The sequence below is a fragment of the Spirosoma horti genome, from assembly GCF_054776595.1.
Map to the genome: position 1 here is coordinate 57,672 of NZ_BAAHBQ010000006.1, position 57,671 is coordinate 115,342.

At 50.6% G+C, this 57,671-nt stretch carries 51 protein-coding genes and 1 tRNA gene (2 of these 52 cut by a window edge); 26 read left to right on the top strand and 26 right to left on the bottom strand.

The window, feature by feature from the left end; all coding sequences use genetic code 11:
• Positions 1-1,044 carry the start of a PD-(D/E)XK nuclease family protein gene (locus ACYVAM_RS18670; protein WP_461069748.1) on the bottom strand. It extends 1,986 nt beyond the left edge of the window, so the window shows 1,044 of its 3,030 coding nt (coding positions 1-1,044); the start codon lies at positions 1,042-1,044; the stop codon falls past the left edge of the window.
• A gap of 276 nt (positions 1,045-1,320) precedes the next feature.
• Entirely contained in the window at positions 1,321-1,917 is a 597-nt protein-coding gene (locus ACYVAM_RS18675; protein WP_461069750.1) for a MiaE family protein, read from the bottom strand.
• Positions 1,918-2,066: 149 nt separating this feature from the next.
• Here ACYVAM_RS18675 and msrA point away from each other — a divergent pair, with 149 nt between their 5' ends.
• The 7 genes from msrA to ACYVAM_RS18710 all read left to right on the top strand — a co-directional run bounded on the left by msrA (position 2,067) and on the right by ACYVAM_RS18710 (position 8,912).
• Complete coding sequence (gene msrA, locus ACYVAM_RS18680; RefSeq protein ID WP_461069752.1) at positions 2,067-2,726, top strand: peptide-methionine (S)-S-oxide reductase MsrA; 660 nt, start codon at positions 2,067-2,069, stop codon at positions 2,724-2,726.
• A gap of 244 nt (positions 2,727-2,970) precedes the next feature.
• Positions 2,971-3,696, top strand: coding sequence for a hypothetical protein (locus tag ACYVAM_RS18685; protein ID WP_461069754.1), 726 nt, complete (start codon positions 2,971-2,973; stop codon positions 3,694-3,696).
• A gap of 85 nt (positions 3,697-3,781) precedes the next feature.
• Complete coding sequence (locus ACYVAM_RS18690; protein WP_461069756.1) at positions 3,782-4,795, top strand: hypothetical protein; 1,014 nt, start codon at positions 3,782-3,784, stop codon at positions 4,793-4,795.
• Positions 4,796-4,897: 102 nt separating this feature from the next.
• Positions 4,898-5,962: a hypothetical protein gene (locus tag ACYVAM_RS18695; RefSeq protein WP_461069758.1), complete on the top strand. Its 1,065-nt coding sequence runs from the start codon at positions 4,898-4,900 to the stop codon at positions 5,960-5,962.
• A gap of 102 nt (positions 5,963-6,064) precedes the next feature.
• The gene (locus ACYVAM_RS18700; protein ID WP_461069760.1) at positions 6,065-6,568 is read left to right on the top strand and encodes a hypothetical protein; all 504 of its coding nucleotides are present in this window, start codon (positions 6,065-6,067) and stop codon (positions 6,566-6,568) included.
• Between the two features lie 18 nt (positions 6,569-6,586).
• Complete coding sequence (locus ACYVAM_RS18705; protein ID WP_461069762.1) at positions 6,587-7,285, top strand: hypothetical protein; 699 nt, start codon at positions 6,587-6,589, stop codon at positions 7,283-7,285.
• On the top strand, positions 7,239-8,912 hold the full coding sequence (locus ACYVAM_RS18710) for a S8 family serine peptidase (protein WP_461069764.1): 1,674 nt from the start codon (positions 7,239-7,241) through the stop codon (positions 8,910-8,912). Before ACYVAM_RS18705 ends, ACYVAM_RS18710 begins: the two co-directional genes overlap by 47 nt.
• A 135-nt stretch (positions 8,913-9,047) precedes the next feature.
• Here the strand turns inward: ACYVAM_RS18710 and ACYVAM_RS18715 are convergent, their stop codons facing one another.
• The 4 genes from ACYVAM_RS18715 to ACYVAM_RS18730 form a co-directional block, all read right to left on the bottom strand.
• The gene (locus tag ACYVAM_RS18715; RefSeq protein WP_461069766.1) at positions 9,048-9,938 is read right to left on the bottom strand and encodes a carbon-nitrogen hydrolase family protein; all 891 of its coding nucleotides are present in this window, start codon (positions 9,936-9,938) and stop codon (positions 9,048-9,050) included.
• A 130-nt stretch (positions 9,939-10,068) separates the two neighbouring features.
• Positions 10,069-10,332 (bottom strand): DUF983 domain-containing protein, encoded by a 264-nt coding sequence (locus ACYVAM_RS18720; protein ID WP_461069768.1) that lies wholly within the window; start codon positions 10,330-10,332, stop codon positions 10,069-10,071.
• A gap of 335 nt (positions 10,333-10,667) precedes the next feature.
• Entirely contained in the window at positions 10,668-11,069 is a 402-nt protein-coding gene (locus tag ACYVAM_RS18725) for a hypothetical protein (RefSeq protein ID WP_461069770.1), read from the bottom strand.
• Positions 11,070-11,148: 79 nt separating this feature from the next.
• Complete coding sequence (locus ACYVAM_RS18730) at positions 11,149-11,688, bottom strand: NUDIX hydrolase (protein WP_461069772.1); 540 nt, start codon at positions 11,686-11,688, stop codon at positions 11,149-11,151.
• Between the two features lie 65 nt (positions 11,689-11,753).
• Here ACYVAM_RS18730 and ACYVAM_RS18735 point away from each other — a divergent pair, with 65 nt between their 5' ends.
• Positions 11,754-12,656, top strand: coding sequence for a DUF2911 domain-containing protein (locus tag ACYVAM_RS18735; protein ID WP_461069774.1), 903 nt, complete (start codon positions 11,754-11,756; stop codon positions 12,654-12,656).
• A 119-nt stretch (positions 12,657-12,775) separates the two neighbouring features.
• Here the strand turns inward: ACYVAM_RS18735 and ACYVAM_RS18740 are convergent, their stop codons facing one another.
• The 5 genes from ACYVAM_RS18740 to ACYVAM_RS18760 form a co-directional block, all read right to left on the bottom strand.
• Complete coding sequence (locus tag ACYVAM_RS18740; RefSeq protein ID WP_461069776.1) at positions 12,776-14,461, bottom strand: sodium:solute symporter family protein; 1,686 nt, start codon at positions 14,459-14,461, stop codon at positions 12,776-12,778.
• Between the two features lie 201 nt (positions 14,462-14,662).
• A complete protein-coding gene (locus ACYVAM_RS18745) occupies positions 14,663-15,571 on the bottom strand; it encodes a hypothetical protein (protein ID WP_461069778.1) in 909 nt (302 codons plus the stop codon).
• A gap of 213 nt (positions 15,572-15,784) precedes the next feature.
• Positions 15,785-17,266: a RagB/SusD family nutrient uptake outer membrane protein gene (locus tag ACYVAM_RS18750; protein ID WP_461069780.1), complete on the bottom strand. Its 1,482-nt coding sequence runs from the start codon at positions 17,264-17,266 to the stop codon at positions 15,785-15,787.
• 14 nt (positions 17,267-17,280) lie between these two features.
• Positions 17,281-20,469 carry a SusC/RagA family TonB-linked outer membrane protein gene (locus ACYVAM_RS18755; RefSeq protein ID WP_461069782.1) on the bottom strand — a complete coding sequence of 1,063 codons (3,189 nt, stop codon included), beginning with the start codon at positions 20,467-20,469 and terminating at the stop codon, positions 17,281-17,283.
• 662 nt (positions 20,470-21,131) lie between these two features.
• Positions 21,132-22,289 (bottom strand): hypothetical protein, encoded by a 1,158-nt coding sequence (locus ACYVAM_RS18760; RefSeq protein WP_461069784.1) that lies wholly within the window; start codon positions 22,287-22,289, stop codon positions 21,132-21,134.
• A gap of 46 nt (positions 22,290-22,335) precedes the next feature.
• Between ACYVAM_RS18760 and ACYVAM_RS18765 the strand changes: the two genes are divergently transcribed.
• Positions 22,336-23,544 (top strand): aspartate aminotransferase family protein, encoded by a 1,209-nt coding sequence (locus ACYVAM_RS18765; protein WP_461069786.1) that lies wholly within the window; start codon positions 22,336-22,338, stop codon positions 23,542-23,544.
• 287 nt (positions 23,545-23,831) lie between these two features.
• On the opposite strand, the gene ACYVAM_RS18770 is transcribed toward ACYVAM_RS18765, so the two are convergent.
• The gene (locus ACYVAM_RS18770; protein WP_461069788.1) at positions 23,832-25,418 is read right to left on the bottom strand and encodes an acyl-CoA carboxylase subunit beta; all 1,587 of its coding nucleotides are present in this window, start codon (positions 25,416-25,418) and stop codon (positions 23,832-23,834) included.
• 105 nt (positions 25,419-25,523) lie between these two features.
• Here ACYVAM_RS18770 and ACYVAM_RS18775 point away from each other — a divergent pair, with 105 nt between their 5' ends.
• From ACYVAM_RS18775 to hslU, 5 genes are all read left to right on the top strand, one after another.
• On the top strand, positions 25,524-26,057 hold the full coding sequence (locus ACYVAM_RS18775) for a hypothetical protein (protein WP_461069790.1): 534 nt from the start codon (positions 25,524-25,526) through the stop codon (positions 26,055-26,057).
• Between the two features lie 21 nt (positions 26,058-26,078).
• Positions 26,079-26,831, top strand: coding sequence for an LVIVD repeat-containing protein (locus ACYVAM_RS18780; protein ID WP_461069792.1), 753 nt, complete (start codon positions 26,079-26,081; stop codon positions 26,829-26,831).
• Positions 26,828-27,520, top strand: coding sequence for a hypothetical protein (locus ACYVAM_RS18785; protein WP_461069794.1), 693 nt, complete (start codon positions 26,828-26,830; stop codon positions 27,518-27,520). Before ACYVAM_RS18780 ends, ACYVAM_RS18785 begins: the two co-directional genes overlap by 4 nt.
• Before the next feature lie 95 nt (positions 27,521-27,615).
• On the top strand, positions 27,616-28,662 hold the full coding sequence (gene porQ / locus ACYVAM_RS18790; RefSeq protein ID WP_461069796.1) for a type IX secretion system protein PorQ: 1,047 nt from the start codon (positions 27,616-27,618) through the stop codon (positions 28,660-28,662).
• 102 nt (positions 28,663-28,764) lie between these two features.
• Positions 28,765-30,150, top strand: a complete 1,386-nt coding sequence (gene hslU, locus ACYVAM_RS18795; protein WP_461069798.1) for an ATP-dependent protease ATPase subunit HslU — start codon at positions 28,765-28,767, stop codon at positions 30,148-30,150.
• A gap of 68 nt (positions 30,151-30,218) precedes the next feature.
• Here hslU and ACYVAM_RS18800 read toward each other — a convergent pair whose 3' ends face one another.
• From ACYVAM_RS18800 to ACYVAM_RS18810, 3 genes are all read right to left on the bottom strand, one after another.
• The gene (locus ACYVAM_RS18800) at positions 30,219-30,347 is read right to left on the bottom strand and encodes a hypothetical protein (protein ID WP_461069800.1); all 129 of its coding nucleotides are present in this window, start codon (positions 30,345-30,347) and stop codon (positions 30,219-30,221) included.
• A gap of 51 nt (positions 30,348-30,398) precedes the next feature.
• Entirely contained in the window at positions 30,399-30,863 is a 465-nt protein-coding gene (locus ACYVAM_RS18805) for a WGxxGxxG family protein (protein ID WP_461069802.1), read from the bottom strand.
• A 202-nt stretch (positions 30,864-31,065) separates the two neighbouring features.
• The gene (locus ACYVAM_RS18810; protein ID WP_461069804.1) at positions 31,066-31,494 is read right to left on the bottom strand and encodes a hypothetical protein; all 429 of its coding nucleotides are present in this window, start codon (positions 31,492-31,494) and stop codon (positions 31,066-31,068) included.
• Positions 31,495-31,789: 295 nt separating this feature from the next.
• Between ACYVAM_RS18810 and ACYVAM_RS18815 the strand changes: the two genes are divergently transcribed.
• Positions 31,790-31,954 (top strand): hypothetical protein, encoded by a 165-nt coding sequence (locus tag ACYVAM_RS18815; protein WP_461069806.1) that lies wholly within the window; start codon positions 31,790-31,792, stop codon positions 31,952-31,954.
• 63 nt (positions 31,955-32,017) lie between these two features.
• On the opposite strand, the gene ACYVAM_RS18820 is transcribed toward ACYVAM_RS18815, so the two are convergent.
• From ACYVAM_RS18820 to ACYVAM_RS18850, 7 genes are all read right to left on the bottom strand, one after another.
• Positions 32,018-33,241 carry an MFS transporter gene (locus tag ACYVAM_RS18820; RefSeq protein ID WP_461069808.1) on the bottom strand — a complete coding sequence of 408 codons (1,224 nt, stop codon included), beginning with the start codon at positions 33,239-33,241 and terminating at the stop codon, positions 32,018-32,020.
• A 23-nt stretch (positions 33,242-33,264) separates the two neighbouring features.
• Positions 33,265-35,952 (bottom strand): sensor histidine kinase, encoded by a 2,688-nt coding sequence (locus ACYVAM_RS18825; protein ID WP_461069810.1) that lies wholly within the window; start codon positions 35,950-35,952, stop codon positions 33,265-33,267.
• Between the two features lie 174 nt (positions 35,953-36,126).
• Positions 36,127-36,837, bottom strand: coding sequence for an MBL fold metallo-hydrolase (locus tag ACYVAM_RS18830; protein ID WP_461069812.1), 711 nt, complete (start codon positions 36,835-36,837; stop codon positions 36,127-36,129).
• 55 nt (positions 36,838-36,892) lie between these two features.
• On the bottom strand, positions 36,893-39,517 hold the full coding sequence (locus tag ACYVAM_RS18835; RefSeq protein WP_461069814.1) for an ATP-binding protein: 2,625 nt from the start codon (positions 39,515-39,517) through the stop codon (positions 36,893-36,895).
• A gap of 188 nt (positions 39,518-39,705) precedes the next feature.
• Positions 39,706-40,104 carry a hypothetical protein gene (locus ACYVAM_RS18840; protein ID WP_461069816.1) on the bottom strand — a complete coding sequence of 133 codons (399 nt, stop codon included), beginning with the start codon at positions 40,102-40,104 and terminating at the stop codon, positions 39,706-39,708.
• 1 nt (position 40,105) lies between these two features.
• A complete protein-coding gene (locus tag ACYVAM_RS18845; RefSeq protein ID WP_461069818.1) occupies positions 40,106-41,368 on the bottom strand; it encodes an MFS transporter in 1,263 nt (420 codons plus the stop codon).
• Positions 41,369-41,447: 79 nt separating this feature from the next.
• Positions 41,448-41,945 carry a YybH family protein gene (locus ACYVAM_RS18850; protein WP_461069820.1) on the bottom strand — a complete coding sequence of 166 codons (498 nt, stop codon included), beginning with the start codon at positions 41,943-41,945 and terminating at the stop codon, positions 41,448-41,450.
• 148 nt (positions 41,946-42,093) lie between these two features.
• Here ACYVAM_RS18850 and mltG point away from each other — a divergent pair, with 148 nt between their 5' ends.
• The 6 genes from mltG (at position 42,094) to ACYVAM_RS18880 (ending at position 47,810) form a co-directional block, all read left to right on the top strand.
• A complete protein-coding gene (gene mltG / locus ACYVAM_RS18855; protein ID WP_461069822.1) occupies positions 42,094-43,131 on the top strand; it encodes an endolytic transglycosylase MltG in 1,038 nt (345 codons plus the stop codon).
• Positions 43,132-43,190: 59 nt separating this feature from the next.
• Positions 43,191-43,601, top strand: coding sequence for an acyl-CoA thioesterase (locus tag ACYVAM_RS18860; RefSeq protein WP_461069824.1), 411 nt, complete (start codon positions 43,191-43,193; stop codon positions 43,599-43,601).
• A 108-nt stretch (positions 43,602-43,709) separates the two neighbouring features.
• The gene (locus tag ACYVAM_RS18865; RefSeq protein ID WP_461069826.1) at positions 43,710-44,666 is read left to right on the top strand and encodes a YihY/virulence factor BrkB family protein; all 957 of its coding nucleotides are present in this window, start codon (positions 43,710-43,712) and stop codon (positions 44,664-44,666) included.
• A 265-nt stretch (positions 44,667-44,931) separates the two neighbouring features.
• Positions 44,932-45,963, top strand: coding sequence for a glycosyltransferase (locus tag ACYVAM_RS18870; protein ID WP_461069828.1), 1,032 nt, complete (start codon positions 44,932-44,934; stop codon positions 45,961-45,963).
• Positions 45,964-46,044: 81 nt separating this feature from the next.
• Positions 46,045-46,665 carry an L-threonylcarbamoyladenylate synthase gene (locus ACYVAM_RS18875; protein ID WP_461069830.1) on the top strand — a complete coding sequence of 207 codons (621 nt, stop codon included), beginning with the start codon at positions 46,045-46,047 and terminating at the stop codon, positions 46,663-46,665.
• 104 nt (positions 46,666-46,769) lie between these two features.
• Positions 46,770-47,810 carry a hypothetical protein gene (locus ACYVAM_RS18880; RefSeq protein ID WP_461069832.1) on the top strand — a complete coding sequence of 347 codons (1,041 nt, stop codon included), beginning with the start codon at positions 46,770-46,772 and terminating at the stop codon, positions 47,808-47,810.
• A 62-nt stretch (positions 47,811-47,872) separates the two neighbouring features.
• Here the strand turns inward: ACYVAM_RS18880 and ACYVAM_RS18885 are convergent, their stop codons facing one another.
• Positions 47,873-48,448, bottom strand: coding sequence for an NAD(P)H-dependent oxidoreductase (locus ACYVAM_RS18885; protein WP_461069834.1), 576 nt, complete (start codon positions 48,446-48,448; stop codon positions 47,873-47,875).
• Positions 48,449-48,515: 67 nt separating this feature from the next.
• Between ACYVAM_RS18885 and ACYVAM_RS18890 the strand changes: the two genes are divergently transcribed.
• Complete coding sequence (locus ACYVAM_RS18890) at positions 48,516-49,358, top strand: DUF6597 domain-containing transcriptional factor (protein WP_461069836.1); 843 nt, start codon at positions 48,516-48,518, stop codon at positions 49,356-49,358.
• A gap of 134 nt (positions 49,359-49,492) precedes the next feature.
• On the opposite strand, the gene lepB is transcribed toward ACYVAM_RS18890, so the two are convergent.
• From lepB to ACYVAM_RS18905, 3 genes are all read right to left on the bottom strand, one after another.
• Positions 49,493-50,662, bottom strand: a complete 1,170-nt coding sequence (gene lepB / locus ACYVAM_RS18895) for a signal peptidase I (RefSeq protein WP_461069838.1) — start codon at positions 50,660-50,662, stop codon at positions 49,493-49,495.
• 239 nt (positions 50,663-50,901) lie between these two features.
• Positions 50,902-52,248, bottom strand: a complete 1,347-nt coding sequence (gene tig, locus ACYVAM_RS18900) for a trigger factor (RefSeq protein ID WP_461069840.1) — start codon at positions 52,246-52,248, stop codon at positions 50,902-50,904.
• Positions 52,249-52,359: 111 nt separating this feature from the next.
• Positions 52,360-52,441 (bottom strand) — tRNA-Leu (locus ACYVAM_RS18905).
• A gap of 222 nt (positions 52,442-52,663) precedes the next feature.
• Between ACYVAM_RS18905 and ACYVAM_RS18910 the strand changes: the two genes are divergently transcribed.
• The 4 genes from ACYVAM_RS18910 to ACYVAM_RS18925 all read left to right on the top strand — a co-directional run.
• The gene (locus tag ACYVAM_RS18910; protein WP_461070839.1) at positions 52,664-54,916 is read left to right on the top strand and encodes a RelA/SpoT family protein; all 2,253 of its coding nucleotides are present in this window, start codon (positions 52,664-52,666) and stop codon (positions 54,914-54,916) included.
• A gap of 81 nt (positions 54,917-54,997) precedes the next feature.
• The gene (locus ACYVAM_RS18915; RefSeq protein WP_461069842.1) at positions 54,998-55,525 is read left to right on the top strand and encodes a Fur family transcriptional regulator; all 528 of its coding nucleotides are present in this window, start codon (positions 54,998-55,000) and stop codon (positions 55,523-55,525) included.
• 115 nt (positions 55,526-55,640) lie between these two features.
• Positions 55,641-56,942 (top strand): adenylosuccinate synthase, encoded by a 1,302-nt coding sequence (locus ACYVAM_RS18920; RefSeq protein ID WP_461069844.1) that lies wholly within the window; start codon positions 55,641-55,643, stop codon positions 56,940-56,942.
• Positions 56,943-57,035: 93 nt separating this feature from the next.
• Positions 57,036-57,671, top strand: partial view of a hypothetical protein gene (locus ACYVAM_RS18925; protein ID WP_461069846.1) — the 5' portion only. 84 nt of this gene lie beyond the right edge of the window; 636 of the gene's 720 nt are visible here — the first part of the coding sequence; the start codon lies at positions 57,036-57,038; its stop codon lies beyond the right edge, outside the window.

The window sequence follows — 57,671 nt, forward strand, 5'->3', positions numbered from 1 at the left end:
ACCCATCGTTACGTTTAAATCCGTTACGTTTTCATCGAGTGCATACAGTACCGGCACCAGCAGGGTTTCATCGGCCAGCACGATGGCCGTTTTAGGCGAACGGCCCAGGTTACCCCCCTGCCCCACGGGTCCGGCCTGTTGCCATTCGCTATAAATTTTGCCCGCCACTTTTGTCTGCATGCTGGCATTGGGAACGCCGACTACACGAATATTTTTCTCCGAGCCGAGCAGATTATTGGATTGCTGGGCCAGATCTTCATGGTTCTGTTTTGAAAAAAACCAGCCATTTTCTTTGTATCGACGCAGAAATTCGCCTGCTTCCTGCCGACGGTCGTTCATATAGTATTGGTCGGCATCCCAGATAAGTTCGGCCTTTTGTGCATCGACCAACACCCGAATAATATGTTCTTCGGCCCGGCTGAGGGCATTGAACCCAACAAAGTAAACCCGTTCATAAGCCAGATTGTCCCGAATCAGCGACTCAACGTTCTGCGCCAGCAACCGATAGGCCATTCCCCGGTAGGCTAGCCCCTGTTCATTCAGTCGTTCATGCAGGGCATGGTAAGCCGTTTGCAGGTTCTCGAACAGCTTGAAGTAGCGGGCCGTACCGGGCGTTTCCACAATGGGTTTCGCCGTCGACGGCATGTCTACCTGCCAGCGTTCGAGGGTTTTAGCGGCAGTGAGGTAACTAAACAGTTCATTTGGACTGACCAGGTATTGGTCAATTCGGTCGAAATCGGCCAACAAGACCGACGCCCAGCCGATAAACTGCTCGAACTCAACCAGGGGGTCGATCTCCCGGAAAACATCGTATAGGTCAAATAATAAACTAACCGAATCGATCAGTTGAACACCCGCAGCCTGGGTAATAAAATCGTCGACCGCGAGGGCGTGTGGAGCCAGAAAAGGCCGGTCGGAAAGGGCGGCCAGCTCATCTAAAAAAACGGACACAGCCCGGCGCGTTGGCAGAATCACCCAAACGTCTCGTAAGCTGGGGCCGTGGGTATCAAATATGCGTTTAGCCGTTTGGCGAAGAAAAGTCATTCGTGGTTCGGTGAGTCGGATACGTGTTCAGCCGAACAGTAAAGATAACCCACTCGTTACTCAATTCGGGCCAAACGAGTCGATAAATTCCTGAATCTGCTCAAGATATACCGCATCGGTCTCCAGGCGTTTTTACGCTAATTGATTAAGCGCAAGCCACTTTTTATGGTAAAAAACCGATTCGTAAAGAGGCATCCGTAACCGGCTGAATTCAGAGGAAAATCAACTTTCGGCCCGTCATTAGCCATTTTATCGATTTCTATTGTCAATAGAGGGTCAGTGCATCCGATCACTCCGAACGCCTAGCTTGGCAATAATGTCAGCCTCAACGGACAGAAACTCCTTCCACCGTTCCCGGACACGTTCGGCGGGCAAATAGGTCTCTGCCAGATCAATGAACGTGCGATAATGACCTGCTTCCGAAATCATCAGTTCCCGGTAAAACCTGCGCAGACTTTCGTCGGCGATCTGCTCCGACAAGAGCTTGAAGCGCTCGCAGCTTCGGGCTTCGATCAGGGCATTCATCAACAGATTATCCATCATCTGCTCTCTGTAATCGTTGATCGACCGGCGCAGCCGGGTACGAACCTGGTTTACGTACTCATCTTTTCGGTGCCGACCAAGCGGGATGTTCCGTTTTTGCAACTCTTTCAATACCCGATGAAAATGTCCCCACTCTTCGGATACAATGGGCGTTAGGGTATCAACCAGTACGGGCTGATCAAAATACTGGACAACCAACGAAATGCACGACGATGCGGCCTTTTGTTCGCACCAGGCATGGTCGACCAAAATTTCGCCGATGTTCATTTCAGCAATATTGACCCAGCGGGGGTCGGTGGGCAATTCGAGCCCTAACGTTGTCAATGACATACAGATACGGCCGCAATACCTTGCGGGTTATAAGCAATAGGTTATTACTGATGGTAGAGAGCCAATGAACAAAGTTAAGAACGAAAGGACGTTACTTTTACGCAACCCACTACCCCGCTTTTGTGTTAATCAATACCTAGTGCTATCTCATGAAATTACTCGTTCATCTATTTATTCCGGTTTCCCTGTTTTTTGCGGGTTGCCAGCAGCGCCCGGCCGAAAAAACGCCCACGATTATTGATACGAATCCCGTCAAACTGCCGGGTTTGAAACCCGGTGAGGCCGTGGCAACCGTAGCCGGTGGCTGTTTTTGGGCCGTTCAGGAGGAAATGAAACGACTGAAGGGAGTTCGAACGGCAGTATCCGGCTACGCCGGGGGCGATCTGGCTTACCCAACGTATGAGCAAGTTGGTACCGATCAGACGGGGCATGCCGAAGCCGTGCAGGTTTATTACAACCCGAAAATCATTTCTTACGACGTTTTATTAGATGCATTTTTTGCCGGGCATGACGCGACTCAACTCAATCGGCAAGGCCCCGACATCGGGAAGCATTACCGCTCCGCGATTTTCTACCGAACACCTCAGGAAAAAGCCCGCATCGAAGCGGCTATACAACGGGAAAACGCGTCAGGGCATCACCAGGGGCGGGTTGTTACGCAAGTGGTTCCCTACGCAGCTTTCTACCCCGCCGAAGGATATCACCAGGATTACTACCGCCAGAACCCCTATAACATGTATATCCAATTGGTTTCTAAGTCGAAAGTGGAAACCTTTACCGAGCGGATGGAAAAGTGGGTGAGGGAGTGAGATCGGTTTGTAGTATTGGGTTTGTGGTTGGCTGACGCATCAGCGGACCGGCGCAAGCAACTGACGCGTCAGCCAACCGTAAACTACAAACCGTAAACCGTCCTTCCCTGCAACACATTGTCAACCCCCGCAACCGTTCGGCCAAATCTGGTATTGTGGGATTGGCCGGAACCTCGTAACATTGCTCAGTCTTTTACAGACGGGGTAAACCCGCAAATGAGTAGCTCCGAAACGATAGACAATTATGCCAGAACCTGACAAATCAATTGGTCGTAAAATCCTGAGTTTCTTCGTTAAAGACGAAGAAACGGGTACGGCTACCGGCACACCGCCAGTGGCCTCATCGGCACCAGCCGCGCCCCGCCCATCTGCCAGTGTACCCACGCCCGGCGTCACCAGTGCGGGTCCGGTTACACCCGCTGGGGAGCCGGTGGTAAGTACGACCGGCTCGGTCGACTCGAAATTTGCCGAACACTTGGCCAACGTGCTGGCGCAGAACAATCCCCCTGGCCCCGATTATTTCGAATTCCGGGAAACGCTGCGGAGCCTTGGCAACCTGGGCTTATCGGAGGAGAAGCAGTTCCAGGCGGCCTGGGCAAGTTTTAAAGCATTAGGCGGCTCGGCAGACGCTTCGGTGTTAACCAATACGGCAAATGGGTATATTGCAGCGCTGAATAAAGACCGGGATGGGTTTACCAAGAGTGTAGAAACTGCCCTGGCCGAACGTGTGGGTGGCTTGCAGAATGAACAGAAACGGTTGCAAACCGATAATGAGTCGCTGGCAAAGCAACTCGTAGAGATTCAGAAACAGATCGACGCCAATACAAACCGGTTGACGGCCATTACGGGCGAAATCACCGAACAAAGTGGAAAAATTACCCAGAATCGGCAAAATTACGAATCCACGTTTGCGCATTTTATTGACCAGATTAAAGATGACATCGCCAAAATGGCGCACTACTTAAAATAGGTTTACTACTTGATTGACAGACCTGCCGGATCGGTGATCTTATCCAACGCAGGCTCATGAAACCAAAAACCATAAACCCAAACAAATGGCAACTCCTGACTTTTCTAAACTTGGTGGCGGTGCAGACGCAGAAAAACGTTCGTTCTGGAGCCGTCCCGAAGGTGTTCTGGGCATGATCGTCCTGGCCGGTATGGCCGGATTAGGCCTGGTTTATTTTAACCGAATCATTGAATTTCTAATTCGGGCCACGTCGAACATCCTCGAACTGTCGCTGCTTCTTGGCGCGCTGGGCGTCCTGATTTTCCTGTTCACCAGCAAGGATGTACGGACGGCGGTCTTCTTTCTGTTCAAGTCATTGATGCGCAGTTTAACGGGAACGGTCATTCAGCTGAACCCGATTGCCATCATGAAAATTTACATTGACGATTTGAAACAGAAGCGGGAGAAAATGCAGGGCCAGATCAATATCCTGGCGGGGCAACTCGTAAAGCTGAACAAAAAAATCAATGAGAATAACGAAGCAATCAAGCAGAAATTCGCCGAGGCCAACAAAGCCAATTCACTGACCGACCGGCCCGGCATGCGCGAAACGGCTCAACTGGCGACCATCGAAGGCGCGGGCCTTCAGGAAATGAACGAAAAGCTGCTGCCGCTCCAGCGGAACATGAAAAATGTGCTGGCGTTTATGGAAAAAGTAAACCAGAGCGCCGATTACATCATCAAGGAGACAGAGATTAAAGTCCGGCTTAAAGAAACAGAATATCAGATCGTTAAAGATAGCTCGAACGCCCTCAAAACGGCGGTCAGCATCTTCAAAGGGGATCCCGACAAGAAGTTTTATTTCGATCAGTCGATGGAATACATCCAGGACGACATGAGTATGAAGCTCGGCGAAATGAAGCGGGCGATGGATCTCTCGATGGATTTCATCAACGGCGTCGATATTCAGAATGGCGTTCTGTCCGACAAGGGAGAAGCGCTGCTGGATGCCTACAACAAAGGCGAATTCAAAATGGTCCAGCTGGACGCTCCTGCCCAACCCCTAAACCTCGGCCCAAATCCTCAGAAGGACGCCGGTTACAAAAATTTGCTCGAATAATTTATAGAGCGCAAGAGTAAATGAGCGCAGGTGCGTTTCGTCCCATTTCACTTTTGCGCTCACTCACTCTTACGCGCTTTCACCTTTTCACTTTTTAAAATTATGCAACGATTAACCGTGGCCGGTCGGCTACTCATCACAGCTCTGATTCTGGCGGCTGCTTTCTTCGCGTTCCGTTACTTTGGTGGCAACGCGGCCCTGCGTAAACTGGCCCCTGACAACAAGGAAAAAGAATATTCCGAATCGCAGACGATGCCCCGGGCTGACGACAAAACAGCGGAAGGAGCCGTTGACGAATCATCGGCCTCTTCGTCGGAGGCATCTTCTGGCTCATCGGAAAATGAAGCGACGGATCAGCCTCGTCAGGCGTTTACGTATACGGCTCCCGAGCCTCAGAACGGCCAACTTAAAGGTGTTGTTGAGTTGGGCGCCAGTGGTTTCAATTCATTCATCGTCCGAATCGACGACCAGAAACGCTGGAAACTCGAAAAAGCTGAATTCGGAAACAGCCTGGTTCTGGAAAATATGGCTACGGACAACGATATCCGGACGGGCCTGAAAAGCTACATTGGCAAAATGCTTGACTTTGGCGTAGGCGGACGCAACATTCACTTTGTGGTCAGTTCGGGCGCGCTCAAAGCAGAAGGCACGCAGAAGATCATCAAAGCGCTGAAGTCGCTCAACTACTTTGTTAACACGGTTACGCCAGAACAGGAAGGCTCACTTGGCCTTCGGTCAGTGCTGCCCGCCGACTACGCCGATAACTCGTTTGTAACGGACATTGGCTCGGGCAATACCAAGATTTCGTGGAAACAAGGCGAGTCCATCAAGGCCCTGGAAACCTACGGAGCCAAGTATTTTGAGAACGGCACCAGTGACGAAGCCGTTGCAACGGAGGTGGCCGCTAAAGCTAAACAAGTGCCAACCGATCACCGTAAAACCTGCTTTATTATCGGCGGTGTACCGTTTGAGCTGGCGAAGTCGGTGCGAAAAGGCAAGGAACGCTACACGGTTCTCGACGCGCCATCGGCGTATAAACTGGAAAGTGCCAAATCGAAAGCGGGACTGAACATTTACAAAGCCATTGCCAATGCAACGGGCTGTAATCAGTTCGTTTTCGACTGGGACGCCAACTTCACGATTGGCTATTTGTTGACACTTAAATAAAACGAGTGCAATCGGGCCGCCGAAACTGAGTGGATACGTGAGCTGTATTTTCGCGTATCCACTCAGTTTCGGCGGCCTGATTGCACTCGTTCATTCTATCCCATGACACTTCGCGATGTATTTGCGGCCTTATCCGGCCAGCCTATCTTGTTATTTCTGCTCCTGTCGTCCATTCCGACAGGAGCTTTTTTAGTTAATTTATGGTCGGGTGAAACGGCGGAAGACATCTGGAAATGGCGCTATGCGTATGCGGTTCTGGTCTATCTGGCCTGCCTTCCGGGAATTTTTGCCATCACCCTCAACATCTACCTGTTTTTATTCGAGCGGCAGAGTATTTGGGAGATGAATCTCGGCCTGCAAGTGCTACCGGTATTGACGATGGTGGCCACGCTGTTGCTAATTCGGCGCAAGATTCCGTTCAGCTATATTCCGGGCTTCGGTAAATTATCCAGTTTTCTGACCCTGATCGGGGCTGTCATGGGCATTCTCTGGTTCATTGACCGCACTCGTATCTACGCGGTTACCTATATTCCTTTTGCCTACATTGTCATTGGTTTTGTTGCCCTGTTGCTGATTATCCGTTTTGCCTGGAGCCGGATTTTTTAATTGTTATTCTCTCTGCGTATGCCCAATTCCCTGTCTTCCTGGTTCCGGATAGTTGCCTGGCTAGCTTTGGTTTCAGGCTGCCAATCGGCCACAACCGAGCCCGCTTCATCAGACTTAGCCTACTTCCCGCTGGAGACGGGCCAGTTTTATATCTACACGGTACAGGAAGATCAGTACCCGCTTCAGGGCGCTCCCATGCAGCGGAATTACCAGATTAAGGAAGTTGTGGGAGCACCTTACACGGATGTGGCCGGACAAACGGCTTACCGACTCACCCGGTACCGGCGTGTTACTGACAACCAGCCCTGGCAGGCCGATTCAGTGTGGTCGGCCCGGTTAGTCACGAATGAAGCCATTCGCACGGAAAATGGTCAGGATTTTGTTAGCTTACTGTTCCCAATCAGTAACGGGTCAAGCTGGAACGGCAACCGATACAACACATTCGGGCCCGACGAGTACGAGGTCCGCAACGCAGGCCAGCCTTTTCGCGTATTGGAGAAGTCATTCAACGAAACCGTCACGGTTGTCGCTCAGGACGATTCGACACTGGTCTCGCAGGAGAAACGAGTGGCGGTGTATGCCCGGCAGGTTGGATTGATTTATAAAGAGCGGACTTACCGGCGATTTTGCATCACGAGTTCAGGTTGTATTGGAAAGAACCAGATTGATTATGGCACTCGACAAGTGTATCGCATTCAAACGTATGGGAAGGAGTAAAACGGGCTGGCTTTTACTGCTACTACTCTATTGCCAGTTGACCAGCTTTGGGCAGACAACGAGCAAGTACCTGGTGCTGCTGCGCGACAAGGCGAACTCGCCCTACAGCCTCAGCCGCCCGGAACAGTTCCTGTCACAACGGTCCATTTTGCGTCGGCAGAAACAGAACATTTCCGTACTCGAACGCGACTTGCCGGTCAACCCTACGTATGTGACGCAACTGCAACAGGCAGGAGCCAAAATCTGGTTCACCTCGCGCTGGCTCAATGCGGTACTGGTCGAAACCAATGACGTTACGCTGGCCACGATCCAGAAGCTTCCGTTTGTGAACGGACTGGAATTTGGCCGGTCGCTGGCAAAGGCCCGGGTAAGTGCCGAATCCCAACATAAAACCGTTAAAAAACTCGAGTCCTATGCCAACGTGAGCGAAGCCCCGCTGGATTATGGTAATTCGCAGGCGCAGATTAACCAGCTTGGGGTCGACAAAATGCACCAGCAGGGATATCATGGCGAAGGGATGCTCATTGGCGTGCTGGATGCCGGCTTTCAAAATGGCGACAAAGTGAGTTTCCTCAAACCACTCCTGGATGAAAAACGGGTGCTCGCAACCTATGATTTTGTCAGAAAAGAAACGAGCGTGTATGAAGACGATTCGCACGGACTTGAGTGTTTGTCGGCCATTGCTGCCACCGCCGACAAACAACTGTACGGAACGGCTTACAAAGCGTCGTTTATTTTGCTTCGCACCGAAGATGTCGATTCAGAAAAGCAAATTGAAGAAGCCAACTGGCTGATCGGTGCCGAATACGCCGATAGTGCGGGCGTCGATGTGATTAGTTCATCCCTGGGTTATACGCAGTTTGATGATCCAACGACCAGCTACACCTACCGGAATATGGATGGCAAAACGGCACTGTCTAGTCGGGCGGCCGAGATTGCGACCGAAACAGGCATGGTTGTGGTGGTAGCGGCTGGCAACGATGGCAGTGATGCGTGGCGTTACCTATCGGCCCCGTCCGATGCAGCCTCGGTGCTGGCCATTGGGGCCGTCACACAAACTGGTCAGCGGGCTTCGTTCAGTTCATTCGGCCCCTCGGCCGACCAACGGGTAAAGCCTGATTTGGCGGCTCGTGGTCAGGGAACCATTATCGGAGATCCAGGCGGAAAAGTCGTTTCGGGCAACGGCACTTCGTTTGCAACGCCTTTGGTAGCGGGTCTGGCGGCTGGCTTCTGGCAAGCTCATCCCCGCCTGACGGCGGCCCAGGTAACGGAAGCCCTTCGCCGATCGGGGAGTCAATTTGGTAATCCCGACGACCAGGTGGGCTATGGCATTCCCAATTTTGAGCGGGCGTCTGTTCTGGCTGACAACTACGGTCAATTGCTGGTTTACCCGAATCCGTTCAGCGATGGCGAGCCCCTCGGGGTTCAATGGGGCGAAATTCAGGCGAATACCCCTCTCGATGCGACGTTAACGAATGCAGCCGGGCGGGTTATTTGGCAGAATCGCTACACGTCGACGGGGTTAAGCGCGTTTATGTTGCCTAATTTGAATTTATCGGCCGGTATGTATTTTATGACCCTTATCTCAGGAGATAAAAAGCGCACCGTGAAGCTGATAAAGCTGTAACATAGAAGCTTGTCATTGGTGTGTAGTCTACAAGTTTGTAGTTTGTGGTTGGCTGACGCGTCAGCAACACTCGTGCGTCAGCCAACCACAAACCACACACCACAAACAAATAACCTGTCAGTAACGTCTGCCGGTTTAAAAATCAAAAAGATCAGGGCGGCTATAATGACCGATAACGTCGAAATCAAGCTTGCTTTTCAATACCTCGTCCAGGTCCAGATCGGCAATCAGGATACCCTCCTCATCCCATAATGGGCCAGCGATGAATTCGCCCTGTGGTGAAACAATGGCGCTGCCTCCCCTACTCAGAATTAACTCATCATCCGTCAACATCGACCGGTACTCTTCCGGGTAATCGTGTCGGGTAAAATACTGATTACAGCCTAACACAAAACAACGGCCCTCACAGGCAATGTGCTGGAGCGTGGCAGGCCAGCTTTGTCGCGCATCGGCGGTCGGGGCCAGGTAGAGTTGGGGAGCCTGCTGATAAATCCGCATTCGGGCCAACGGCATATAATTTTCCCAACAGATCAGGCCACCCATCCGGCCAACGGCCGTGCTGAATGTTTTCAGAGAATCCTGCCCCATTCCTTCGGCCCACACCAATCGCTCAACGCCGGTTGGCTTAATTTTTTGATGCTTTCCCAGATAGCCGTCCGTTGGGGATATATAAATCAGGGTGCAATACAAGCTCCCGTTCAGGCTGTCGCGCTCCGTTACGCCAATGGCCAGGTAAATGGCGTTGTCGCGGGCAATCTGCTCCAGCCGACTCAATTCAGGGCTGGGAAGTTGGAGGCTGTTTTGCCAGTATGTTTTGTAGAGTTCGCGACCGGTATCTGTCCGTGAACCGATGGTAGCACCAAACGTGAATTTTCGGGGATAGCCAGGAATGAACGACTCGGGGAAAAGCAGAAACTGGCACCCTTTCTTGGCCACGTCAACCACCAGGGTTTCCAGTTTATCGATTGTTTTGGCGCTATCGAAGAACACGGGAGCTGCCTGTACCACACCTACTTTAACCTGCATAGTTTTATTTTGTCCTGTCAACGCCCTACCACAGTTCGCAAAATAGCGCATTTTCATCGTGTCTGCACGGATAAAATGCGCTAAATACTGTACCGATTAATGTGGTAGTGGTCCGAACCTCACTAGTTCATTACCCTGCCACGGGTTTGGGGGCAATAAAGATCGACAACCAGGTACGGCGGGCGAGCCGGAAGAAGTAAGGCGTTAATAGAATCAACGTCGGCACCAACCCCACCAGGTAATAGTCCAGATCAATGTTCAACCACTTGACGAAAATGAAAAAGGTCAGCAGCGTATAAATGGTGTAAAACGCATAACTCACAAACATCGAAGCCCAGTAGAAACCAGGTTCAGGCATGAAGTTTTCACCACAATGCGGACAGTGATCGTGCATTTTGTCAAAATTACGGCTGAACGCGCTATTCGAAACAAAGAAGTCGCCCTCCTGACAACGGGGGCATTTATTGTTTACTATGCTATATAAACGGCTATGATTGGCTGACATGGCTATGACGATTTAAAAGTTAATACCGTTAAAACGCAGGGTGTAGATCTGGTTCTTTTTATGAAACAAAGGTACTTCGCAAACAGCTGGTCCGGAAAGACAGATCAAGTCGGGTATGGTACAAATCAATGATGACGCAGAAACAGCCACTCTCTTAGGCAGGAACTAAAACGAAACGGGTCAACAGTACGTACCGTTGACCCGTTTATCGTAATCGAGTAGCCTCAATTGCCAATGGTTGTACTGTCTGTTCTGCGTTTTTTAACGTAATACTCATCCATTGGAAAAGCCGGTTTAGGCTCGCTTACCCGTTGAACTTTATAATTTCGGTCGGCCAGACTTGCCGATGGCGTGTGGTCGACCTGAATGCCACCCGTTGGTTGTTGGTTAGGCATCTGATTTTTGTAATTAGCCAGCCGGGGATCCGTTGAACCAGGTTGCTGCACAACAATGCCTGCCTTACTTTCCTGACGCCGGGCAGCCGCTGCCATATTCGGATGCTTATAGTTATGGGGTGAATACATCGGATTATTTAAGGGCTTCCGCGCTCCATCGTCCTGCGAAAAAGCTTGCCCTGACAACGCCAATAGGCTGATGCCAGCAAGCAAAAAAACGACTGATTTCATGGCTATTTTTATGGTTTTGTTGTCCAACAAAGCTACTACCTCGTCGAATTAAAAAACAATTAAAATACCTACTATATTTCTAGTTTTTTACATTTTTTCGTAGCATTCTTAAAATAGACTCAGAATCTGCTGTATTTTTTGCCATTTCTATAGAAAACCATTGAATATTTTTAATTTCATCCGAATCCCCAAACGTTTCCAGCGGGTCAGCTTCAAGCAAAAAGCGAATGTCATAATGCAGATGTGCGGGTACATCCTTTCGGGACGGAATCTCATGCACATCAACATCGAAAATACCCTCGTCAATGTAGTTTAGGGAGGTCAATCCGGTTTCTTCGCGGGCTTCGCGCAAGGCCACCGCAGCCACATCGGGATCTCCATCCGCATGACCACCGGGTTGTAGCCACCGATCGAGCTTCCGGTGGTGAATAAGCAGCACCTGCTGGCGATCGGGACTAACAATCCAGGCCGACCCCGTTATGTGTCCAATCAGCAGGGACCGGTCGAAACATTTCGGATAAGTCCGGACAAACTCGATGGTTGCCTGGGTCATGGCCTGTTCGGTGGCGTCGGCCGGGGTGTGCTTCTGAAGCAGGGCAATCAATGGTTCACGGTTCATGCGTTGGTTTTTTGCGTAAAAAAGTCGCAATTTGGAACAGATTTTTAAATAGTCTACAGACAATTATGCGCAAACTTTCGCTTACAGCAGTTGCTATTTGTTTAGCCGCTCAGTTAACCACCGCACAAATTAAGTTACCTTCACCCAGCCCTGGCGCATCCGTTATGCAAACGGTGGGTACAACTGACATAACCGTAACCTACTCACGGCCAAGCCTGAAAGGACGCGACCCCTTTGTGGGCTCGTTTGTTCCAGCGGGGCAAATCTGGCGAACCGGTGCCAATGGCGCTACGCTCTTTACGACCACGACCGACCTGATGGTGAATGGTAAAACACTGCCAGCCGGAAGTTATTCGATCATGTCGATTCCAAACGCCGATGCCTTTACGCTCATCTTTAACAAAGATAAAGCCGTTACCGAAGCGTCGTACAAGCAAGCTGACGATGTGTTGCGGGTAGACCTGACACCGAAGGAAAACAACGAGAAAATTGAAACCTTTACCATCGGTTTCAGCGACTTGACAGACAGCACGGCAAAAATGAATTTCATGTGGGCCAACTCAAAAGCCAGTGCCGATCTGCGCGTCGATGTAAACGCCAATTCGGCCGCCAACGTCGATAAAGCCGTAGCTGACAAGCCCGACGATGCGGCTGTGTTGCAGGCAGCTGCCAATTACAACCTTTCGAAAGGACGTAATCTGGAGCAAGCGTTAACCTGGATCGATAAGTCGATTTCTATGAAAGAAACCTATCGTAATCTATACGTGAAATCGCAGATTCTGGCCAAAATGGGCAAGTATACGGAAGCGGTTCCCCTTGCGCAGAAGGCCCTAACGATGGGCCAGTCATCCAATGATTCGGCGTTCTCGTTCTTTAAGGAAGGCATTGAGAAAAGCATCACCGAATACACAGCCAAAATTCCCGCCATGCCGGCTATGAAAAGTGGCAAAGGCAAGAAAAAGGCATAAGTCAAGCGTATTGTCTCCCAATGACGAAGCCCGGTCCGAACGTTCGGACCGGGCTTCCTATTTAAAAAATCTCAATCTACAACCTACCAGATTATTCAGCCTTCATAGGCGCAACGGATTCAGGCTTTAGGCATAAATCGCTGCAATACCCAGGCAATGCCCACCACCAGCAGACAGCCAATGGCATTGAGCCATAAAAAGGCTGTCAGATCCAGGTACCAACTCACGACCACGAGTATTTCGGCTAGTATCGACGCCCAGAACGTAGCCCGGCCGCCAATGGATTTAACGTAAAACGCCACGACAAACACCCCAAGAATGACGCCGTAAAACAACGACCCCAGAATGTTTACAGCCTCGATCATACTGCCTAACCGGTTGGCAAACTGGGCGACGATGATACAAAATATTCCCCACCCTACAGTAGACCAGCGCGAAACAGCCAGATAATGGGCATCGTCGGAATCGCTCTTGATCAGCCGTTTGTAAATATCGACAACAGTTGTCGAGGCCAGCGAATTATAGGCAGAAGCTATGCTTCCCATCGACGCGCTGAAGATGACGGCAATCAGCAGGCCAATCAGGCCGTGCGGCAGGTAGTCGAGAACAAACCGTAGAAAAACATAATTGACATCATTGACATCGGCCGACGGGTTGTTTTTCTGAATAAGTTTGGTAACGTCTGTTTTAACCACTTTCAGTGCTTCGTCTGTCTGACGCAGCACCGTCCCGGCCGCATCCTGTGCGGCTTCATTATCTGTCTTTAAGGCCACCTGCATATCCAGCACCGCCCGTTGCCGTTGAGCAGTCAGGTTTTGATGCTTGATCTCGGCCAGTTGATAGGCCGATGCGTACTTGCTTTGCTTCAGCCGGTCGGTTTCCTGTTTATTGAAGAAGGTGGGCGATGGGTTGTATTGATAAAAGACAAATACCAACACGCCCACCAGCAGAATCAGAAACTGCATAGGCACTTTCAGGAGCCCATTCATCAGCAACCCCAACCGGCTTTGTCCAATCGACTGCCCGGTCAGATAGCGTCCCACCTGCGACTGGTCGGTGCCGAAGTAGGACAGCTGAAGAAAAAAGCCGCCAATCAGGCCCGACCAGAGGTTGTAGCGACTGTTTGGGTCAAACTTCAGGTCAATAAGGTTCATGCGCCCGGCTTCACCCGCTACGTGCAAGGCATCCACAAAACCCACACTTTCCGGTAGCATCTTAACGGTCAGATAGCCCGCCAGCCCCATGGCAAAGGTGACGATGGCCATCTGCTGAAGGTGCGTGTAGGAAATGGCTTTCGTACCACCCGTTACGGTATATACGAGGACAATACCACCCATCAGCAAGTTTGTCCAGTAGATGTTCCAGCCCAGAATCGTTGATAGAATAATGGCCGGCGCATAGATCGACAAGCCTGTCGACAGCCCACGTTGTAGCAGAAATAAGCCGGCAGTAAGTGTCCGCACACGGGCATCGAAACGGGTTTCCAGAAATTCATACGCGGTGTAGACTCGTAACTTATGGAAGATCGGAACGAACGTAACCGATAACACGACCATAGCCAGAGGCAAGCCAAAGTAGAACTGGACAAAGCGCATGCCATCACTAAACCCCTGCCCCGGCGCCGATAAAAATGTGACGGCGCTGGCTTGCGTAGCCATAACCGAAAGCCCGACATGATACCAGGGCAGCGATTGCCCGGCCAGCAGGTAATCGTCCATGCTCCGGCTGCCCCGACTGCGCCACAAACCATAGGCGATGATGCCTATCAACGAAAAAGCCAATACACTCCAGTCAAGAACACTCATGACAACCAGTGCATTAACCCATAAAAAAATAAGATTTCGGCAACCAGACAACCAATCACAATCGCATAGAGTTGTGTCCAGGAACGAGCAAACGGTGGTAGATCAGACGGATTTTCGGGCATACAGGAATGGCTTATCTGACAATAACGGCGAAAATAGCGGAAATCGGTGTATTCCTGCCGCTATTCTCACGCAATCAACTTATTTGCCAATTTTCAGGTGGTAGCTCGCATAAGGTATAAACGTAACCAGACTGGAAACGCCGGGACCAATAAAAAACGGAAGATAAGCGGCCAGGTCAAACGCGTGCCGACGACGGTCGAACCGAATGCCCGCCGACAACATGCCCCCAAAATTGACGGACCCGCGTCCTAACAGGACAAAGTTCTCCGTAATGAAGGAAAGTTTGGGACTAACTTTCCGAACCAGCCCGAACGAACCGACCACCGAACGGGTCAGTTCGCCATTGGATACACCCCACCCCAGGCCAAATGTCGTGTTGTTTTGCCGATCGCCGGTTGTAACGATACCCTGCAGATACCCGGCACCCTGGATGGATCCCCGCCCTCCGCCAAGCAGAAATCCATCTGATTGAACGCCTATGTACTGCCCACTAACGCCCAGCCGCACCCGATCACTAACTGGAAAAGAAACTTTCGTTGACAGACTGAAGATGGCGATGGGAACGAATGTAAAAAACGTGGTACCAACACTCCAGTTATCCGTGATGCCATACTCGAACTGGCTGAAGTACACCAGATAGTTTCGATAATAAAGTCGCCTTCTTTCGGCCGAGAAAGCCGTTGGTGCGAGCCGCATGGTTTGTGGAAACTGGTTTGGATAGATAGCGCCATCGGCCTGAGCACCCTGTTGCTCCATGCTGACGATTTGATCGGATCGCAGCCGGACTTCACCAAGGTTTTTGGTTCGTATAACAGCTTCAAGGCTATCCTGTTGCACCAGCTCGCCCCGTAGCTGGGTGCCGTCTTTCAATAGAATCGTATAGGTGGGCCTTGATGATACGGGCTGTTTTTTAGGTTGGTAGTAGTCGTCCTGAGCTATAGCCAGATTGGCCATCAACAGAACCGAGAGAAGATAAAGGTGTTTCATGGAGCAAGTTATTCAGCAGCCTGATCAACGCTCATCAATTAACAAACAAATTCGTCCAGTTCAAACTGAATCGCCATGATCTCCGTCTCTCTGGGGTTAGCAAGCTTGTGTGATCAATTGTAGACGAGCAATCGCTTCAATAAAAACCGCATGAAACGCAACGCGCCTGACTGTACGTACAGTCAGGCGCGTTAACAGAAGTCTGGCAGATGCTTATAACGGATTCTGAACGATTGCTTTATTGGCATTAATTTCCCGTCGTGGGATCAAAAACTCCCATTGAACATCGCCGGGCGCTACGTCGAAAATGACCACGACAGCCGAGCTGATGTTGGTTGCCCCATTCCGATTAAGAGCCATGTTCATACGTTTCAGATCCGTGAACCGGAATCCTTCGCCCCACAACTCGATACGCCGGTTAAACAGAATTTCGTCGATTAGCGGAGTTCCTGTTTTCGTTGACTTCACATACGACGGATCACGCTTGCTGACCAGCTCGAACAATGCTGTAGCCGCGGCTGTGGCATTACCCAGCCGTGCCTGCGCTTCGGCCTCGATCAGGTACATTTCAGCCACACGCATGTAGGGAACATCGCCCATGGTGCTGGTCGATGGCGTACCCGGCAGCCGGAACTTTTGGTTCATGTAAGGAGCACGTACACCACCCGTTGGTACGACCGAATTCGTTGCGGTTGGGGCTTTGACCCACATTTTCGACCGGACGTCCGTAGCCGGAATCTGGTCATACAGGGCGCTGTTAATAGTCTTCGGCGTCACCCGAATGTTTGTCGAGTTAAAATTACTGGATATATACGAGTGAAACGCGCCAAAATACTCCGTCTGGTCCTCAACGTGGTCGAAGCCCCACATCCACTCGGGATTGCCGATATCCGAGAATCCCTCCTGGTACTGAGCTACTGTCATTAGCGAAAAGCCTTTTCGGGCTTCAGCCGCGTATTTGGCCGCATCGGCCCAGTTTTGCTGAGTTAATGCAACCCGAGCCTGGAAACCTTTTATCACCTCCAGGTTAATGTGCGACTTGAAACTACGGGTCGAGGTGAGCAACGTGGCGGCATCGGCCAGATCCTTATTGATCTGCGTGTATATTTCCTCTACTGTTGCCCGTGGCAGCCCCGCTGTGGTGGGCGTCAGTACCAGCGGTACGCCAAGCTGACTGTTTGGTTTAGCGGCCGCATCATACCGCTTCCCGTAGAGTTGCACCAGGTTGAAATACGAGAACGCCCGTATCCCCAAAGCCTCTCCTTTGATCTGATTCCGTTCCGCCTGGGTACCCGCAGCGTTGTCTATACTGGTAATGCCAATGTTGGCATTACCGATCAACCGATAATACAATTCGTAAGGCAGTTGATCTCCACTCGATGTTTCCGAACGGTGAGCCTGCCAGCGCTGCTCGGCAAGGTGCCCGGTATTCGACGTATTACTAATTATCAGATCTTCGCCCAGCGCATCGATGATGATCATCATGGCCGGGTGCCCAAAGTGCGCCTGTGAACTTAAGTACCGGACAACCATGGCCCGGTAAATTCCATTGATGGCACTGGCGGCATTTTTTGTGGTTGAATACGCAGCCCCGGCATCGATACTGGCAGTGGGCGCAGTTTCCAGGTATTCTTTTTCGCAGGCTGTTGTCAGCAGGCCCAACGCTAATGCTAGTGTTATATATCTTGCTTTCATGAATTGTCTGAAACTTAAAGCGTAAATGAAACTCCCAGGATAATACTCTTGGCTGGGCTAAATACGTTGCTGGTTACGCCGGTGAAGGTCTGTTGAACGTTCATACCTTTCCGATGAGACAGAATGAGAAAGTTCTCGCCGGTAATGTATACTTGAGCGTTTTCCAGAAATGCCTTGCGGGCCAGCGTGGCGGGCAGTGCGTAGGATAGCGTTACCGAGCGTAGATTCAGGTAACTGGCATCGGTGAGCCAGCGGTCCGATTGCGCATCGAAATCGGAGGTACGGCCAGCGTCCATACGGGGCACGTTGGTGATATCACCGGGAGTCCGCCACCGTTGCAGAATATCGACCGATTTAGCACTGCCATACCCACCCGAACTCATCAGAGCCGCATAGGCGCCATCGTAGGTTTTACCACCCAACTGATAGACCGTCAGCGCCGACAAGGTAATACCTTTAAAGCGGAACGTGTTCGTAAAACCACCCGACAGGGCTGGGATAGATGAGCCATTGTAATGGTAACGGGCGTTGTTGACGCTGGTTGTCAGCGTATCGCCACCTTCCGTAATCCGGGAGTTGGTCGCTACATAGTTAGCGGCACGGTATTGCGCTTCGCCCGTAGCGGGGTTCACGCCTTTGTATTCGCGGAGCCAGTAATCATAAATGGACCGCCCAACGGCCAGCTTTTTGGTCCCGTCGATGATTTCGGGATTCTCATCCGGCATTTTTGTGATCCGGTTTTTTACGCGGGTAGCGTTCAGGTCAAGGCGCCAGGTAAAGTCCTTCGTGCGGATGGGTTCGATACCCAATTCAACCTCCATACCCCGGTTATACATCGTACCGATATTTCGCGTAACGGTCGCAATACCATCCGACAAGGGCAAGGGAACGGCAAAAATCAGGTTGGACGACCGGCGGTCAAAATACTCGATCGTACCGGAAACACGGCCTTTGAACAGGCTGAATTCCAGGGCGGCATCGAACGAATTGCTGGATTCCCAGGCCAGGTTCTGGTTGCCAAGGCTGGTTTGTAGAATACCGGCTTCCGATGCGTTGTTCCAGCTTCCTAAGCCAAACAGCGGTTGCCAGGCATAATAGCTGATGGTATTGTCCAAAGCGTATTGTGCGGTATTTCCTCCGCCGTCATTCCCCGTCTGACCATACGAAGCCCGCAATTTCATGGAGCTGATCGTTGGGATAGCCCGCATAAACGCTTCCTGGTCGATACGCCACGCCCCACTAACGGAGTAGAACGTACCCCAGCGGGAATCTTTGTAAAATTTACTCGACCCATCGCGCCGAACCGAAGCCGACAGGAAGTATTTCTGGTCGTAATCGTAGTTGATCCGAGAGAAGTACCCCTCCACCCGACGCGTGTTGTACACCGAAGCCAGGTTCGTTGTCGTCGTGAAGTTGCCCAACTCGTAGTTGCCATCCACAATTTGCTGCGACCGCGATCCTTCCAGGTTGTTATCGTTGATGCTGAAGTTCTCGTGGCCCAGCAGCACATCGAACGTATTTTTCCCGAACGACTTATTGTAGTTCAGCAACTGGTTGAGGTTATAGCTGGAAATGTTCTGAAATTGGTGCGTCGCACGGCCCGCCGGAGCACCATCGCCTATTTCTGGGTTGCCGTAGGTAAATGTATTTGTGTTAGTAATATCTGTACCGACATTCACCGAGAATTTAAAATCCTTCAAAAACGAAACTTCCGCAAAACCCCGGGCGCCCAATACATTCCGGCGCAGGTAATTCTGGTTCAGCACCGTTTCGGCAACCGAATGGCGACCACCAAACTGGGGCCGGGCCGGTAAACCAAGGGCCGTCAAGTTACCATAATCCCAGCGCCTGTTGCCATTTGGCAGCGTTAGAAACTGGCCGGGGTTTGCCGGATCATACGCATAGACTGGATAGATGGGCCCGATGTTCCGCGAGAAGAAAAATGGGTTCACAAAACTGGTGCTGCCATCAGCATCCGCCTGGTTGGACTTTGAAATGGTCGTCGACAGGTTGGCCCCCACCCGAAACCAGGGTTTCATCTGGGAGTTGATGTTGATCCGGCCCGTGAAGCGATCGAAGTCGGAGCGAATCAGGTAGCCTTTATCGTTCAGATACGACAGGGACACGAAATAATCGGAGTTTTTCTGACCACCGGCAAAGCTTACGTTTAGCTCACTCCGGTTTCCCTGACGCGTAATGGGCTTTTCCCAGTTCAGATCATCGGGCGAATACAACAGCGTAGCGTTCGGGTTCATCTGCCCATCGGTATTGACCAGTTGATTGTCCGGTACATTATATACGTTGTAGCCAACTAAACTAACCAGCCGATTGGTAGCATCGGCGTTTGCGGTAGCCAGAGGTACGGGGTTGGTGGCCCGGTACGCAACGCTGTTCCGGTACGTTTCCCACATTAGTGGATAATATTGGCCAACGCCAACCCGGTCGTACTCCGGCAATCCCCGGCTGCTAAAGCCCTGGGTATACCGTACGTTGATGGTATTCCGGTCTTTCTGGCCCTTTTTGGTCGTAACAACCACAACCCCATTGGCGGCTCGGGCCCCATACAAGGCTGTTGATGCGGCATCTTTCAGGACAGACACACTTTCAATATCGCCTGGGTTGATATTGGCAATGTTGCCCGAATACGGAATGCCATCCACTACATAAAGCGGATCGTTTCCGGATGAGATTGAGCCAAAGCCCCGAATACGAATTTCGGGAGCCGAGCCCGGCTGTCCACTGCCGGCCGTTGTCTGAACACCCGATACCGCACCGGAAAGCGCTTGTGCCACGTTACTCACCCCACGGTTCTGAATTTGTGTTGGCGAAAGCGTACCCGCCGACCCAGTGAATGACGCCCGCTTAGCAGTACCGAACGTGGTCACGATGACTTCATCCAGATTAGCCGCATCGGGTACTAGGCTAACAGTAATGGCCGACTTGTTGCCAATGGCAACTTCCTGCGAGGCAAAGCCAATGAAGCTGAAAACCAAACGACCATTGGCCGGAACGTTTAACCGGTAGTTTCCTTCGGCGTCGGTTGTCGTGCCGCGCGTGGTTCCCTTAAGTTGTACACTTACGCCCGGCAAGCCGGACTTGTCTTCTGATGACGTGACACGGCCCGTCACCAAAAAGTCTTGCGCTAGCACTGGCATACTGAACAGGACAGTTAATAGCCAGATGACTGATAAAGTTTTTTTCATGAAGTGCGACCAGGTAAATGTTTTAATCATTTTTTAATACTGGCCGCGAAATTACAACATTATCATAAAATGCAAGATATTATGTTGTAAAATTTATTAGTACATATATTTAATATCGCGCTTATACATTATTTCACAATTTAATGAATATATATTATTTTTTATCTTTCCGAACTTCAACGCTTACAAGACCTATCAACTAATTTTTAAAACGTATACGCTCCCTCACTGGCTATATGAATATTAATTCTAAAATCAGGTCTATAATACAGTCCAAAAGCGAGTTTTATAAACAATTTTATCTACTTGGATACAATCCCATACATAACCAGAAAAAATTATGATTTTCTGGCTTTAGGCAAAATTATTTTTCTCTTTTCCACCCAAAGACTTGCCGATAAAATTGAGCAATTCTCATTTCCGTTATGTTCATCCGCCTGTCAAAACTATTGGCAGATCAATAGACACGGCTTCCAGTTGATATGTCTATCTGAATCAAGCCAAATTGGTTATTGTTAGCGAGCGTTCACCACCGAGGAACATCTGCTTCGGAAAGGGCAACGGCCTGGAAGCCAATCGATGGCTAGTGGCCAAAAATAAAGGGGCAAAAGCCCCTTTATTTTCTTATTTATTCTGAATCTTTCGTACCCGCTCTTACTTGATTAGTTACGCCCAATGATCAGGTTGTACGCAATATAGGGAGCAACGTACACACGAGTCCGGGGCTGGTAGTACCCGACTACGTATGAATAATATGGCTGCACAATCCCCAAAGCACCAATATCGAATGCATGCCGACTCCGGTTCAGACGAAGTGCGACAGACAACTCAGCCGTATTCCCGCCCAGGTAAGAATTCAGGTAAAAGGTATTGTCGCTAAGAAAAGTCAGGTTACGCGAAATCTTGTGCATGACTCCCACCAGTACATAGGTCATCTTGTTATTCAGGCTGTTTCCGGGATAAATCCGCATCCCATAGCCGAGGGTGGCATTTCGTTGGCTGTCTCCAAAAGACATGAGCCCCTGAAACGCCAATTGCTGGTTCATTTTAAATAAATACCCCTTCTGACTGGGTTGATAGATCGCATTGATGCCAACCCGAAATTGCTCGCCAATCGGAAACGTAAGCTTACTATTGATTCGGATTGTAGCGCCCAATATAGTTTCACGCGCCCCGTTTTCGGGATTGATCGTTCCGAAGAATGGATTGACATTCACGCCGATACTCAGGTTGCGCGAAATGCCGTACTGTAATTCATTTAGTAGCAGAAACGTATTCCGGTAGTATAAGCGTCCTTTTTCAGCATTATAGGCCGTTTGCCCCGTTAACAGCCAGGGTGAAAACCGATTTGGAAACGAGCGGCCTGCCATTACTGGTAATGACGTTTGTTGAGACTGGCTTTGCATAGAATCGACCCGAACAAGCAATTCAGGCTCAAAATAAGTCAACTGCCCGTTGCTCTTCCGAACCGTTATCATGGTGCTGTCCCGGCGAATAAATTTCCCTCGAAGCTGCGTACCATCTTTCAGGATAAATACGGTGTAAGGCAATTCACCAGATGAGGTCGGTTCGGCTGCGTTCGCGGGGCGATTGGCTAAAATAGAAATAACCTGGTCGGCTTCGACAAACGACATATCTCCGTTTTTTTTTCGTACCGAAATAATCGAACTATCCTGCCGGACGACCTGCCCGCGCATCGTTGTCCCATCGCGCATAATCAGGTACGATTGTTTGCGTTGCGTATCCTCCGGCGTAATTTTAATCAGTTGAGCCAACAAAATAGTTGGGCTTAGTAACAAGGCTAGCAGAACTGTTTTCATGGTTGAGGGTGTTGACTTTTATAGAAGCAATATTGATAATTCTATCATGTATACGGTGACAAACCGGCAATTATTTTTCCAGCATATAGCCCAGACCTCCGATTTCCCTTTAGGGTTGGAAATTGACCGGGCCGAAGGCATTTATCTGTACGAACAGGGCGGTCAGGCGGCTTATATGGACCTGATATCGGGCATTGGCGTGAGCAATGTCGGGCATCGGCATCCCCATGTCCTGGCGGCTATCCATAACCAATTGGATAAGTACCTTCACCTGATGGTGTATGGTGAATACGTGCAAACGCCCCAGACGGAGCTTGCCCAGGCTCTTGCCGAAACCTTGCCAGAAAGTCTGAATACCGTTTACTTCACGAACTCTGGCACCGAAGCTGTGGAAGGTGCCATGAAGCTGGCCAAACGCTACACGGGCCGTAGCGAGGTCATTAGCTGTTTCAATGCCTATCATGGGTCTACACAAGGCGCCTTATCGCTCTCCGGCGATGAGAACTTTAAACGAAACTACCGCCCGCTCCTGCCCGATATCCGGCACATCCAGCACGGAAACCGGGCCGACCTTGCGCAGATTACACATCGAACGGCCGCCGTTGTGATGGAAGTCATTTGTGGCGAAGCAGGGGTTCGTGTTCCTGAGGTAGCCTACTTACAGGCTGTCCGCCAGCGCTGTTCCGAGGTAGGTGCGTTGCTGATTTTTGATGAAATTCAGACGGGTTTTGGCCGGACGGGTACCTTCTGGGCGTTTGAAGCCTTTGCCACCATCCCGGATATATTACTTTGCGCCAAAGGCATGGGCGGTGGTATGCCCATTGGGGCCTTTATCAGTTCGGCCGAGATCATGAGCGTATTCAGAAACAACCCGATCCTGGGCCACATCACCACCTTCGGCGGTCACCCGGTTTCGTGCGCGGCCTCGCTGGCTACGCTACAGGTTATACAGAACGAGAAACTTCATGAGCAGGCCGAAGCGAAGGGTCAGTTAATTAAACAGTTGCTGACGCACCCGGCGATTCGGGAGGTACGCGGTAAAGGGCTGATGCTGGCCGTTGAATTCGATTCGTTCGATGTGCTGAAACCCGTCATCGACCGGGCAATCGAAAAGGGCGTCATTACGGACTGGTTCCTGTTCTGTAACAACTCGATGCGGATTGCGCCCCCGTTAATGATCACAGAGGATCAAATCCGGGAAGCCTGCGCCGTCATTCTGTCAGCTATTGACGAGGTTGATCAAGTATCTGATTAGTGTATAGCGATCTGGCCATTTTTACCAGATCGCTACAGGATAAGGAAGCTAGTTGACACCGAATGGACAATTAGGGAAACAGAACGGTAAGCGTGCCAACGAGAAGGGCAATACCGAAGATAATCAATAAACCAATAATCACGGTTTTCAGTAAACTACCTGATTTTTTGGGAATTTGGTCGGCCATATAGTCAAGCTTGTTGTGTGTTATGAAACGAGATAAATGAGGCTTTGATTTTTCCCATTTCGTCTTCGTCAAAATTATAGAGTAAGTCTTCCATATTAACTTACAAAGGAATATTGCCGTGCTTTTTCTTCGGCAACGTCGCCACTTTATTTTCCAGCATGGTGAATGCCCGGATGAGTTTCTGGCGCGTCTGATCGGGCATAATGACCTCGTCGATATAGCCCCGGTTGGCGGCTCTGTACGGGTTGGCGAACTTCTCGGTATAGTCCAGTACTTTCTCCTGCAACTTGGCCTGCGGGTCGTCGGCTTCGGCAATTTCGCGCTTGAAAATAATCTCGGCGGCCCCGCTGGCCCCCATTACGGCAATCTCAGCCGATGGCCAGGCATAGTTCATATCGGCCCCGATGTGCTTGGAGTTCATCACGTCATAAGCACCGCCATAAGCCTTGCGGGTGATGACCGTTACGCGGGGCACGGTGGCTTCGCAGAAGGCGTACAGTAATTTGGCTCCATTCGTGATAATGCCGTTCCACTCCTGATCGGTGCCGGGCAGGAAACCGGGAACATCTTCGAGCACCAACAAAGGCACATTAAAACAGTCGCAGAATCGAACAAACCGGGCCGCTTTGGTACTGGCGTGAATATCGAGCACCCCTGCCAACACGGCGGGCTGGTTGCCCACCACACCGATACTCCGGCCACCAATTCGGGCAAACCCCACGACGATATTCTCCGCAAAATTTCGGTGGACTTCCATAAAGCTGCCCCCATCAACCAGTTCCTCAATCACTTCCCGCATGTCGTAGGGCTGATTGGGGTTGGCCGGAATGATGTCGTTGAGACCTGGCCTCGACTCGTCGGCGGGTTCATAAGCCAGCATGGGCGGCTCGTCTTCGCAATTCTGCGGAATGTAGCTTAGTACCTGTTTTATGTTTTGAATGCAGGTGAGTTCGTTTTCGCAGGAGAAATGCGTGACGCCCGATTTGGTACTGTGGGTACTGGCCCCGCCCAGTTCTTCGGCTGTAACGGTCTCGTGCGTAACGGTTTTCACCACGTTGGGGCCGGTCACGAACATGTAGCTGGTGTTCTCGACCATAAAAATAAAGTCGGTGATAGCCGGGCTATACACCGCGCCACCGGCGCAGGGCCCCATAACGGCCGACAGTTGGGGAATAACCCCCGACGCCCTAGTGTTCCGGTAAAAAATATCGGCGTACCCCGCCAGCGACAGAACTCCTTCCTGAATGCGGGCTCCCCCCGAATCATTCAGACCAACCAACGGCGCCCCGTTTTGTAAGGCCAGATCCATCAGTTTGCAAATCTTCTCCGCATGGGTTTCGGACAAAGCGCCCCCGAAAACGGTAAAGTCCTGCGCAAACACGTAGACCAACCGGCCATTGACCGTCCCATAACCCGTCACGACACCATCGCCCAGGTAATGTTCCTTGTCCAACCCAAAATCGCGGGTGCGGTGCATGACAAACTTGCCAATTTCTTCGAATGAGCCTTCGTCCACCAATAGAGCGATCCGTTCGCGGGCGGTCAATTTCCCTTTTTTATGCTGAGCGTCAATACGTTTCTGCCCACCACCGAGTTCGGCTTCGGCATTTTTCTGAGACAGAATATCGGCTTTTGACGGTTTAGGTGTGTTGGCTTGACTGGACTCTTGAAGGGTTGTAGTAGACATGCAATTGATCGTAGGTAAATGCGTGTAGACAAAGTTAATTTTTCTTGCGGATTCCAACGGTTGAAACCGTTTTTGTCTCTTACATTTATTCACGACCATGCCGCTATGAATCGACTGCTACGCCCGTTTGCTTTACTGATCATTGGCCTATTCCTCGACAGTTGCGGTCGGCCCTATACCCCACCTGTGCCTACCAAAGGTGATATATACCGACCCATTTATGCGGCCTATTCGGCTATGCGGGATGTGCAAACGCTTGCTCCTCAACCACTCAGACGAGTTGGCAAAATTTATACGAAAGATCAGTATCTGTTCATCAATGAAGTGGGTAGCGGCATTCATATTCTGGATAACAGCAAGCCCGAGACACCCGTTCAAGTGGCGTTCATCCGCATTTTGGGCAATCAGGAAATAGCCATCAAAGACAGCATTCTTTACGCTGACAATGTGACGGATCTGGTCGCCCTCAACATTGCCGACCCGCTCAACGTGAGACTCGTAAAACGGATTGAAAATGCATTTGAGTATGCGGCCTATCCACTGGCCACCAACGTTCGCTTCGAATGTCCGGATCGTGACCGGGGCGTTGTTGTTGGCTGGGAGATAGCCGCTATCGAAAATCCGCAATGCTACCGCTAAATACAGAAACCCATCAATCGTATGCGATCAACCCTTTACTTCGTTATGGGACTGTTTCTGCTGGCTTCCTGCAACAAATCTGGTAGCAGTGATGCGCCATCGCCCGGTTCGGGCATCGGCGGTTCCACGGCCCGCTTCACCGTGAGTGGCAATGCGCTGTATACCGTGAGCAGTACGGCCTTGCAAACCTATGATATTTCACAAAGCAGTGATCCAAAGAAGGGCAGCAAAACAACCCTCGGCTTTGGGGTCGAAACGATTTTCCCCTACGGAAACAATCTTTTTATTGGTACGCAAACGGGTATGTACATTTATGACATTACGCAACCTGGAGCGCCAAAATCAGTGGGTCTCTATACCCATATCCTGAGTTGCGATCCGGTGGTGGCCCAGGGAAATTACGCCTACGTAACCTTACGAAGTGGCACCAACTGCCGGAATCAGGCGGTGATAACGAACAGCCTCGACGTTATTGACATCAGTACCATAGCTAAACCTAAACTGTTGAAAAGCTATCCCATGACAAACCCACGCGGCCTTGGTGCCGATGGGAGTCTGCTGTTTGTGGGCGAGGGTGATTATGGGCTCCGGGTAATGGACATCAGTAATCCACTCGATGTCCGGGAGTTGCAGTATTTTCCGAACACTAAAACATACGATGTCATCCCGAACAAAAAACTGCTGATCATTACAGGTCCCGACGGGATTTATCAGTACAGTTATGCCGATCTGAAGCAATTGACGCTGGTCAGTAAAATTCCCGTTCAGCCATGAAACCCATTCCATGGATCGGGTTGCTGCTTCTGGCCTGTCAGCTGACCGTGCAGGCTCAATCTGCTGAGCCGCTTCCTTTCCCACCCCGTTATAACCCGAAATGGGTCGTCAAATTTGCGCCCTTTAGCCTCTTCGACCCCACCAATACGATTCAGTTTGGCCTTGAGCGGCTTATTGGCAAACGCCATTCGATTCACGTTGAAGTGGGTTATGGCTGGGAAGGCATAAGTCTTTGGCGAAACAACCAGCATGCGCGGTATACCGGCATCGAAAATTGGCGCGGACGGGCGGAGTGGCGCTATTACTGGCGGGGTGGTCTATTGGGACCCTATGTGGCGCTCGAAGGGCTGTATAAGCAAGTGACGGCCCAGGAAAATGGCACTATCGGAGTTGGTTGTGAAACCGGCCAATGTCAATATTACCAGATCTTTACGCGCCCTATTTCAAAATACGTTTGGGGCGGACACCTGAAGGTCGGTCGTCAGTTTTCTCTGTTTAACAACGAACGACTTGTGGGCGATTTTTACGGCGGCATTGGTCTTCGCAAAAACAGCGTTGAACGGGTTGCTCAACCCGACGGGTTGTATTACTATCCGGCAAGCGGCTTTACGCTGTTCGACCCCTTTTCATTGAATGCCTATCCCATCATCAGTCTTTCATATGGCCTAAAGATTGGGTACACGTTTTGAGCTTCTTATCGGCTACATTCGTTTGAATATCTAGCTCAATACGCCGGGCAGGCTAAAAATTGGCTTTCTTTGTAAAAACTGCGACCAACTTACGTTTGAAAGCCCTTTACATTACATTACTTTTTATGTTGACCGGGTCGGCGCTTACGGTTGCCCAGCCGCTTGGCGGGCAGCGCATCTTCTCCTTCCTGGATTTGCCGACGCATGCGCGCGTTGCAGCCCTGGGCGGTCAGGTGGCATCTGCCATTGGCCCCGATGGGGCTTATCACCTGAATAACCCGGCCCTGGCTGATTCCGTTAGCCCTAATCTGGCATCCATCAGCCTGATGCCTTACCTGGCCGCGGCCAAATACTATACCATTCAGTACGGGCTACCGATCCGGTCCAAAGACCCGGATCGGCATGCAGGCTGGGCCATTGGCATGCAGTATTTAAGTTATGGCCAGTTTAACTTCACCGATCCGGCCGGAAATACACTGGGTACATTTTCGGCCAACGACTACGCCCTAAGTCTGACTCATTCCCGCACAGAAGGTAATTTCACGCTCGGCGCGACCATCAAAGCCGTTGGTTCAGCCATCGAAACCTACTCCGCCTTTGGTGTTCTGGCTGATTTGGGTGGAGTTTGGCGGCACCCGAATCACAATTTAACCTTCGGGCTGGTCGCCAAAAATGTTGGTTATCTGATCAAGAATTATGGGCCAACCGATGCCAGCCTCCCTTTTGATTTACAGGCGGGCGTGACCCTGAAACCCCAGCATGCCCCCATCCGCCTGACCATAACGGCTCACCACCTGCAGCGATTCGACATCAGTTACAACGATCCGAACCTCAATGTCCGGTACGACCTGAGCGGCAACCCGATTCCAAAGGCCACCAGCGTGACGGAGAAAGTAGCTCGCCACCTAAGCGTTGGCGCGGAATTACTTGTCAGTAAAAACGTGCATTTATTGGTGGGTTATAACCACCAGAAACGGGCGGAAGGCACCCTGACAACCGGTGGAGGGGGCGCAGGTATATCGTTTGGGGCGTCGGTACAGGCCAAAGCGTTTCAACTTACCTACGGCCGGTTTACCTCGGTGCCCACAGCAGGCACCAGTCAGTTATCCATACGTATTGATCTGGACCGGTTGATGAAGTAATGAATCGGGGCCTTCTCGCCATAGATTTGCTTTCTCATTGAGCCATTTTCCTATTTCCTTTGTTTCTAAAGTAAGGAGCGCCCAACTCGCTCCGTTTTTTCAATGACCCAATCACTCAAAGACCTTACCCCACGGCAAATCGTTGCCGAATTAGATCAGTACATCATCGGCCAGCACGACGCCAAGCGCAATGTAGCCATCGCCCTTCGCAACCGCTGGCGCCGGATGAACAGCGTCGCCGATATGCAACGTGAGATCACACCAAATAATATTCTGATGATCGGGGCAACCGGCGTTGGTAAAACAGAAATTGCCCGGCGGTTGGCCAAAATTGCCGACGCGCCCTTTATCAAGGTAGAAGCGTCTAAATTTACCGAAGTTGGGTATGTTGGCCGCGATGTAGAAAGCATGGTGCGCGACCTGGTCGAGCAATCGGTCAACATGGTTCGGGCAGCTAAAAAAGAGGCCGTTCAGGCAAAAGCCCACCAATTGGTTGAAGATGCAATTCTGGATATTCTGATTCCGTCCGTTAAGCCCGCCAACGGGCAGATGGGTTTTGAGAACGACAACAAAGATTCGGACGCCGAACTGAACGAACGCACCCGCGAACGGTTCCGAGAAAAAATCCGCTCCGGCGAGATGGACGATCGGAAAATTGACATCGACGTGCAGCAGAACCAAACGCCCAACATTGGTATCATGGGTGGCGCGGTCGATGATCTTTCGATGATGAATATTCAGGAGATGATTGGCGGAATGATGCCAAAACGGGGTAAAAAACGCAAGGTAACCATCGCCGAAGCCCGTAAAATCCTGCTGGAAGAAGAAGCTGCCAAGCTGATCGACATGGACGAAGTGAAAGAGGAAGCCATCCGAAAAGCCGAAGATGCCGGAATTATTTTCATCGATGAAATCGACAAGGTAGCCTCGGCCCGTTCGGGCAATGGCGGTGGCGGACCCGATGTCAGTCGGGAGGGCGTTCAGCGGGATTTGCTACCCATTGTAGAAGGCAGTGCGGTGAATACCAAGTACGGCGTTATTCATACCGACCACATTCTGTTCATTGCGGCCGGGGCATTCCATGTGGCCAAGCCCAGCGATTTAATTCCTGAACTACAGGGCCGTTTTCCCATTCGCGTCGAGTTACAAAGCCTGTCGGAAGACGACTTCTACCAGATTTTGAAAGAGCCTAAAAACGCATTGACCAAACAGTACGAAGCGATGCTCCAGGCAGAAGATGTAGATCTAACCTTCCAGGATGACGCCCTGCGCGAGTTGGCCCGGATCGCCTTTGAGGTCAACAGTGATGTGGAGAACATTGGTGCCCGCCGGTTGCAAACGGTGCTTAGTCACCTGATGAACGACTTTATGTTCGACATTCCCGACGTTATCGGGGCCAATGCGCACGTGGTCATTACCAAAGAGCTTGTCAACGACAAACTGAATGGGCTGGTAAAAAATCGGGACCTGAGTCAGTTCATCCTGTAGTCTTATTCGTTTATATATAGCAAAAAAAAGTCCCGCCTGACGGGGCTTTTTTTTGCTATATATACGATCTATTCGTTATCCAGCTCAACGCCCGACTCCATGGCTGCGGCTTCGTCGTCTGTGGTGGCTGCGTCGAACTCATTGGAGTCAAAATCGGTCTGATCCAGGGTTGTCTCCTGAGGTTCTTGATTTTCCATTCGCTACCTTGTTTTTCTACTTATGAAGTTAAACTGCACCTGCACATTCGGTTAACGAACCTGCGGCCGCGCTCGTTTAGGGCCAACCAGCCCAACCAGGCCGGCTAAGCCAAAAAAGCCAATCCAGTCAAAATTCGTCTCATGATCTTCCGTATCTCGTTGACTGGTCTTCACGGTATTATCACCGTCGTAGCCTTTTTCGGAGCGCGGAGTTTGGCTAATGCCCGGTGTAACGCTCAAAAGTACTGCGCTGGTAGCCAGTACACCTGTAATGAGCACAACGGTTCGCATCGCCGTATTATCGCGACTTCGGTTCCGTCTCATACCCAGCAAACCGGCCAGGCCAGCCAAACCGATCCAGCCATAACTACTGAATTGATTTTTGCTATCCTTTTGGGATGCATCCTCGTAGGGACTCGAATTTTCTTCGCTGCTGGTTTGACTGAACGCCGGTGATCCACCAACGAAGAGAGCAACCAGGGCAACGAAAGAAACAAGGGCTCGTAACTTCTTCATAACGCTTGAGCTATCTATGAGTACATGGTTGAAATCGGTTTCCATCCCCGCTACCTGTGTCAGCCAGAACAGATTTTTCTGGATGGATGCGGTGTATAAAGTTCGAAATTGCCGTTCTCTGGCCTTTAAACTCCTGTTCAGGGGCCTACCGCTTGTGGGCTCCTGAACAGGGGTTTGCTCATCGCTATCTTCTGTTATTCGCTTATTTTTCCGGAGGTGTGCTTGTTGTCGACGATGAGCTGCCACTCTGGCTACCGCTGTTTCGTTTCGATTTTCGACCACTGCCGCCCGTTCCCTGGGTAGTCCCCTGGCTTCCTGAACCTGACTGGGTAGATACCGAGCCACTGCCGGTGGTACCCGTACCTGTTGTTCCGGTGGTACCAGTGCCCATCGTATTGCCGCTGCTACCGGAAGAGCCCGTGCCCATGGTGCTGCCACTGCCCGAGGTGCCACCCGTCGTTGACCCACTGCTGCCTGTACCGGTGGAACCTGATGTACCACTACCTGTTGTGCCCGACCCTGTGGTTGAGGTGGACCCATTCGTAGAACTACCTGAGTTTGTTGTTTGCGCTTGTGCGCTGAAGGCGGCTACTGCCAGTACCATCGCCCCCATAACTACTACCTTCTTCATACGCTTAGCTTTTTTACGAGTTATTGATTGACTCCCTCAACTAACCCGTATAGGCAGAAGATAGGCCTGATAATAAGCGCGATAAGTGAGGATACGGTCGGAGTTACTGAAAGGATACTGCCTGTTCTTCAGTCTTGCACCAGACCCTCATAAAGTATATGATGGAACATCTTAACCAGATCCTACGGCGTTTATCGTTTGCACATGCCAGACGACGATAGACGAAATGGGATTTGTTCCGCCGTTCGATAGCCCCTGACACCGAAATTAATTTAATCGCTAAACCCGTAACCCGATGACAAAAAAGATTGGCCTCGTATTGATGGGCTTACTGGCGGTGGTCATTGGCGTCATCGGCTGGAACAGTCCCGACGTTCACGAACTCAGTACACAGTCCTTTCTTCGAGGAACCGGAGCGCTTCCAACGTTGCCTGGACAGTGCCGTAGCCTCATCGGCTAAGGCAGCAAGAGCCCTTGCCCAACGGCGTACTTGGCCTTAACAAACCCGTTCCAGTCCCTGAAATCAGGCGATCTCACGAATTGGATCACGGGTTCTTAGCCGTAAGACCAGCAACGCCAGAGTGCTCCAAATGAGCAATTGCCAGGTAACCATGGACCAACCGCCCCAGGCCCAGCACTGAATGCCAACAAAGGTACCAATGGCCCCACCCAGGAAATAGGTTGTCATGTAAACCGTATTGATGCGACTATGCGCGGAGCTATCCAGGGTATAAATCAACGCGGTGTTGGTTACCTGCGTTGACTGAGCGCCCAGATCAAGCAGCAAAACAGTCAGGACAAAGGCAATCGCCGAAAATGGGAACACTTTAACAATCAATACACTGACAATAATGAGTGAGATCGTCACCAGTCGCACCTGGTTGGCATTTCCCTTGTCGGCCAGCTTACCAAAATAAGGTGCCATCAGGGCAGCCCCAATGGCTAGCAGGCCAAATAAACCAATGGTTCCGGTCTGGTACCGAAACGGCGGACCACTCAGGTGAAACGTGAGGGTAGTCCAGAACGAGCAGAAAGTACCGAAAACCAGCGCACCCAGAAGAGCCGTTTGGCGCAGTAACGCAAAGCGTTTTATCTGGTGAATTGTTGAGGCCAGTAGCTGACCGTAGGTACCCGTAAATTCGGAAGCTACATTGGGCAGTGAAACCTGAAGCGCCACGGTCACCACCGTTACCATGGCCGCCGAAATGCCATATACATACCGCCAGCCCAGCCATTCGGCAACAAAGCCGCTGAAGACGCGGGCAAACAGGACGCCCACCAGAATACCGGTGAAAATGATTCCGACAATTCGCCCCCGGTTTTCACGCGCCAGGCTGGCCGCCATCGGTACAATGATCTGTACCGAAACGGCCGATAAGCCGATGAGAAAACTCATGATGCTCACCAGCAACAACGTGTTGGCAAAGGTCATGCAAATCAGCGCAATGATCAGGAGAATCTGCAACAACAGCATCAACCGTTTTCGGTTTACTTTATCGCCCAGCGGTGTCAGAAAAAAAAGGCCAACTCCATAGCCTGCCTGCGCCAGTACAGCCACTCGGCCAACCTCGTTTTCACTGGCATGAAACGACCGGGCCAAATGGGGTAAAATAGGTTGATTGTAATAAATATTGGCGACACATATGCCCGCCGAAATAGCCATGATGGCAATCTGGGTGGCTGTTAAACCACTGCTTTTTACGTTGATCGACTGTTCCACAGGTAAATGACTGTCAGATGCACGCATTGTTTAAAAAAGTACCTGACAATCTATCCATACTGCGTGGGCAGGCTAACCATAAATCGGGTGCCTTTACCAGGCTGACTTTGTATGGCCAGCCGGGCATCGAGCAGTTCGCCCAGTTGCCGAACAATGCGAAGGCCAATGCCTTCACCCGATGTTTCGCTGGATCCAGTTGACTGAACGCCACCCCGATGCACCTGAAAGTTTTGACCCGATGCGAGTGGGGAATTATTGAGACTCGCTAATAAATCAGCCGACAGGCCTGGACCGGTGTCCTGTATTAAAAACCACCAGCGGTTATCCGGCTCAACACCCCATTCCAACCGAATGAGACCCGCCGGGGTGTAGTTAATGGCGTTCAAAAGGATGTTCTGAGCCATTCGACGTACATTCAGCGCATCGCCCTCAACGAGCAACGAGTCTGGCCCATCCATTTCCAGGCTTAAGGCCTTTTGCTCGGCCAATGCCCGGACACTCTGACTTAATTCAATCAACAGGCTCGCGGCATCGAAAGACGTGATCGTTCGTTTTTCCTGGCCTGCTTCCAGCCGGGCATAATCCAAGAGTTCGGTAAGCATTTGGGTAGCCTGCCGGACATTACGCTGCAACATCTCCAGCATTTGACGTCGCTCATCTTCCGACTGGACGGCCGTTAGCATGAACGCCGTCCCGGCAATCACCCCGAAATTGCCCCGCAGATCGTGTGACGTGGCCCTCAGCAGCTCTCCCCGCTCACGCAGGGTTTGACGCAACTGCCGTAGCGTCTGCAAGCTTTCGTTCGACCGCGTCAATTCCTCCATCCAATATTGTTGTTGCTGCTGTGCCTGTTTCAGGTCGGTAATGTCGAGCCCCGTTAGCACGACTCCATTGTGCTGTTTAGTCACGGACAGACTAAGCCAGCGATTACGCGTATCGTCCAACTGCTCTTCATAATGGGGCTGGCCCGTTTCCAGCACCTCCAGTAGATTAGGTAGTGTCCGTTCGTCCCACAAAATAGGAGCCAGTTCGGCAGTAGACAGGCCTACCAGCGCACCGGGTGGGTAATGCGCAAATTCGGCAAACTTTTGATTATGAACAACCACGGCAAAGTCGATCACCTGCCCGGCCTCGTTACGAACAGCTTTTAGAAAAGCGATGAATGCGGGCGATGCGTCCAGTACAGCCTGTAAGTTCAGTACCGTAAGCGCCAGTTGTTGCTGGGTTTGCCGTTGGCGGGTAATGTCCCAGCACACACCCAATACCCGCACGCCCAGGACCGCCGGGCAGGCCTGGGCCGTTCCCTTTACCTGAAATATCTTGAGTGCCTTTGGCGTTTGAATACAAAGTATTTCCTCCAGCTGGCCCGTGCCTGCCTGCAGAAAATTAACTATCTGTCGGGCAATGGGCTGGTCCGTTTTTACGGCAGACTCAACAAAAATGGCGGGCGCAACGGGCGAATCCGGTTCGATCCCAAACAACTGGTACATTCCCGGCGACCAGGTAAACTGCTGTGTTTGACGGTTATACTCCCAACTTCCTGTAGCGGCCAGCTCTTCGGTTTGCTGCAAAAGCGCCAGGTGTTTAGCGCGCTCCTGCTCGGCTTGTTTATACTCGGTGATGTTTTCATTGATCTCGACAACGCCATCGCCAAATTTGGCGTACCGGTTACGATGCCAGCTTTGGAAGTGCTCATTTGGATAGAAGAATTCGGCCGTAAAGGATTTTCCCGTCTCAACGGTTTCGGTCATGCCGGCCCATAGAATGGCTCTCGCCTGAGGATATGTCTCGAATAATCGTTTTCCGGGCAGGTCAGTCCGCTGGACCATCCGCTCCGTTCCCTTATTGACCAGTATAAATTCAAAATCAATGATTTCATTCCGCTCATTGCGAACCGCTGTCATGACCGATATCCCGGCTGGCACGGCTTCAAAAACGGATTGTAACAGGTCTTTACTACGGATTAACTCCTGCTCTATCTGCTTTCGGTCGGTAATGTCCGTTGAGGCTGCAATGATACCATCTTCAAGCCGGGTGTACATCGTATCGAACCAGCGGGGTCCGTGCGTAAAGTCGTAATACAACTCAAGGCGCTGCGATATGCCCGTATCGATAACCTGTTTTATAATTGGCCAGGTATCACGCCTGGTCAGCTCCGGTAACTGCTTCGACATGAGTTGCTCACTCGACACGTCGGGAATCTGCAGCCGATGTACGGAATGCTGGTTGATCAACTCCGGGCGCAAATCCACAAGTTGCCCCTGTTCATTGCGGACAGACCGGTAGAAACCTAATTCCAGGGGTACCGCGTCAAAAAGTGTTCTGAGCCGTTCGTGGGCAAGACGTAGTTCCTCCTGCGCCTGCTTTCGAACGGTAATGTCCGTGAAGAAACACAACAGCGTATCCTGTTCCTGGGCCGTAATTAATACCTCAAACCAACGGTCATCTGTTGGCAGCTGGTAGTCCACACGGAGGTTCTGGCCGGTAATGACTACCTGTTTATAGTAGTTCCGGAGTTCGTTGCCCAATGGAAAAACAGTCTGACAACTTTTGTCCAGTAAGTCATTTTCGTTGGCCTTCAGCAGAGCAGCAGCGACCGAATTTACCATCTGGTACCGAAAATCTATGGGCTCATTAGCCTCATTACGCATAACCTGATACAGAATCAATCCATTGAGGGAGTCCTTCAACAGGGCCCTCAGGAGAATATCTTCAGGTAATACATTTGTATTTAACATATAGGAGTGTTGCAACAAACGGCTAGCAGGCTTTAACTCAGGTAGTAATAAAAAAGTTAACGATTTATGCTGATAACGCACTTACTAGTACTTGATTAGTCTTACCGGTTAGCATCAATCGACCAGCCTAATGGTCGATTTCTGAAAAATGAGATTACGGCCCTGCCAGATCGATCAGTTTTTGCGCATAGGTCCGAACGTTGCTTTTATTCGCTGATTAGCCTGCTGCCTGAGTGGGCTACCATGACCAAATACAGCCGTATCAAAGGAAAATTCAGACACTGCCAGCAGACTTTTTATACCCAAGGCGCGATCTTCATAAACCGTGCTCAAGTCGAGGCCGACTACATTGGCGCATAGATCACCAGCAATCAGTACACCTTCATTCTTCAACAACAAAGCCATATGGCCAACGCTATGCCCCGGCGTATGCAGCACCTGAAGCCCACCAGCAATTGGCAGTACATCGCCATGGCTCAATCGCTCATCAACCGCTACGGCGGGTACTTTACCATCCCCTCCTTTAATGAACAGATTGTATACGAGCCAGTTAATCATACCCGGTGACCGATGAATGGGTGAGCGTCCGCTGATACCGGCTTCCAGAAGTGGGGACTCTGCCTGATGAGCCAGTATGGGAACCCCCACGGCTTGTTTGATAGCAGCAGCACTCCCGGCATGATCCGGGTGAGCATGGGTCAAAATAACCCGTTTGATGCGTTGACTGTCTTCACCTGCCTGCTGAAGGGCCTTGAAAACCGCTGTCAGGCTGCCCGGATAGCCCGTGTCAATCAGAGTCAGTCCATCCTCTTTAATAAAAAACGCGTTGACAGCCCCCAGGCGGATCTGGTATAGAGACGGTGTAATTTGCTGAATTGTGGCCATTTGGAAAAGAGCAGGCTAAAGTGGAGTTTATGGGGTTGAAACGGACACCGTAAAGCTAAGCCACTGGCAGGTAGATGGTGAAGGTGGCCCCCGCTCCGGGCTGGCTTTGCGCTATGATCTGCCCACGGTGATTCTCAATCACTTTTTTAACGACGGCTAAGCCAATGCCGGTGCCGGTATACTGACTGCGACCGTGCAGCCGCTGGAAAAGCTCAAAAATACGTTCCTTATAGGCCGTATCGAAGCCAATACCCTCATCGGAAATCCGCAACGCTACCCATTGTCCCTGATCAGCAATGAGTCTGGGCTGCGGGAGTTGATCGGCCGTTAGCAGGAATGAATCGACGCTTATGTGTGGCGGCTGCCCCGGCTTGCTAAACTTAAGGGCATTCGTTACCAGATTTTGCAGCAATTGCCGAAGCTGGGTCGCATTGCCTTTGATGATGGGCAATGGATCGACACGTATGACGGCACCTGTATCCTGAATCGCTGTTTCCAGATCACTGATCACATCGTCGATGAGCACCTGAAGTGATATGGGCTGAAAAGGGAGCTGCTCGGTCGATAGCCGGGCGTAATTGAGCAGGTCTTTCACCAGGCTCTGCATCCGCTGGGCCGCGTGTTGCTGGCGACGCAGTATATCCTGCCCGGTTTCATCCAGTACCTCCGTGTATTGCGTCAGCAGCATATCTCCGAACGACTGAATTTTACGCAGTGGTTCCTGCAAATCGTGAGAAGCCACATAGGCGAACTGCTGCAAATACTCATTAGAGCGGCTCAGGGCAATATTATTCGCTTCCAGTTGCTGCTGATAAACCCGTAACGGCGTGCTGTCCGTTGTGATCATTAACACGCCCTGCCGGAATGGCCGGAGGTCATAGTCATACGTCAAACCCAGTTCTGGATACTCGATCGATGCCTGAATGGCCTCTCCCGTTTTCACGACACGCATCAGGGCTGTATAAAGGGCTCGTTCCTTTACCGCCGGAAACAGCGTCAGCAAGCTGTGCGCTTGTGTCGCTTCCTGCATGAAATCACGACCCAGAAACGGAAAAAATAAACGCCCGGTTGCCGGATTGGCCAGCGTGATCAGAAAATCCGTCGGCTGGCCCTCCCCCTCGGTCACGGGTTCAAGAACCAAGATACTGCTGGTTGAGCTGTTCAGTACGCCTTTGATCAAATCGGCCTGCTCCTCCAGGTCCAGCTGAGCCATTTTATTGGCCGTGATGTCCATGAAGGTAACGATAAGCCCGTCGGCAATGGCCACCACCGACACATCATACCAGATGGTCGCCCCTGCATTCGCCAGCTCAAAGCGTTGGGACTCGCCCTTTCGGGCTACCTCGGCGTAGCGCTCAAAGAGCCCATTGGTCATCTGATGAGGCATCAGTTCGGATAATGGCCTGCCTCCTACCGCAGCCGGCGATTTACCCAGTGTTTTGGCGAGTGTGGCATTGACCTGCTCCAAGGTAAAATCGACTATCTGACCCGCCGGATTCTGAATGGTCTTCAGCCAGGCAATACCCGTCAATGAGTTGTCCAGCACCGTTCGGAGCAAGGTAGCCTGCCGTTGTTGAGCCAGTTGAGCTTCTTTACGGGCCGTAATATCCAGCGTAGTGAGCACAAAGCCGTTTCCATGCCGAACAGCCATGCAATCGAACCAGACCACCCGGTTCTCCAGCTCGCGGGACGTTTCAAAATGATCGCTCTGTCCCGACTCAACCACGGCTACATAGCGCTCAAAAAGTCCATTATCTTTCAAGTACGGATAAACGTCCAGGAGCCGTTTACCGACTGTTGACTGGGATGCCCGGAAAGGAAGGTAAGCCGCCAATTCGTTGCCGGTACTGGTCATAAAATCGATGATCTGACCAGCCTCATCCTGAATCGATTCGTAATAGCGAACCGCAGCGGGGGAGCTATTCATTACGCTTTCCAGTAGCGAAGTCGTTTTCTGACCCTGGGTCACATCCTGAAAGCAAACCAATACGCCATCGCCATATTTCACCAGCGATATATCCAGCCAAATATCCTGATGTGGCAGATACTGCCGTTGGTGATGCGGCTTACCTGTCGTAACGGTGGATACGTATTGGTAGAATAAATCGTACGCTTTCAGACTGGCATAGCGTTGGCTGATAGGTTTTGTGAGTATATCCTGACGACTTTGCCGACTTATCTTTGCCCCATTCTGATTACATAGAACTCCCTGGAAGTCAACTATTTCCTGCTCATGATTGCGAATGGCTTGAAACAGGGCCAACCCTGAGGGCATGGCTTCCAGCACCTGCTCTAGCGAATTCATATCCTCGGGCTCCGTAGCTACCACAGAAAGCAACACAAGATGCTGATCAGCTTTAAGAAGCCGACAGTCAAAAACCAGCATCGAATTCGCCAATGGCCGGATGAGTGTGCATTGGCTACTGATACCGTTGGCGACCACCTGATTAAGCTGAACGAGTAACTCGGTGGAATTAAAGGGCGAGGGTAATTGGTCCAGCGTTGCCCCGAGTAGAGGAACACCAACCGGATTCATCAGCTGCTCCGCGTCTGGATTGGCCTGTTTAATCCGAAAGCCCGACGCGGGTGCCGACATTACCTCAATCACCAACAGGGCATTTCGAACCAGACGGGAGGAGTCGGCCGTAGGCGTAAAAATTGGTTGAGCAGAAACGTTCACAAGGTTAAGTAGCGGTAGGTGAAATTACCATCCGAACGGAGATTCCGGTTAAAGATACGTGGTGGGCTAACTAATAGAAAGAAGCGTTTTCTGAATACCGTGATTTCAACAAAGTTGAGGGGAATTTTCAATAGATGAATTGAAAACAATTACATCTTTTCAAGAATTCCCGGTAAGAAAAAAACCGCTTACAATTCCAGAAGCTGAAGGACCTGCGTAATGGCCCGGTCGGTATCGGCACGCTTTCGGTCCGGGGGGTCGAATCGGTTGAACGGCGTCAAGGCAAGCACAAACGTTTCGTCAACGGTTTCTTCGTCGATTGGTGTGTAGAGTTTATAGGCCGTCACGTTTATAGGGATTAATCCGTGACGGGTCCTGAAACGGGTTAGCACGGTCGCCAACCATTGCTCAACCTGGTCGACAGCAATGCCATCGGCCGGTACAAACCGGATTTCGGCATGATTTCGGTCAACAAGCGTCTGTTCGTCGGGCCTATAGTGGCCTTGGCAACTCGAAAACGTCTGTATCAGCCCGGTTTTGTTGAGCGCATCAACCAAGGGGCGAATTTCTGGTTCCAGTTCGTTCATATCAGGGCTCGCCATCCAGTAAGGCCATTTCATCCGCTTCATCCAGACGATGCCGATTTCCGGGTCGGCTCTTTCGCCAGAACCAACCCAGGTAGGCAACAGCGACTAAAGCCAGAAAACCAGCTACTGCAAAGGAGGTATCGACGCCCGGCTTCCCCATCATGTGGTTATGCAGCCATCCCGATGCTAACGCCCCCAGGCCAATACCTGCCTCGAGGGCTATATACATGGTGGCCATGGCACGCCCTCTCGTTTTCTCATCGCTTAAGTCAGCCGTCCAGGCCGTCACGGTGGGCGAGTTCATTCCCCACGACATGCCGTAAAACACCGCCGATGCCCAGAACCAGGTGGTCGAATTAGTTAGGATCAGCATACCCATCGAGAAGGCCAGCACAACCGTCGAGATGAACAGCACAGGCACACGGCCATACCGGTCAGACGTCCGGCTAAACACCAGCCGTATAACCAGCGAAGCGATGGTGTACACGGTAAAAAACAAGCCATTGTTTGTAATACCCAAGGGTGTACTCACGTCCGAAATGACTGTGAGAATCACCCCCGACGAAAACGATTGCAGCAGCAGTACAATGAAGGGAGGCAAAGCCTGTTTATCAAAAATTTCTTCCTTTTTCAGGCGTAGCAAACCAAACCGGAAGGGCTGCGTGTGGGCCAGTGTTTCGGGCATCTGGAGCAAGATAGCGATGGAAAGCAATGCAAACCCGGAGGACGTCCAGAACATGACGTTCATGGAAAAGGCATGGGCCAGCCAACTGCCGATGGCGGGTCCCAGCGACATGCCCATCGCGGTGAACAATCCCAGCGTACCCATGGCTTCGCCCCGGCGGGTAGCGGGCACAATGTCGGCTACGTAGGCCGACGTGGCGGTAGGCTTGGTGCCCGTCGAGAAGCCGTGGACAAGCCGGAGGGTCAGGAAGCCACCAACCGTGAGCAGGTAGGGATAGAGAAACCCACAAACGAAACAGACAAGTGAGCCAAAGGCCATAACCGGCACTCGGCCAACAGTATCAGTAATTTTTCCGCTGAATGGCCGGGAAACACCCGCCGTGAGCGTAAAAAGAGCGATGATGAGGCCCAGGTATTCCTTTCCGCCCAGCTTGGTCAGGTAGGCAGGTAATTCTGGAATCATCATCTGAAAACTGGCCGAGAACAGGAAGTTACTGACGCAAAGTAACCAGAACGAGAACGTGTAGAGCGAGGGTCCGGCAGAAGCCCGGCGGGTAGCTAATGAACGAGCGAAGAGCAAATTTGTCGTTGATGGTTTGACGTTGCAAAGGTAGCCTGATCGACGGAACCTCGCCCCATAAACCGCAAACAATAAACCATCATTTGGGCTCGGGGGTTGTGTTACCGCCATCCACCACAAACCGCCATTCGCCATTCCGCTGGCGTTTCCAGACAGTCATATATACCCCGTAACGCACATTCTTTTTAGCAGAACCATCTTTTTGGGTCAGCATCCACTGGCCGAAGGTGTAGCCTAATTCGCCCGACTGGGCCGCATCTGCTTTCAGTACCTGCCAGGTTAGCACCGGCCCGTTGGCAGGCAGGCGGCTCATTTGAGCCCGCAGTGAATCGAAGCCAACCGTGGGCGCGGCCCCATCGTTCAGTTTAATAACGTCGTCGGCTGCGTAGGTTGTAAAGGCTTTGGCCATACCCTGTTTTTCAGACAAAATACTGAAATTCTGGTCGGCTTCACGAATTTCGTCAATCGCATGCTGACGGGCTGCGGCCGCCGGATTCATCGCACGCGGACTCTCTACACGGGTCCGACAGGAGGCTATCAACAGCAGACTACATAAAAAGGACAGTAGGTACTTCATGTTCGGTAGGGTGATTCGTACAGTTTTGCCGTAAATTTGCAGAATGAATTATGAATGATACATGGTGTATGATGAATTATTTCGTTGCCATTGATCACTGGAATACCAGCCCGCTTCATCGTTCATCATGTATCATTCCTTTTTTATTATGTCGCGTAATCTAAAAATCGGTCTGTTTCTCACCGTTTCCATTCTGTTAACTACGTTCACTTTTTACTTCTGGCAGGTTTTCAGAAGCCCCAACCTGCTGGTTCAGGATGACGACAAGCCGTTTGCCCTGCTGATCCCCAAAGGCGCTACCTTCGACTCCGTCATGGACACCCTCAAAACGCACCGGGTCATCAACGACGAAACGTCTTTCCGCTTTCTGGCCAAAATGATGAAATACCCGGAGCGGGTTAAAGAGGGGCGTTATGAAATCAAACCCCGCATGGGCAACCGGGAAGCGCTGGTCAAACTGCGCAGTGGTAGCCAGGATGCCATGCCCGTGACGTTCAACAGCATGCGCCAGAAAAGCGACCTCATTCAGCGGCTCGGCAGTAAATTCGAATTTGGTTCCGATGCCCTGGGTAAGCTGCTCAATGATCCGGCTACCTGTGAAAAATTTGGCTTCGACACCACGACGATTGTGTGCCTGTTTTTGCCCAATACCTACGAATTTTTCTGGACCATCAAACCCGAAGCGTTTCTGGACCGAATGGGCACCGAATACAAGAAGTTCTGGACACCCGAACGGCAGGCAAAAGCGAAGGCCCTGGGGCTGAGCCAGACCCAAACGCAGGTACTGGCGTCTATCGTGGCGGCCGAAACCAACAAACGGGACGAGCAGCCCCGTGTAGCAGGCGTTTACCTGAATCGGTTGAAGCGGGGCATCAAACTCGAAGCAGATCCAACGGTTATTTTCGCCCTTCGTGATTTCGGCATCCGTCGGCTTCTCAACAAGCAGTTGGCCGTCGATTCCCCGTATAACACCTACCGGTACGCAGGCTTGCCTCCCGGCCCGATCAATTTACCGGCTCCGGCTACGATTGACGCGGTCCTCAACGCCGAACAGCATGATTACCTCTACTTTGTGGTCAATGCCAGCTTTAATGGCTATCATACGTTTTCAAAAACGCTGACCGAACACCTCGCCAATGCCCGATTGTATCAGCAGGCGCTCACCCGAATGAAGATTATGAAGTAAGGAATGACGTTTTGCGTCAAGTCACGTATAACGTCACTCGCCCCCGACTATTGATAAATATGATTACGCACGACGTTACAGCGATTCGGGTCCGGTATTATGACACCGACCAAATGGGCATTGTCTATTACGGTAATTATGCCCGTTTTTATGAAATCGGCCGGGTTGAAGCGCTTCGAAACCTGGGACTGAGTTATAAAGAGATTGAACAGAGTGGCATTTCGATGCCTGTATATGACCTGAACTCCCGTTTTATCCGCCCCGCCAAATACGACGACCTGCTGACCATTCGGGTTACGATACCGCAAATGCCCAAAACGCGGTTAATGTTTGATTATGAGATTTTCAACCAGGAAGGTCAACTTCTGAATACAGGGCAGACAACCCTCGTCTTCGTCCGTACCGAGACGGGCCGCCCCTGTGCAGCCCCGGCTGAATTAGTCGAAGCAGCCAAACCTTTCTTTGAGTAGTAGGTTAAAAAAAGTAAACATCAGACTATAACCCGATGATGCAGACGACGCAGCATCGGGTTATGACTGTTGATACCCACCTATAGTTACTGACTTAAAAAGCCCGCTATGTTTGACAAGCTAATGAGTGTTAAGGCGTTGCGGAATGCCCGTGCCTGGCTGCACATCCATCATCCGTTCAATTCCAGAATCACCTGGTATACGTTTCTAAAAAAGATGATCGACCAGATTGCTGACAACAACACCAGCGAACGAGCAGCATCGGTATCGTATAGTCTCATTCTGGCAGTTTTCCCGACAGTCATTTTTTTCTTTACGCTCATTCCGTTCATTACCTTCATTCCTGATCTGGAAGACCAGATCATGGGTTTCTTTCAGCAGGTATTGCCGGGCGATACATTTAGTACGGTAGATACCACCATTCGGGATATCATCAATCGCCCACGCAGCGGTGTGCTGTCCTTTGGTTTCCTGCTGGCCTTATATTCGGCAACGAGTGGCCTGGTTGCCCTCATGCAGGCCTTCAACTCATCGTACCACTCAGCCGAACGACGAGGCTTTTTTAAACTCCGGCTCGTGGCCATCGGGCTTACCTTCACCCTGGCCTTTGCGCTTATTCTGGCCGTCCTGGTCTTGATTATCGGCGGTATTATCAGTGATTTTCTGCTGCATTTTGGCCTGCTCAACAATGTCATTTTCATAAACCTGCTGGCCATTGCCCGCTACCTGGTTGTCTTCGCCGTTTTCGTCGGTGTCGTTTCGGTGATTTACCGGTATGGGCCGGACGTACGGATGAAATGGTCCTTCATTACACCCGGGGCCGTTACGGCATCCCTGCTCATTGTGCTGACAACCCTGGGGTTTTCATACTATGTTTCCAATTTCGGTTCATACAATAAAGTGTATGGTTCAATTGGCACACTAATTGCGTTAATGATCTGGATAAACCTTATCTCGCTCCTGTTAATACTAGGCTTTGAGATGAATGTTGCCCTGTATAATCTTGAGGGTGACCCGAACCCAAGTGTGGCAGCAAAAACAACAAACGCCACCCCGGAGATTTGAGATGACGTTTGCAAAACCTAACCCATAAATGTAAAGGCACAATTTCAGACTAACCAAGAAGTTTGGCACGCCCAAAATGTGTTCAGTTTTTTATTTTACAAAAAGCACGCCAACCTTGATCGAACAGCAATTATTTTATCTGATTTCTTCCGTTTGATAAATACATCTACCCATCTGGTAACAAATAGGTTTTATTTTGAAGGTTTACGCAACACGGCTCTATGGGTCGGGTTTCGCCTACTCAAAACCGTTTCTACTTTTTTTTATGATTTCCGTTACCGGACAAGTCAACTCATTGCCGATGGGCCCTTACCTCAATCGGATCAAACCCTGGGTGAGTGTCATTTGTACAAGCTTCAATCAACAGGCTTACGTCGAACAGGCCTTACAATCCGTTATCGGGCAGGATTATCCAAACGTTGAGTTGATCGTCATTGACAACGGCAGTACGGATGGATCGGCCGAACGCATTTTTAACTTCATTCAGCATCACCCCGCCATACAATTTGTCCGGAACCCGGTTAATACAGGCTTGAATCGGGCGTTTAATCAGGGATTGGCACTGGCCGGAGGGCGTTATATTATTGACCTCTCTGCCGACGATGTGTTGCTTCCCAGTCGCATTAGGAAGCAGGTCGCCCTGTTTGAAGAACTCGCCGGCCCCTATGTCGTTGTCTTTTCCAATGCAGCTTACATTGATCCGGCAGGCCGGAATTTAGGGACTCATTACGCCGTCGATGCTAATGGGCGCTCGTTGGCTTCGGTTCCATCCGGCAATGTGTTTCGCCCGATTCTGGAGTCCTACTTCATTTGTACGCCAACCATGATGATGCGTCGGGATGTACTGAATGAACTGGGTGGCTACGACGAAACCCTGGCGTATGAGGATTTTGACTTCTGGGTCCGTTCGGCCCGAATTTACCAGTATGCTTATCTGGACGACGTGTTAACCCTAAAACGACAATGCCCCGACTCCCTGTCGGCTCAGGTGGTTCGTCCGGACAATATTCTGCTTCAATCGACATTAGCCGTTTGCCATAAAGCCTATGACCGCTGCACCACCCCCGACGAATTCAGCGCTCTGGCCCAACGCATCCGCACGTTTATTCGAAAAGCATTTTATGCGGAACAATTTGATCTGGCGTTAAAATTCGGAGATCTTCTGCGCCATATTGAGCGACCCGGCTTTTACAGTCTCCTGATTCTGGAACTAAGTCGATTTCACCTACCCGTCAATAAACTTTATCAACAATACCTGAAGTTCTATCCGGTAGGTCAATCTGCGAAACTGCTTTAGCCCTTTTCCCGTTTGTTACGTATGACGAGCTGGCGCATCGAGTCGATGGCCTTGGTTTTTCATAGTCAATAAACGTTTATTATGGCGGCCGAATTCATAAAACTTTATCCTAAAAATCCCGATCCCCGTCGAATTGAACATATCGTGCGTGCTCTTCGCGATGGTGCCGTGGTCATTTATCCAACCGATACGATTTACGGAATGGGCTGCGACATTCACAATGCCCGCGCGGTCGAACGAGTGGCCCGAATTAAGGGAATCAAACCAACAAAGAACGATTTTTCCTTCATCTGCTACGACTTGAGCCATATAGCCGACTACGCCCGGGTTAGCAATCAGGCGTTTAAGCTCATGAAGAGCCTGTTGCCGGGTCCGTTTACGTTCATTCTTCAGGCTACTGGCAACGTACCCAAACTGCTGAATACGAACAAGAAAACGGTTGGTATCCGGGTTCCGGACAATGACATTCCACGGCAGATTGTGCATCAGTTAGGCAACCCAATTATTACTACCTCGATTCGGGATGAAGATGAAATCATTGAGTATTCAACGGATCCGGAACTGATTTTCGAGAAGTTCCAGAATCAGGTCGATATTGTAGTTGATGGCGGGTATGGCGGCAACGTGCCGTCAACAATCGTTGACGCAACCGATGATGACTTTTCGGTCGTTCGCCAGGGTCTGGGTGAATTAATTCTTTGAAAAGTTAGGTTTTGGCTCTATACTTGCATACTAGGGTTGACATTCCTTTAAACCGGACTTCAACCCTTTTTTTGTGAATTATCCAAATTTCATCTTACCTACGTATGCGCTTTTCTTTGGCCGCGCTATCTGTGTTGGCTCTCAGTCAACTAACCGGCTGTTCAACACAATCAAAACAGGACGATTCGTCTAAAACGGGGAAAATCGCGGTCGAAGCCTCCGCCAAAAGTCCGGAAGCACCCAGCTCAGCACCTGATTCATCGGAAACGCCAACGGCTACAGCGGCATCGCCTGCTACCCGTACGGGTGCCGCATCGACTGGTGATCCCAGCCTCGATTCGCTCACCTATGCCCCAACGGGCGCGCTGCTGCCTAAACATCGCATTTTTGCTTATTACGGTAACCCGCATTCCAAAAAAATGGGTGCCCTGGGCAAATACCCCAAAGAAGAAATGCTGCGCCGACTGGACGAGGAAATCAAAAACTGGCAAAAAGCCGATCCGGCTACTCCAATCCAGCCCGCTCTGCACCTGGTAGCCACATCAGCGCAGGGTCTGCCGGGAAAAGACGGTGGCTACCGCATGCGCATGTCCGACAAAACGATCAAGAAAGTCTTGAAATGGGGCAACGAACATAAAGCTATTGTCTTCCTGGACATTCAGCGAGGCCATGCACCACTGGGTCCGGAGATGGCCTACATGGAAAAGTACCTCAAACTTCCGTTTGTCCATTTGGGTATCGACCCTGAATTTTCGATGGTGACGGGCGCTAAACCAGGCACTAAGATTGGGTCGTACGATGCCGCCGATGTTAACCAGGCGGTGCAATTTCTGAGCCGGATTGTCAAGGAGAATAACTTACCCCCTAAAGTGCTGGTTGTTCACCGTTTCACGCAGGGTATGATCAAAAACTACAAGAATATCAAACTCGACCCGAACGTCCAGATTGTCATGGACATGGACGGCTGGGGACCTCCGGTACTGAAGAAAGATTCGTACCACGACTACATTCAGAAAGAACCCGTACAATACACGGGCTTCAAATTGTTTTACGAGAATGACTTCCGCAAACCAGGTTCCCGCATTATGACACCTGCTGAGGTGCTGGCGCTGGACCCAAAACCAATGTATATCCAGTATCAGTAGGTATTTTTTATAGTCCAGGTTAACAGAAAGGGAGACTTTATGAGTCTCCCTTTCTGTTGTTCTTAGTGCATATCCAACTGAGCTATTTCGTCCAGCCAGGCCGCTCTTTGGGTTGAGGATGCCTGAAGAACGGACTCCAGAAAGAGGTGGTGTAAAATCTCAAACCCACAATATTCAAAAATTCCCCGATCAGACGTTAATCGCAACGCATTATCCATGCCTATAGCCCGGTATTCTTCGTGCGATTTTCCCTGTGTATTGATAATAATCGCTTTCTTGCCTGTCAACAAGCCTTTCTGTACACCCTGCACATACGTATAGGCAAACCCATACATAAAAACCCGGTCAATGTATCCTTTTAGTATGGCAGGCAGGCCGGTCCACCAAATGGGATAAATAAAGGTTACCACATCGGCCCAGGCTAAAAAGGATTGTTCAGTGGCAATATCGGCCGGTATTTGACCTGTTTTAGCCGTCATAAGATCAGCTACCGTCAGGACTGGATCAAAGCCTAAAGCGTATAAATCGCGTACTTCGACCAAATCCCCAGCCTGGTGCCGCTTGGCGACCATCGCTTCTTTGAGGTCATGATTAAAACTGGTCGGGTCGGGATGCGCATAAATCAGGAGATGTTTCATTTGTCTTTTGTGTTTTAGTGAGACAAATGTCCAGCGGAGAAAGCAGGCAAAATTGTAAGAAAACGAAATGGGGTCACCAACGAATAGCCAATTGATTGAGGCTGATGAGCAGCTCGCTACGGTACTCAGCCACTTTTACTGCGTTAAGCAGGCTGAACAGGCACAGCCTGTACGCCAACAGCTGCTGCCTAATTATGAAATGCTGCTGGTCTTCAACTTTGGCCCGGCTATTCCTATTTCGTTAGGCGACAATTCGTATGTTATCGGGCAAACGGCGGTGCTGGGGCCGCTCCAGAAAACGCTTACCTATGAGCTACCTGCCGGAGCCGATTTGATCGTTGTTAACTTCACCCTCAATGGGTTCTATCGGCTTTTAGGGGTCCCGATGCAGCAACTCAAAGCCGACGATTTACACGACCCGGATCTGTTGCTCAACAAGGCCTGTTTTAGCGAGCTCTGGGCTCAGTTGGCACCCATGACCGCATTGGCCGATCGGATACAGTTGTTACGCGACTACACGATGGCGTTTGTAGCCCCTTCCAACGCGGCTTCGCTCTCCCTGTTCGACAGCATTCCGTATTTCCGGGATTCAGCGGCTGATCCGATCAAAGTATTGGCACAAACGCATAAGTTATCCAGTCGTAGTATTCAGTTACGATTTCAAACGTATCTGGGGTATTCGGCCAAGGAGATGATCCGTTTCCTTAGGTTCAAAAAAGTGCTCAGTCATCTTTGTCAGCAGTATCCGGCTCCCCCCGACTGGCTGGAGTTAGTCCTTACATTCGGCTATCATGATCACAGCCATCTTATCAAGGACTTCACCTATTTTTTAGGCCTTACCCCTCGTCAGTTTCTTAACCAGTTAGCCGCAGGCGGTGTGTGTATCAGTCAATCAGGAAAGTTTTATTGACCGAATCAGTCAGGAAGTCGTATTATTCTTGACTCCGCGATTGAGGCCCGATTTTCGTGTCCAAAAAAGAGCAGCCCTCGTTGGACGCCAAATTCAAGAATCCGACAACCAACGAGGGCTCACCAGCGCGTTGGCTAGTTGATCAATCGGCCCACCCGGCTCCAGCGGACTTTGTGCCAGATGTCAGCCGGAACAGGATCGAGGGATAACCAGACAAAAACCGCTTTACCGACAATATGGTCTTCGGGCACGAAGCCCCAGTAACGCGAATCTTCCGAGTTATGGCGATTGTCGCCCATCATGAAATAATAATCCTGTTTGAAGGTATAGGTATCGATCCCCTTCCCGTCGATTCGAATGCTGGATGGCGTCACCTCTACGTTTTTATTCTCTTCATACCGCTCAATGATAGGGCCATACAATGCGATTGTCTGCTTATTAATGGAAATGGTTTGGCCTTTTTTAGGTACGTTGAGTGGGCCAAAATTATCCTGATTCCAGGCATAAGCCGAACTCCCATAAATGCGTTCATCCCGCTGACCCGGTTGCTCCTTGATTGGCTCAATGCCTTTTATCCAGTCAAACTGGTTAAACTTGTCGATGACAGCTTGCGTCGTGTTGATACGATAGCCAACCAGTAATGATGTTTTGGTGGCTTCATTGTATTGCTCGAGCGGTTGCCAGTTGATAAATGGGCCTTCCTCCGATTTAAAATCATTGACAATGTCGTATTTACGAAAAAAGCGCTCATCGAGTACTTCGGTCGTTTTAATAAAATAAGTGGTTTCTGACCGGGTCGGCACGGCCATTTCTTTACCGTTGACGTAAACCTGCCGTTGCCGGATTTCAAGTACATCGCCCGGAATGCCAATGCATCGTTTGATAAAATTCGTTTTCAGGTCAGTTGGATAGGCGGGTTCATTTGGTTTGGGTGGCGGGTAATTAAAGACAACGACATCACCGTTTTTCACCGTTGTGAAACCAGGCAGCCGGTACGAAGGCAGTTGGATCGCCGTGCTGTAGGAAGGAATATTGGTTCCCCATATTTTCTGGTGCGTCAACGGAATTTGTAAAGGCGTTTTTGGCGTGCGAATCCCATAATGCAGCTTACTAACAAACAGGAAATCGCCTACCATGAGGCTATTTTCCATCGAAGGCGTTGGAATGGCAAAAGCCTCAAACGTCAGAAACCGGATCAGCGTGGCCGCAATCACCGCAAACAAAAGTGAATCGAGCCATTCGCGCAGGGGTGATTTTTTCGGTTTGACTGGCTCTCCAGTCGCGTGTATTTTTTTTCTAAACATGGCTTAAGAGACGTTTATAGCTCGGTGTCATTACGACCAGATGATTTATCAGCAGAAAGATACTGGCCCCTGCAGGACGCAGGGTACTGTTTTACAGAAACGGTCCTATAGATAGCTGAACAGAGCGAATGCCGTTGAGCAACCCGATTGGTACAGCTATAAACCTAATTACAGGCGCTATAAACACAGAAAGGCTCAGTCAATGACCGAGCCTTTCTGTTAAAACGACAACCGATTATCTACCGGTTCTCGACCAATGCTTTAAACTCATCGACGGTAACGTCCTGCGTTACAATCGTCAGTTGGGTTTTAGCATACTCGATTACTTTATCGTCATACACCCGATTGAATGTGCTGGTGTAATTCTGGCCATTGTTCTTTTCATCCATCAGGTAATTGCGGGCGATCCGGTCAATGGTTTTATTCATCTCTTCGTCTTCGCCACCCATGAAGCCAAACTGCTCCTGAACCATCAGGCGGGTTACGGCTAACACTTCATCAAACTCAACGTTGATGTCGGCTTTTTCGGCGATCTTGTTTTTGATGAGCTGTAGTTTCACCGACTTCGTGAAGTCGTCATATTGCTCTTCGATTTGCTCCGGCGTGAATTTGCCTTCGTTGACTTCGAGCAACCAGTTTTTCAGAAACTCGTCGGGTAGCAGGATGGGCGTGTTGTCGATCAATGTTTTCTCGATGTCCAACCGCAGCAATTGGGCTGACTCACGACCATAATTGCCTTTGATGATGTCGGCCACTTTCGCGCGGAACTGCTCTTCATCCGAAACAGCGCCTACACCCAGTACTTTATCAAAAAACTCCTGGTTCAGTTCAGCAGGTTCATGACGGGTCACGTCATCAACTTCAAACGTAAATTCACCGGTCAGGTCCGCTACTTCTTCTTTCGGAGCACCCGTGGCGTTGGCACGAGCTTTTTCGTCCGGGAACGCCTGCTCCAGGTTAAAGGTGATCACGTCACCTTTTTTCTTACCGACAAACTGACCTTTGGCCTCTTCGGCCATCTGGTTGGTTGGGAAGGCCGTTTTGGCCGTGAACGGGCCATCGACCTGCTTCAACTCACCGTAAATCGTGTCGCCATCGTTCACATCCTCGCCATGAGCGTGGGTATGGAACCGCTGTTGCAGGTCGGCAATGGTCGAATCGATTTCAGCTTCGCCAGCCTGAATTTCGTATTGAGTTACGCTTGGCAGATCGCTGAAGTCAATATCAAATTCAGAGGCTAGTCCAAGCGTGTAGCTAAAGGCAAAATCAGACTGGTTGTCCCAGTCGATAGCTTCGGCCTGCTCCCGGTTCGGCACAGGATCGCCGACAACCTGAAGTTTATTTTCACGGATATACTGACTGACCGTTTTGCTCAACATGGCATTGATCTCGTCGACCAGAATACTCTTGCCATACATTTTCTGCACGAGCGACGCGGGAACGTGACCTGGACGGAACCCTTTCAATTGAACCTTGCGACCGTAATCTTTCAGTTTTTTATCAACTTCTGGTTTATAGTCGGCTGGAGTCAGCGTAATCTTTAGCGAAGCATTGGTATCGCTGGCTTTTTCTAGAGTAATATCCACGTTTGTATCGGTTTAAAATGGTGAATGAGCGAATGAATGATTGAGCGAATGTTAGTCAATGCGACAAAATACAATTCACTCATTCACTCAATCACTCATTCAAAACGTCAGTACGGGTGGAGGGACTCGAACCCCCATGCCTTGCGGCACCAGATCCTAAGTCTGGCACGTCTACCAATTTCGCCACACCCGCAAATTTATGGCCCGAACAGGTAGAATCTGTTCGCCGAAAGCTGATCAACCAGTGGTCGTTTCAGACATTTCAGGGTGCAAAAGTACAAAAAGAATTGAATCTACCAAGCTTTTTTCAGAAGGTTTTATTTTTAACGAGTAAGCCATCCTTTTTCGATTATTAATTTGTTAACTTGTAGTAAGAGTACAACCTAAAGGCAATTACCGCAACGAAGCCAATATGATGAATGTCTCAGCCGAACCCGTTATTGATTTAGAACTGGAGCGGCAGGAAATCCTGAAACGCTACCGACGCTTACTGCGGGCGGCCAAACCAATGTTAAAAGGCGATGACGCCAAACTGATCAAGAAAGCGTTCAATACCTCGGCCGAAGCGCATAAAAACATGCGTCGCCGGTCGGGTGAGCCCTATATTTACCATCCGTTGGCCGTAGCGCAGATTGCCGTCGAGGAAATTGGCCTGGGAACGACCAGCATCGTAGCCGCCCTGCTCCACGATGTTGTCGAAGATACAGACACCACCATCGAAGATATCGATCGGGCATTCGGCCCCAAAGTGGCCAAGATCATTGATGGTCTGACCAAGATTTCGGGCTATTTCGAGTACGGAACGTCGCAGCAGGCCGAGAATTTCCGGAAAATGCTGCTGACCTTGTCAGACGATGTCCGGGTCATTCTGATCAAACTCGCCGACCGGCTTCACAACATGCGCACGCTGGACTCGATGCCCCGCGATAAGCAGTTGAAAATTGCTTCCGAGACAATCTATATATACGCCCCACTGGCCCACCGATTGGGCTTGTACAGCATCAAGTCGGAGCTGGAAGACTTATACCTGAAGCACGTAGAGCCGGAAGCGTATAAGGACATTGCCAAAAAACTACGCGAAACCCGCCTGGCCCGCGACCGGTTCATCGGCCGGTTCATCGAGCCGATCGAAAAGGATCTGGCCGAAACGGGTATTAAATACGTCATTAAAGGACGGCCTAAATCCATTTATTCGATCTGGACTAAGCTGAATAAATCGAAAAAGCCCTTCGAGGAAATTTATGATTTGTTCGCCGTCCGCATTATTCTGGACGTACCACAGGATGAAGAAAAAGCCGCCTGTTGGCGAGCTTATTCCATCGTTACGGACCATTATAAACCAAACCCGGACCGGCTGAAAGACTGGATCAGTACCCCGCGAACCAATGGGTATGAGTCGCTTCATACGACGGTCATGAGCCGGCTAGGCCAATGGGTCGAGGTTCAGATACGGACCGAACGGATGAACGAAATTGCCGAAAAAGGCTACGCTGCCCACTGGAAATACAAAGGCAACGACACCCAGACTGGGGCGGGTATCGAAGCCTGGATCAGCCAGGTGCGCGACATGATCGAGTCGGCCGGGAAAGGCGATAAAAAAGCGGCCATTGAGTTTGTCGATGATTTCCGGAGCAATCTGTACAGCGAGGAAGTCTTTGTCTTTACGCCCAAGGGCGATCTTCAGGTGTTGCAGCGGGGTGCCACAGCCCTCGACTTTGCGTTCGATATCCACACCCAGATTGGGGCGCGGTGCATGGCGGCCAAAGTCAATAACACGCTGGTGCCGCTGAGTTACGTCCTGCAGAATGGTGATCAGGTTGAAGTGATTACGTCCAACCGCCAGAAACCCAGCGAAGACTGGCTGCGGTTCGTGGTTACCTCGAAGGCTCGGACCAAGATCAAGGATTTGATCAAGGAAGAGAACAAGCGGTTCGTGACGGATGGCCGCGAACTGGTCAATAAGAAATTGCGGGTGTTGCGAATGGAGATGACCAACGAGGTTATCAACCAGCTCCGAGCCTACTTTGGCTCGAAAACCACCGACGATTTTTTCTATCGGGTTGGCAAAGGACACATCGACGTTGGCGAACTCAAGAAGTTCAAGTCGGACAAAGAAGCGAAAGAAAATCGCGCGAATAAACTCAATACCGATGCCCTGCCCGACGCAAAAGCGTTTGTAAAAGAACTTAAGAAAATTCACGGCGAACGGGCCGATGCCGACATGCTCCTCATTGGCGAGGACATGGACAAGATCGATTATACACTCTCGAAATGCTGCAACCCGATCTCTGGCGACGACGTTTTTGGGTTTGTGACCATCAATGATGGCATTAAAATTCACCGCGTTACCTGTCCGAACGCCGTTGAACTGATGTCCAACCACGGCAACCGGATCATAAAGGCCAAATGGACCTCCCAGAAAGAGCTGGCTTTTCTGGCCGGGCTCCGGATTACGGGCACCGACCGCGTGGGCTTAATCAACGATGTGACGCGGGTAATCAGCAATGAGTTGCACATTAATATGCGTTCTGTGGCGATTGACTCGAAAGACGGTATCTTTGAGGGAAATATCCGGCTTTACGTTCACGATACCGGTCACCTCGAAACGCTGATGCAGAAACTCGAACGCGTTCAAGGCGTGTTTGAGGTAGTACGTTTCGATTCTTAACTGATGAATAATGAATGATGAATGATAAATGCTGTTGTATTAAGCCATTCATCATTCATCATTCATCATTACTTTTGTCCTATGAATGCTCCGACGCAAACAAATTTAGATGCCGCTCAAATGATTTTTCGGGCCTACCTGGAACGGAAGGGCCTTCGAAAAACGCCCGAGCGGTTTGCCATATTGGAAGAGATTTATAACCGGCAGGACCACTTTGATGTGGACGAGTTGTATATCTCAATGAAAAACAAAAAGTACCGGGTTAGCCGCGCCACGGTCTATAATACGCTGGACGTGCTGGTCGACTGCGACCTGGTCACCAAGCATCAGTTTGGTCGTAACCTGGCTCAGTACGAAAAATCATATGGTTTCCGCCAACACGACCACCTGATCTGTACGGACTGCCACAAAGTGATGGAATTCTGCGACCCACGCGTCCAGAACATCCAGAATATGGTGGGCGATATGTTGAAGTTCAACGTCATGCACCATTCTCTCATATTCTACGGCTCCTGCGCCCGCGACCGGTGTGAGAATCGGCAAGATGCGCCCGAGCAGGCTTCCAATGCACGGCCCGTCAACACGATACACGCTCCTGTGGGTGAATAATAGTGGTGTAATCCTATTGAGTTACTCACACTGAACGGCAACGTGGCTGTAATTATTTTCCGTTCAATGCCAACGTAAGACTGCCCAACCGGGGCCTTTTTTAATTTATTCAAGAATGATCGATGTTTTATTAGGCCTCCAGTGGGGCGACGAAGGAAAAGGTAAAATTGTGGACGTACTGGCTCCGCAGTATCAGGTTGTAGCCCGCTTTCAGGGGGGACCCAATGCGGGGCATACCCTCGAATTCAATGGGTTCAAGCACGTGTTGCATCAAATTCCGTCCGGCATTTTTCGCAATGATATCCTGAACATCATTGGCAATGGCGTTGTGCTCGACCCAATCGTGTTCAAAAAAGAAATCGACGGACTCGCCAAGTACAACCTTGCCTTAACTGAAAAACGTCCGACGGCCCGGCTCCAAATTTCCCGCAAGGCATCCATCATCCTGCCAACTCACCGACTTCTGGACGCTGCCTATGAACAAGCCAAGGGAGAATCGAAAATCGGCTCTACGTTACGCGGAATCGGACCAACCTATCAGGACAAAGTGGCTCGCTTAGGGCTGCGGGTTGGTGATATAGAATCCCCTAATTTTTCAGATAAGTACGAGAAATTGGTGGCCGTTCACAAAGTCATTCTGGAGCAGAATAATTTCGATTATACGGAGGCATTGCCCCAGGCAGAAGCTGAGTTCTTCAGTGCCGTGGAGTTTATGAAGCAGTTTGAACTGACAGACAGCGAATACAGCATAAACGAAGCAATAACGAGTGGCAAAAAAGTGCTGGCTGAAGGTGCTCAGGGCTCCCTGCTCGATATTGACTTTGGTTCTTACCCATTTGTAACCTCCTCCAGCACGATGGCGGCTGGTGCCTGCACCGGTTTGGGGGTAGCTCCACGCAAGATTGGTGAAGTATTTGGCATTTTTAAAGCCTATTGCACTCGTGTAGGTAGTGGCCCCTTCCCCACCGAGCTGAATGACGAAACGGGCGAACTGATCCGGAAGGAAGGCCGTGAATTTGGCGCTACCACGGGCCGTCCGCGCCGGTGTGGCTGGCTGGATTTACCCGCCCTGAAATACGCGATCATGATCAACGGGGTAACGCAGTTAGTGATGATGAAAGTCGATGTCCTGAATATCTTCGACGAGATTCAGGTCTGTACGCATTACAAACTCGCGGATGGTACACTTTCCGAACAGATGCCCTACGACCTTTGCGATACGGATGTAACGCCGGTTTATAAAACATTTAAAGGCTGGAAAGCCGACCTGACCGATATCCGTTCGTTTGCCGATGTACCTGCCGAACTGGCAACGTATGTCTACTTCCTCGAGGATACACTGGGGCTTCCCATTAACTTTATCTCGACCAGCCCCGACCGTGAAGCCATCATTCATCGGCAGGCTGTGATTGCCTAATCGACATAAATACCACGAATTGCCCGGCAGCCGCCCCCGCTATACAAGCAGGGGCGGCTTTTTTGCCTATTTTTGACAAAACGAATGAGGGGTATGTCCGTAAAGAATTTTTATCAAACCGTATACCAGACCGAAACAATCTTCCGGATAGACGGTGAATCGTGGGAGTCGCCAGCTGACGTTAAAATGACGGAATCGCCCGTTATAGAAAACGCACTGGCTATCGATGACACCCTCGATTTGCTTTCCGAGCTGGATGAACTGCTGATAGGCGCATCGGCCGTTCAGGCGGATACGGTAGAGATCGTTATAGATACTCCATCTGTTACCACCGTGCCGCCAACGCTGGAGTCTGCTCCGGCAAAGGCAATACCCGAGCCGTTGCCACAACCGGCGCCCCGCCCCACAACGCCGTCGATCTTACCGCCTATCCAAAAACAGCCGAGAATGCCCCAACTAAACCATAAAGTACTGCTGCTAGCCGATGAAGAATTGGATCCCAGCAATCTGCTGTTCCTGGAAAAAATCCTGAAGGCCGTTAACTTGAACGTGGACGGGGTTGACTTATTGAATCTGCAGGGTGTGCAGGGTATGGACTTTGCGGAGTTGTTGCGAGGAAAATACATCAATCATTTTATCACCTTTGGCGTGCCCTTTGAACGAATCAACCTCGACATCATGATGGACCGTTATTCGCCGGTTCGCTTCGAAGGCATCACGTTCCTGATG

Excerpts from the sequence above, each read along its gene's own strand:
- ACYVAM_RS18815 (WP_461069806.1), top strand. The coding sequence starts at position 31,790 with ATGACAAAAAAGATTGGCCTCGTATTGATGGGCTTACTGGCGGTGGTC.
- ACYVAM_RS18860 (WP_461069824.1), top strand. The coding sequence starts at position 43,191 with ATGATTACGCACGACGTTACAGCGATTCGGGTCCGGTATTATGACACC.
- ACYVAM_RS18850 (WP_461069820.1), bottom strand. The coding sequence starts at position 41,945 with ATGAAGTACCTACTGTCCTTTTTATGTAGTCTGCTGTTGATAGCCTCC.
- ACYVAM_RS18915 (WP_461069842.1), top strand. The coding sequence starts at position 54,998 with ATGAATGCTCCGACGCAAACAAATTTAGATGCCGCTCAAATGATTTTT.
- ACYVAM_RS18920 (WP_461069844.1), top strand. The coding sequence starts at position 55,641 with ATGATCGATGTTTTATTAGGCCTCCAGTGGGGCGACGAAGGAAAAGGT.
- ACYVAM_RS18840 (WP_461069816.1), bottom strand. The coding sequence starts at position 40,104 with ATGAACGAACTGGAACCAGAAATTCGCCCCTTGGTTGATGCGCTCAAC.
- ACYVAM_RS18685 (WP_461069754.1), top strand. The coding sequence starts at position 2,971 with ATGCCAGAACCTGACAAATCAATTGGTCGTAAAATCCTGAGTTTCTTC.
- ACYVAM_RS18765 (WP_461069786.1), top strand. The coding sequence starts at position 22,336 with ATGTATACGGTGACAAACCGGCAATTATTTTTCCAGCATATAGCCCAG.
- ACYVAM_RS18870 (WP_461069828.1), top strand. The coding sequence starts at position 44,932 with ATGATTTCCGTTACCGGACAAGTCAACTCATTGCCGATGGGCCCTTAC.
- ACYVAM_RS18740 (WP_461069776.1), bottom strand. The coding sequence starts at position 14,461 with ATGAGTGTTCTTGACTGGAGTGTATTGGCTTTTTCGTTGATAGGCATC.
- ACYVAM_RS18675 (WP_461069750.1), bottom strand. The coding sequence starts at position 1,917 with ATGTCATTGACAACGTTAGGGCTCGAATTGCCCACCGACCCCCGCTGG.
- ACYVAM_RS18810 (WP_461069804.1), bottom strand. The coding sequence starts at position 31,494 with ATGAAGAAGGTAGTAGTTATGGGGGCGATGGTACTGGCAGTAGCCGCC.
- ACYVAM_RS18725 (WP_461069770.1), bottom strand. The coding sequence starts at position 11,069 with ATGAAATCAGTCGTTTTTTTGCTTGCTGGCATCAGCCTATTGGCGTTG.
- ACYVAM_RS18755 (WP_461069782.1), bottom strand. The coding sequence starts at position 20,469 with ATGAAAAAAACTTTATCAGTCATCTGGCTATTAACTGTCCTGTTCAGT.
- ACYVAM_RS18760 (WP_461069784.1), bottom strand. The coding sequence starts at position 22,289 with ATGAAAACAGTTCTGCTAGCCTTGTTACTAAGCCCAACTATTTTGTTG.
- ACYVAM_RS18910 (WP_461070839.1), top strand. The coding sequence starts at position 52,664 with ATGAATGTCTCAGCCGAACCCGTTATTGATTTAGAACTGGAGCGGCAG.
- ACYVAM_RS18890 (WP_461069836.1), top strand. The coding sequence starts at position 48,516 with ATGGGGTCACCAACGAATAGCCAATTGATTGAGGCTGATGAGCAGCTC.
- ACYVAM_RS18775 (WP_461069790.1), top strand. The coding sequence starts at position 25,524 with ATGAATCGACTGCTACGCCCGTTTGCTTTACTGATCATTGGCCTATTC.
- ACYVAM_RS18830 (WP_461069812.1), bottom strand. The coding sequence starts at position 36,837 with ATGGCCACAATTCAGCAAATTACACCGTCTCTATACCAGATCCGCCTG.
- ACYVAM_RS18710 (WP_461069764.1), top strand. The coding sequence starts at position 7,239 with ATGGCACTCGACAAGTGTATCGCATTCAAACGTATGGGAAGGAGTAAA.
- msrA (WP_461069752.1), top strand. The coding sequence starts at position 2,067 with ATGAAATTACTCGTTCATCTATTTATTCCGGTTTCCCTGTTTTTTGCG.
- ACYVAM_RS18695 (WP_461069758.1), top strand. The coding sequence starts at position 4,898 with ATGCAACGATTAACCGTGGCCGGTCGGCTACTCATCACAGCTCTGATT.
- ACYVAM_RS18875 (WP_461069830.1), top strand. The coding sequence starts at position 46,045 with ATGGCGGCCGAATTCATAAAACTTTATCCTAAAAATCCCGATCCCCGT.
- ACYVAM_RS18690 (WP_461069756.1), top strand. The coding sequence starts at position 3,782 with ATGGCAACTCCTGACTTTTCTAAACTTGGTGGCGGTGCAGACGCAGAA.
- ACYVAM_RS18715 (WP_461069766.1), bottom strand. The coding sequence starts at position 9,938 with ATGCAGGTTAAAGTAGGTGTGGTACAGGCAGCTCCCGTGTTCTTCGAT.
- ACYVAM_RS18730 (WP_461069772.1), bottom strand. The coding sequence starts at position 11,688 with ATGAACCGTGAACCATTGATTGCCCTGCTTCAGAAGCACACCCCGGCC.
- ACYVAM_RS18885 (WP_461069834.1), bottom strand. The coding sequence starts at position 48,448 with ATGAAACATCTCCTGATTTATGCGCATCCCGACCCGACCAGTTTTAAT.
- ACYVAM_RS18805 (WP_461069802.1), bottom strand. The coding sequence starts at position 30,863 with ATGAAGAAGTTACGAGCCCTTGTTTCTTTCGTTGCCCTGGTTGCTCTC.
- ACYVAM_RS18745 (WP_461069778.1), bottom strand. The coding sequence starts at position 15,571 with ATGAAACACCTTTATCTTCTCTCGGTTCTGTTGATGGCCAATCTGGCT.
- ACYVAM_RS18880 (WP_461069832.1), top strand. The coding sequence starts at position 46,770 with ATGCGCTTTTCTTTGGCCGCGCTATCTGTGTTGGCTCTCAGTCAACTA.
- ACYVAM_RS18865 (WP_461069826.1), top strand. The coding sequence starts at position 43,710 with ATGTTTGACAAGCTAATGAGTGTTAAGGCGTTGCGGAATGCCCGTGCC.
- ACYVAM_RS18750 (WP_461069780.1), bottom strand. The coding sequence starts at position 17,266 with ATGAAAGCAAGATATATAACACTAGCATTAGCGTTGGGCCTGCTGACA.
- ACYVAM_RS18785 (WP_461069794.1), top strand. The coding sequence starts at position 26,828 with ATGAAACCCATTCCATGGATCGGGTTGCTGCTTCTGGCCTGTCAGCTG.
- ACYVAM_RS18705 (WP_461069762.1), top strand. The coding sequence starts at position 6,587 with ATGCCCAATTCCCTGTCTTCCTGGTTCCGGATAGTTGCCTGGCTAGCT.
- mltG (WP_461069822.1), top strand. The coding sequence starts at position 42,094 with ATGTCGCGTAATCTAAAAATCGGTCTGTTTCTCACCGTTTCCATTCTG.
- hslU (WP_461069798.1), top strand. The coding sequence starts at position 28,765 with ATGACCCAATCACTCAAAGACCTTACCCCACGGCAAATCGTTGCCGAA.
- lepB (WP_461069838.1), bottom strand. The coding sequence starts at position 50,662 with ATGTTTAGAAAAAAAATACACGCGACTGGAGAGCCAGTCAAACCGAAA.
- ACYVAM_RS18770 (WP_461069788.1), bottom strand. The coding sequence starts at position 25,418 with ATGTCTACTACAACCCTTCAAGAGTCCAGTCAAGCCAACACACCTAAA.
- ACYVAM_RS18780 (WP_461069792.1), top strand. The coding sequence starts at position 26,079 with ATGCGATCAACCCTTTACTTCGTTATGGGACTGTTTCTGCTGGCTTCC.
- ACYVAM_RS18735 (WP_461069774.1), top strand. The coding sequence starts at position 11,754 with ATGCGCAAACTTTCGCTTACAGCAGTTGCTATTTGTTTAGCCGCTCAG.
- ACYVAM_RS18820 (WP_461069808.1), bottom strand. The coding sequence starts at position 33,241 with ATGCGTGCATCTGACAGTCATTTACCTGTGGAACAGTCGATCAACGTA.
- ACYVAM_RS18800 (WP_461069800.1), bottom strand. The coding sequence starts at position 30,347 with ATGGAAAATCAAGAACCTCAGGAGACAACCCTGGATCAGACCGATTTT.
- ACYVAM_RS18825 (WP_461069810.1), bottom strand. The coding sequence starts at position 35,952 with ATGTTAAATACAAATGTATTACCTGAAGATATTCTCCTGAGGGCCCTG.
- ACYVAM_RS18720 (WP_461069768.1), bottom strand. The coding sequence starts at position 10,332 with ATGCACGATCACTGTCCGCATTGTGGTGAAAACTTCATGCCTGAACCT.
- ACYVAM_RS18700 (WP_461069760.1), top strand. The coding sequence starts at position 6,065 with ATGACACTTCGCGATGTATTTGCGGCCTTATCCGGCCAGCCTATCTTG.